Raw genomic sequence first — 56,276 nt, forward strand, 5'->3', positions numbered from 1 at the left:
AAAATGCCGGCAAAGGAAAAAACCAATGGAAACCCCAAGAAGCTCTTCCCGCCCAAGCCAACCAGTAGGTAATAGCCCAAGACGGTTGGGGGTAGAACGAGTGGTAAAGCTAAGGCCGCCTCAACCCAGGGCTTGCTTCTATTGAGGCTCAGCAGGCTATGGGCCACCCAAACCCCAAAAGGGATGATCAGGGCTAAGGTCCATAGAGCTAGTTTTAGCGAAAGAAGGATTGCGTCTGTGTCCATCGGTTTGATTGTATTGCTTAGCAATATAGGGTAACTCACTATACCGATTTAGCCGCTTAAGGAGTCCAATCTATGCGCATACATGCATATATAACAAGGTGATGATTTAAGTGAAATCTAGGGTTCAAAAAGCAACAAAAAACTTATCTCCAAAACAGATGGAAAAAGTGTTTTCTCAGGTTGCCGCCTATTTCAATGTACTGTCTGAGCCAGCACGCCTGCGCATTATGTATTCAATCTGCAGTGGAGAAAAGTCCGTTTCTGAAGTGGTTGAAATGTGTGGCTCGAGTCAGGCGAATGTCTCAAGACATCTTTTAGCTTTGCATAAAGCTGGAATATTACTCAGACGCAAAGAGGGTGTAACGGTTTATTACTCAATTGCAGACAATGCAACTGTAGAAATGTGTCAGTCAGTCTGCGCAAAGATTGCTGAAGGTATTCATTAAGTTTTGCAGTAAATCACTTTTCAAGTAGAGGTCAAATGACTAAGAAGCAAATTGAATTAAGTGTCGAGGATATCTCGGCAGTTGAAAAGCCGGCAAATAGAGCCCGCTTGGTTAAAGCGCCAGAGCACTTTATCTCTCAAGAGTTAATTGCTGACATTAACGCCAATGGTCTTGATGAAACTCGCCGTGGCTTCTTGCGCAAAGGCTTCATGTCTGCAGTTGGCGGAGCGGCAGCAAGCTTGGCTGCACCACTGGCCTTTGCTGCGGGCGAGGGCGACCCAGCAATTTTAGAAAAACAAGAATGGCAAACAACGCTTGGTAAAAACGTTGCCACCATGCCTTATGGTGTGCCATCTATCTATGAGGCTAATTTAATTCGTCGTGAGTCACCAGGCTTAACACGTGTATCAGCAGCATCGGTTGCCTTTACACCTTTGCAAGGCTTATTTGGAACAATTACGCCAAACGGTTTGCACTTTGAGCGCCATCACCAAGGTTGGTACAACCTCAACCCAGAAACCCATCGTCTAATGGTCAATGGCATGGTGAAAAATGCTCGCGTCTTCACGATGAACGACTTGATGCGTTTGCCTTCAGTTTCTCGTACACATTTCATTGAGTGCGGTGCAAATACCGGCTTAGAGTGGGGCAACGTTGCTGTCCCTACAGTGCAATATACACACGGCATGTTGTCCTGCTGCGAATTCACAGGCGTACCATTGAAAGTATTGCTTGAAGAGTGCGGGGCAGATCTGAAAAAAGGCAAGTTCTTACTTGCTGAAGGTGGTGATGGCTCTGGCATGACTCGCACCATTAATTTGGAAAGCTGCCTAGAAGACACTATTGTCGCCTGGAGTATGAATGGCGAGATGCTTCGTCCAGAAAACGGCTTCCCATTGCGCTTGGTAGTGCCTGGGGTGCAAGGTGTTAGTTGGGTTAAATGGTTGCGCCGTCTTGAGGTAGGTGACATGCCTTGGAACTCTAAAGACGAAGCGGTTCACTACATTGAATTGATGCCAGATGGTATTCACCGTCAGTATGCATCTATTCAAGAATGCAAATCAGTTATCACTACACCATCTGGCGGCCAGCAATTGCTAGACAAAGGTTTCTACAATGTGAGCGGTATGGCATGGTCTGGTCGCGGCAAGATTAGGCGTGTTGATGTTTCTTTTGATGGTGGCAATAACTGGCGTCAAGCGCGTCTCGAGACTCCGGTGCTCACTAAGTCAATTACCCGCTTCAATATTGATTGGGTCTGGGATGGATCGCCTGCAATATTGCAATCTAGAGCGGTTGATGACACAGGTTACATCCAGCCTTCAATTAAAACGTTGCGCAATGTTCGTGGTACACGTTCGATTTATCACAACAACGCAATTCAGTCTTGGAAATTAGATTCAAACGGCGAGGTGAGCAATGTACAAGTTGGGTAAATCGATTGCTCGTTTAGGGCTGTTGTCCGCAGCATTACTGGCTGCTAATTTTGTTTATGCACAAAGTACTCAGGGCGCTGTCAAATTTCCTGGAGTGGGCCGAAATGCCACCCCCGCTGAAGTAGCGGCATGGGATATCGACGTGCGTCCTGATTTCAAAGGATTACCAAAGGGATCTGGTTCAGTTGAGCAAGGTCAGACCATTTGGGAGGCCAAGTGCGCTAGTTGCCACGGTATTTTCGGTGAATCTAATGAGATCTTTACGCCAATTACTGGCGGCACTACAAAGGATGATGTTAAGACTGGAAGAGTGGCTTCTCTCGCGGATATGAAGCAGCCACAGCGAACCACCTTAATGAAGGTTCCCACTGTTTCTACTTTATGGGATTACATCTATCGTGCAATGCCATGGAATGCTCCAAGGTCCTTAACTCCGGACGATACGTATGCATTAGTAGCCTTCATCCTGAGCATTGGCGAGGTGGTACCTGATGATTTCGTTCTCAGCAATACTAATATTGCTGAAGTACAAGCGAAAATGCCTAACCGTAATGGCATGACTAGAAAGCATGGATTCTGGAATGTGAAAGACAAACCGGATGTCAATGGTTCTGCTTGCATGAATAATTGCGTGGCATTTGTTCAAATCGGTTCTACTTTGCCCGATTTTGCTCGTGATGCTCATGGCAACATCGCTGATCAAAATCGTATGTATGGCCCTTATCGTGGTGCTGATACGACCAAGCCACCAATTGCAAAACTACCTGGTGCACTGGGAGAGGGTTTAGCGCATGCTAAGGATACTCACTCCAGCGCACCAAAGGGAGCGGCAGCCTTATTTAAAAATGAGAATTGCTCTGCCTGTCATGCCCCAAACGCAAAGCTAGTTGGCCCATCAATCGCGGATATTTCCGCTAAATATAAAGACCAAAGTGGCGCTGTAGATAAGCTGATGACCAAGGTCAAGAACGGTGGAGCTGGGGTTTGGGGTTCGATTCCAATGCCGCCGCAAGCGCAATTATCTGATGCAGATCGTAAAACGTTGGTGGAATGGATGCTATCGGGCGGTAAATAAGGGGTGCTTAGGTAATTACCAGTATGGTTTATTACAAAGCAGATAATATATTCATAGTAAGAGATTAATAAAGGAGTTTTTATGAATCAGCAGCGACGCAGTTTATTGAAATATTCAGCCGTTTTTGGCTTGATGGCTTCTGCGGGTCTTATTAGCGTAGCCCAAGCTCAAGAGTGGAATAAAGCCGCATTTGAAGGCAAGAGCCTTGATGATGTATTTAAGATCTTGGGTGCAGGCAGCCCAGAGAAGTCTGGTGCAGTTACTTTGAATGCTCCTGACATCGCAGAAAATGGTGCAGTTGTGCCAGTCGGCATTACAACTACCCTTAAAGCAGAGCAAATGGCAATCTTGGTTGAGAAAAACCCAAGCGCCTTAGCTGCGCAATTCTTTATCCCTGCAGGCACTGAGTCATTTGTTACTACTCGTATCAAGATGGGTCAGACCTCCAATGTATATGCCTTGGTAAAAGCCGATGGCAAATGGAGTATGTCTGTTAAGGAAGTGAAAGTAACTTTAGGTGGTTGCGGCGGTTAATCCCCCAATCTATCTGAATACCATTAATTAATTACTAGATTACAAGAGGAAAACATGGCTGATCCAATGCGCGTTAGAGCTGCTGAGAACGGTGGAATTGTGGATGTAAAGATTTTGATGAAACACGATATGGAATCTGGTCAGCGTAAAGACGCTTCTGGCAAGACAATTCCAGCTTGGTTCATCAGCACAATTAATGTCAAAGCAAATGGCAAAGATGTATTGAATGGTCAATTTGGTCCAGCAGTTTCTAAGGATCCATTCTTGAACTTCAAATACAAGGGTGCTAAGGGCGACAAGATTGTTGTGAGCTGGGTAGATAGCAAGGGTGACAAGCGCACCGATGAAGCAACTGCTTCTTAATTGCTCGTTTCAATAGATCTTTACTACCACCTGAGTTTTGAAAGGGTTGCAAATGCAGCGTAAATTTACTTTAGGGTTGGCCTCTGGACTGTTGGCCACCTTACTAGCAGTGTCATCGTCAGTTTCAGCACAAAAGAGTGCAACAGACGATATCGCTAAATATCGCGAGATGATCGCTGATGGCAACCCCTCAGAGCTGTATGAAGCCGCTGGTGAAGATCTATGGAAAAAACCAGCGGGTCCTAAAAACGCCACTCTTGAGAAGTGTGATTTAGGTTTAGGGCCTGGAGTAGTTAAGGGCGCAGCAGCTCAGTTGCCGCGCTACTTTAAAGATAGCAACAAGGTACAAGATCTCGAATCACGTTTAATGACTTGTATGCAAGTCCTGCAAGGTCGCGATCCTCAGGAAATGATTGATGCCCCTTTTCAAAAGGGTCCTAAAAAGGATATGGAGGCAATTGTTGCTTACGTCGTCACTGCATCTAAGGGCGACAAAATTAAGGTGAGCACCAATCACCCTAAAGAAAAAGAAATGTATGACCTCGGTAAGCGCGCATTCTTCTTCCAAGGTGGTCCAATGGATTTCTCATGCGCATCTTGCCATGCTGAAAACGGTAAACGTATCCGCCTGCAAGACTTGCCTAACTTAACGGAGCAAAAAGGCGCCGCTATGGGTTGGGGTTACTGGCCAGCGTATCGCGTTTCCAGCGGTCAGTTCTGGACAATGCAACAGCGCTTGAACGATTGTTATCGTCAGCAGCGTTTCCCATTCCCAATTTATGGTTCAGATGTGACGATTGCTTTGTCTATGTATATGGCAAAGACTGCTAACGGCGGAACAGTTGAAACCCCTGGATTAAAGCGTTAAGAGATAAGAAACAACGATCATGAAAAATACAAATATCAAAAAGCTCTTAACTATTACTGGATTTATTGTTGCTTCAAGCTTGCTACAAAACGTAGCCGTAGCTCAGCAAAAGAATGATCCAAAGTTCAACAAAATGATGACCGACAGCTTTAGAGCTCAAGGTATAGCTGGTCTAGATCGCATTGATCAAGATGCTACGCAAAAATTTTGCTCTGATCCTGTGTTTGCCAATAGCAAGCAGGGCGAGAAGATGCGTGAAAAGATTCAGAAAATTAATATGGATACCATTAAGCAACCTTCTGATGGCAAATATATTGGCGACTGGAAGAATGGCGAGAAGATTGCACAAAGTGGTCGTGGTGCAACCTGGACTGATAAGGCTGATACCGTAGTTGGCGGTGGTTGCTATAACTGTCACCAGATTGATCCAAAAGAAATCTCCTATGGAAATATCGGGCCATCATTGACTGGTTACGGAAAATTGCGCGGTTATTCACAAGAGGTGGTTACATATACTTGGAATCGCATCAATAATTCCAAGGCGTATAACGCGTGTAGCAATATGCCGCGATTTGCGCACTTCAAGCTCTTAAATGAGCAGCAGATTCAGGATGTCATGGCTCTACTGCTTGACCCTGCCTCTCCAGTTAATCAATAACGAATCAAAGAACAGGCCGACAGGCCTGTTTTCTTAAGGGAATACTTATATGTCATTAAATCGTCGCGACTTTCTGCAGGCTTTGGCTATTGCATCAGCAGGCGGGTTGAGTTTGCAGTCCAATTTCGTGAATGCTCAAACCACCGCACAAAAATTCTATGACTTGCCCAAATTCGGTAACGTGCACTTTTTGCATTTCACGGACTGTCATGCGCAACTATTGCCGATTTACTTCCGCGAGCCTAATGTAAACCTTGGTATTGGCGCACAAGAGGGCAAGACTCCGCACTTAGTTGGCGAATACTTCCTAAAGGCCAATGGCATTCCAGCGGGTACACGCGATGCCCATGCATTCACTTACTTGGATTACGTTGCTGCAGCACAGAACTACGGCAAGATGGGTGGTTTCGCCCATATGGCTACTTTGGTTAAGCAAATGAAAGCAAATCGTCCAGGCGCTTTATTGCTTGATGGTGGCGATACCTGGCAGGGCTCGGGTACAGCCCTTTGGACCAATGGTCAGGATATGGTTGATGCCGCGCTCGCGTTGGGTGTTGATGTCATGACGCCGCACTGGGAAATGACTCTAGGTGAGAAGCGCGTGATGGAAATCGTGAATGGTGATTTCAAGGGCAAGGTTTCTTTTGTTGCTCAAAATATTAAGACATCTGACTTTGGCGATATGGTCTTCAATCCCTATGTCATGAAAGTACAGAATGGCATTCAGGTGGCCATCATTGGTCAGGCCTTCCCATACACTCCGATTGCAAACCCTCGTTACTTCACGCCAGATTGGACCTTTGGCATTCAAGAAGAGAATATGCAAAAGACGATTGATGAAGTGAGATCTAAAGGCGCAAAGGTGGTGGTACTACTGTCCCACAATGGCATGGATGTTGATTTGAAGATGGCATCTCGAGTGCGTGGTTTAGATGCGATCCTAGGCGGCCATACTCATGATGGCGTTCCTATCCCGGTCAAGGTGAAGAATGCTGGCGGCGTTACCCTCGTTACCAATGCGGGTTCCAATAGCAAGTTCTTGGGTGTGCTCGACTTTGATGTGAAGGGTGGCAAGCCAGTCGATTTCCGCTACAAATTATTCCCAATCTTCTCCAATATGATTCCGGCTGATCCAACGATGAATAAGTTGATCGCTAAGGTCAGGGCACCATATGAAGCTAAGCTGAATGAAAAATTAGCCACAACCGAAGGCCTCTTGTATCGTCGTGGTAACTTCAACGGTAGCTTTGATCAACTTATCTTAGATGGCCTCATGGCGCAGAAGAATGCAGAGATTGCTTTTTCACCAGGCTTTCGCTGGGGAACGAGTTTATTGCCAGGTCAAGCAATCACCCGCGAGAACCTCTTGGATCAAACGGCGATTACCTATCCATACACCACCGTTACCAACATGAGTGGCGACACAATCAAAACCATTCTTGAAGATGTGGCGGACAACTTGTTTAACCCTGATCCGTACTATCAGCAGGGTGGTGACATGGTTCGCGTTGGCGGTATGCAGTACACCATTGACCCAGCACAAACGGCAGGTAAGCGGATTACTGATATGCGCTTAAATGGCAAGCCTATTGAAGCAAGTAAGACTTATAAAGTTGCTGGCTGGGCGCCAGTTAGCGAAGAGGCAAAGAATGCTGGCGGCGAGGCAATTTGGGACGTGATGGAACGTCACTTGCGCGATGTCAAGGTGGTTAAGGCGGTCAAGCTTAATGAGCCAATCATTAAGGGCGTTTCGAACAATCCTGGTATGGCCCCAATCTAATTGTTCAAGGTCAATTAAATCTTGCATGATTATTTATAAGGTTTTCTGGGGGATCCTTATCGGATCCCTTATCTTTATGGGTTCGGCTTTTGGTCAAGGAAAGCCTGGCGATACGATTCAGCTAAAGCCAATACAGGTAGCGCCCCATACCTATTTTGTACAAGGCTTTCCAGAAATGGGGAGTAGCGCTAACCAAAACTTTATTTCCAATGCAGGATTTGTTGTGACTCCTGGCGGAGTAGTTGTAGTCGATGCCCTGGGCTCACCGATACTTGCGCAAAAGTTAATCACCGAAATTAAGAAAATTACGCCACAAAAGATAGTGGCTCTCATCGTGAGTCATTACCATGCTGACCATGTTTATGGTTTGCAAGAATTCAAGAAAATAGGCGCCAAGATTTATGCCCAAGGTGAAGGTAGAAATTACCTGTCTTCAGAAACTGCTAAGCAACGCTTGATTGCCTCAAGAATTGATTTTGCCCCTTGGGTGAACGAGAAAACAAAACTGACCTCAGCAGATATTTGGGTCGATCAAAAGACGAAATTTGCAGTTGGCGGGATAGATTTCTTTGTCAGTAGAGTTGGGCCTGCACATGCTCCCGAAGATCTGATGGTGTATGTGCCATCTGAAAAGGTGCTGTTTGCTGGAGACCTGGTATTCAGGGGTCGTATTCCATTTGTTGGAAACGCCGATAGCAAGGGTTGGCTGGTTGCACTAGATGAGATTGAAAGGCTCAATCCCAATATCGTGATTCCAGGACACGGCAATTACTCGGTGAAGCCTGCAGAAGATATAGCCTTTACTAGGAATTACCTCAAATATTTACGTGAATCCATGTCTCAAGCTGCCATTAACCTAGATCCTTTTGAGGATGCTTATAAACAGGCTGATTGGTCTGAATACGAGGGAATGCCGCTGTTTAGGGCTGCCAACCGCATGAATGCCTATAACGTCTATTTGTCTATTCAGGCCGAGTAAGACAATCAAGTAAGGCAAATTCAGCCATTGGGCCTTAAAATAGGGGATTAATGCTAAATCCTTGATTTGTAATGAAAATGACTTTTTTCCGATCTATCTCAGCGATTGCCCTCAGTGTGCTTATTAGCACTCCAGCGCTTGCCGCCCCAGATTTGGCAAATGGTAAGGCTATCGACCAGCAAAAGTGCTATGCATGTCATGCCAAGAAAACCGGTTTTGGTAATGGTGACATGATTTACACCCGCTCTGACAGCAAGGTGAAATCGTTGGCTGACTTGAAAAAGATGGTTGGTCTATGTAATACCGAACTGCGGCTGGATCTGTTCCCAGAGGATGAAGCGGATGTCACCGCTTTTCTCAATAAACAGTTTTACAAATTTAAACCTTAATTTTTCAAGATTTGATCGCTATGGATGTTGTAGATATTAGTTCTTTAAGTAAGTCTGTTCTCTGGGCTACTTTTGCCATTACCTTTTTTCTGGGTGCCGTGATGCAGAAAACAGGGTTTTGCAGCATGGGTGCAGTTTCCGACATATTCATTATGTCAAGCTGGGATCGTTTGAAGCAATGGTTTTTGGCAATCGGTGTTGCCATTATTGGTTTCACCTTGATGTCTTATGTTGGCTTTATTGATCCACTCAAAAGTTTTTATACGGGTAATAAATTTTTGTGGCTTTCCACAATCGTTGGAAGCGTTTTTTTTGGTTTAGGTATGGTGCTGGCCTCAGGATGCGGCAGTAAAACCTTGATCCGTATTGGTGGCGGTAACTTAAAGTCCATCGTGGTATTTATGGTGTTGGGATTAACGGCCTATATGACGATGCGCGGCTTTTTGGGCGTGGTTCGCATCAATACGCTTGATACATTCTTCATTGCCTTTAATACCCCGCAAGATTTGCCTAGTCTTTTGAGCGCACCTCTTGGTATTGCTCGTCCACAACTCCAATTGGCTTTGGGATTAATCATTGGCGCTGCCTTTATTGCTTATGCCTTAGCTAGCAAAGCATTCTGGACTGCTGAAAATCTATTTGCAGGTATCGCAGTGGGATTGGCAATCTGTGCGGTATGGTGGGTATCAGGTAATCTGGGATACGTCGCCGAGGATCCAAATACTTTAGAAGAAGTATTTTTGGTAACGAATTCAGGTCGCATGGAAAGTCTATCGTTCGTTGCGCCTTATGCTTATTCCTTGGATTGGCTGATGATGTATAGCGATACATCTAAAGTAGTCACGGTGGGCATTGCTGCTGTTGTAGGAATGATTTTGGGTTCTACTGCGGTATCAATCGCAACTAAATCATTCCGCTGGGAGTCCTTCCGTAATAGCGAAGACACTGCTAATCATTTGGTTGGGGCTGCATTGATGGGCTTTGGCGGTGTGACTGCTTTGGGTTGTACGGTAGGGCAGGGCTTGAGCGGCATATCCACACTAGCTCTTGGATCATTGCTGGCTTTACCTGGATTTATCTTTGGGGCTTATTTAGGTTTACGTTATTTACAAATACGCCTTGCCCCCAATCCTTGTAGTTAATTTCAAAGACGATCGAACGAATAATGCAAATTGATTGGATATCTTTTACCCCGATACCTTCCTTATTAGGTGGGATGATTCTGGGGATTGCCGCAGCTTTGTATGTTTTGCTTCATGGTCGTATTTTGGGTATCAGCGGAATTATTTCCGGCTTACTTCATCCTAAATTGACTGATTCAGCATGGCGTGTTGCATTAGTTTTTGGTCTGATATCCGCACCTTTTCTAGCAGCGTTATTTTTTGGCATATTCCCGGTAGTGGAAATTGAAGCAGATTGGATTGCGATTGTGATTGCCGGCCTTTTAGTTGGCTTTGGTGCTCAATATGGATCTGGCTGCACCAGTGGCCATGGTATTTGTGGTCTTTCACGCTTATCACCACGTTCATTGGTTGCCACTCTCTCTTTTATGGGCGCAGGCTTTATCACGGTGTACGTTTTGCGTCACTTGATTGGGGTTTGATATGAGTAGACATTTCAGCCTCTTGGGTCAGTATGCGATTGGCGTGCTTTTTGGCTGGGGTTTAATTATCTCGGGCATGAGCAATCCACAGAAGATATTAGGATTTTTAGATCTAGCTGGTAACTGGGATCCATCATTAATGTTCGTGATGATGGGTGCTGTCATCGTAGGTTTAGGTGGATTCTATGTTGTTAGCAAAAGAACTGAAGCTTTTTTTGGTGGCGCACTGCATATTCCTACGCGTAGAGATATTACTAAGCCATTGATTATTGGTAGCTTGATTTTTGGCGCAGGCTGGGGAATTGCTGGCTTCTGTCCTGGTCCAGCCTTGGTTGCTCTGGGCGCAGGCCACCTGAAGGCCTTGGTATTTGTGATCGCCATGCTTGCTGGTATGGAGATCTGTGAGCGTTTCTTCACTGCGCATAGAAACAGGCCAAACCCCAACCTTTGAGTCAAGCCTGATTTAAAATTAACCCTATTACGTCATTATTCAATGTAGAGGGTTTCATGAGTCTTCCTATTTCTTGCCATAACACCCAGTTTGGCACTCTCGGTCAGATTGACCCAAGCCATTTGGCTGAAATTGCCCAACAAGGCTACAAGAGCGTAATTAATAATCGTCCTGATGGTGAGGGTGGCCCAAGCCAGCCTTTGAATGCTGCCATACAGGCTGAAGCTGAAAAGCTTGGCTTAAATTATGTTTACTTGCCAGTGGTTCCAGGAGCATTTACTCAGGCACAAGTTCAAGAAATGGCTCGTCTCTTAAAAACTTTGCCAGGACCTGTACTCGCGTTTTGTCGTTCGGGCGCTCGCTCTACAAACTTATACCAACTCGCTTTACAGCTTGGTTGATATAAAGATTTTTTCTTAAACATGCGCATCACTATTCCTGGAGAGCGAAAGCTAGTTCATGAAATGATCATGCCTATTCGTTGGGGTGATATGGATGCGTATGGGCATGTCAACAATACTATTTACTTTCGCTACATGGAGCAGGCCCGTTGTGAATGGATTACTGCTATGGGTTACGAGGTTGCCCCTGGTCGTGAATCCATGTTGATGCTGAACGGCTTTTGTAATTTTTATCAACAACTCTCGTTCCCGGGTGAGTTGATATTAAAAACCTCCATTGGTGCTATTGGAAGAACCAGTTTGGATGTATACACCAGCATGGCCTTGACTACCTCGCCTGAAGTCGAGGCCGCTATTGGTGGTGCGACTATGGTGTGGGTAGATCTTACTACCAATAAATCAGCGCCATGGCCTGAGCATGTATTAGAGAAGTTGCGCTAGCCGATCGTGCAACCAAGCAATCCCCATATCCTCAAATCAGAACAATTTCTATCAGAACTAGATGGTTTTGATGTCATCATTGACGTTCGATCGCCCGCAGAGTTCGCTCTAGATCACATTCCAGGTGCAGTCAATTACCCGGTGTTGAGCAATGAAGAGCGCGTCACTATTGGCACACTCTATAAACAAGAGTCGCCATTTGCAGCTAAAAAGCTGGGCGCAGCCTTAGTCTCCAAAAACATTGCCACTCATCTTGAAAATCACTTTCTAGAATTGCCTCGTGAATGGCGCCCATTAATTTATTGTTGGCGTGGTGGAGAGCGTAGTGGGGCGTTTACGCATATCCTCAATCGGATTGGTTGGAAAGCGAGACAACTTGAGGGTGGCTATCAAGGATTTCGTCGTACGGTGATTGATGGTTTAGATCAGGCAGCTGGTCAATTTTCATTTCAGGTTATTTGTGGAATGACAGGAAGTGGCAAGACGCGAGTACTCCAAGAGATTGGCGCTCTAGGGGCTCAGATCCTTGATTTAGAGGGTCTAGCAGTTCATCGTGGCTCGGTGCTTGGTAATGAGCCGAATGAAGATCAGCCTTCGCAAAAGGGTTTTGAGACTGCCCTATGGAATGCCTTGCGCTTGCTAGATCCCACCAAGCAGGTTTATGTAGAGTCCGAGAGCAAGAAGGTAGGGGGCTTGCATGTGCCCGATGCTTTGATGGAAAAAATTCGTAATGGCGCTTGTATCGAATTACGTTCTAGTACGCAGACCCGCGTCTCTTGGTTGATTCGTGAGTACCATCACTTTTTAACTGATACCAATACTTTTAAGGTCAAGCTAGCTTTACTGACGGCTCACTACGGTAAAGTGCAGATTGCCAAATGGAATGATGCAATTGATGCGGGTAATTTTCCAGAGCTTGTTGAAGAGTTATTGGTAAAACATTACGACCCCTCATACCAATCATCGATCGTACGAAATTTTCCTCAATACAAGGTGGAAAATTTCGTGCAACTGGAAAGCGATAGTGATGACGCTTTTAAGGCATCAGCTAAAGAGATTCTCATCAAATCCAACAGACACTAATTAGCTAACTCCTTCACAAACTGTTCGAGCTGAGCTGGCGGCATAGCTCCGCTGATACGCTTCAACTCAATTCCATTTTTGAAGCCTGCCAATGTTGGTATTGATCTGATTGAAAACTCCTGCCCAATACCTGGGTTTGTTTCTGTATCCAATTTAATATGCAGAACCTGCTCACCGTGTTTTGCGGAACTAGCCTGGAAGGTTGGAGCAAACATTTTGCAGGGACCGCACCATGGCGCCCAAAAATCCACTATTACAGGTAGCTTGCTATGACTAAGAATCTCTTTAAAGCTTGCTTGATCGGCATCGATAGGCCCCAACAATAAGCTTGCCTTGCACACTCCACATATTGGTTTTTGGTTAACTCGATCAAGAGGTAGGCGGTTGAACTTGTTGCAGCTTTGGCATTTAATCAGCATATGTATTGAATTCCTTATGGTGTTGATTCAAGACGCAAAATTTGACTTCTATTTCTAAAACATTATATAATAAAATATAATGAATGAACATTATTTAAAAGGAAAGCTAATGAAAACAGCACATGACTTGGTTGCACAGGCTAAATTGTCAGTAAATGAGGTCTCTCTTAACGATGTACCTCATGCAATTCAAGATGCAGACTTGTTATTAGATGTTCGCGAGGCGGATGAATATGCAAATGGACACATTCCAGGGGCAATTCATATGTCACGAGGTCTTCTGGAGTTTAAGTTAAGTAATGATCCTAATTTGAGTGCACGGGATCTCAAAATAGTGCTGTATTGTAAAAACAGCGGTAGAGCAGCATTAGCCTCAAAGTCGTTGCATGAAATGGGGTATATGAATGTTCAATCTATTGCAGGCGGATTCGATGGATGGGCGCAGGCAGGCAATCCTATTGCTAAGCCAGAGCCAATTGTGTTTGAATAAGTTCATTACTAAATAGACAATAGGGGTTCAGTATGAGTGGAAATCCAACCGTAAGACTGAAGCAGCAAGCCGATTATCAGTTTGCGATTTATTACAACGAAGAAAAACCTCCGATCATGGGGGATGAGCCACCGCCACTGGGTAAGTCTGAAGGTGCAACTCCATCGCAGTTATTAATTGCGGCTGTAGCTAATTGCTTATCAGATTCATTACTTTTTGCTTTAAGAAAATTTAAGCAAAACCCTGACCCAATAGAGACCATAGCTACATGTGAGATAGGTCGTAACGAGCAGAATCGGCTCCGCATCTTGTCTATACGCGTTGAGATACATGTTGGCGTACCTGGGGAATCTTTGGAAAACTTAGATAGAGTCTTGGCGCAATTTCAAGAATTTTGTACGGTTTCTTCAAGTGTGAGCGCAGGAATTCCTGTAAATGTGTTTGTGATTGACAGTACCCAAAAACAACTCTATCCAGCAATCTAATTGGTGTTTTTTTGATGTTAATCAACTAATCATTTTTTAAAGACCCTATAGTGAACTCACTGGAGGAAAGAAAAATGAAAATGTTAGTTGAGTTGTTTGGATCGTTTGCGGGCCAATTAAGTTTGGCGGTGATTCTATTTATGATCGGTATGGTCATTTTCTTTGCCCGCTTATTTATTAAAAAGAGTGCTGAGGGCGGTGATCAATGATTGCCAATAAAAAAGCCCTTGAATAAATACTCAAGGGCATTTTTATTACCTGGCTATTTTTTATTTAGCTAAATGCCTGAATACCCGTTTGAGCACGACCCAAAATGAGGGCGTGAATATCGTGAGTACCTTCGTAGGTATTAACGACTTCTAAGTTCAGCATGTGACGAACAACACCATACTCATCAGAGATACCGTTACCACCATGCATATCACGTGCCATCCGGGCAATGTCTAAAGACTTGCCGCAAGAGTTACGTTTCATGATGGAAGTGATTTCTGGAGCAGCGATACCTTCATCTTTCATACGACCCAAACGAAGGCAGCCTTGAAGTCCAAGGGTGACTTCAGTTTGCATATCGGCTAATTTTTTCTGGATCAACTGGTTTGCAGCCAAGGGCTTACCAAACTGTTTACGATCCATGGTGTATTGACGAGCGGCATACCAACACCATTCAGCGGCACCTAACACTCCCCAGGCAATACCGTAGCGGGCAGAGTTTAAGCAGGTAAATGGACCTTTGAGGCCTTCAATATCTGGGAATTCATTTTCAGCTGGCACGAAGACTTCATCCATGACGATTTCGCCAGTAATGGAGGCACGTAGACCCATCTTGCCGCTGATTTTCGGAGCGCTTAAGCCCTTCATACCTTTTTCAAGGATGTAGCCGCGAATGATGCCTTCATCATTTTTGGCCCACACTACAAATACATCGGCAATTGGAGAGTTTGAGATCCACATCTTTGAGCCTGTCAAAGAAAATCCACCTGGAACTTTTTTAGCGCGGGTAATCATGCCGCCAGCATCGGATCCATAGTTTGGCTCGGTTAAACCAAAACAACCAATCCATTCACCACTCGCTAATTTAGGTAGGTACTTTTGCTTTTGAGCTTCGCTACCAAATTCATTAATAGGAACCATGACTAAGGATGACTGCACGCTCATCATCGAGCGATAACCAGAGTCGACGCGCTCAATTTCACGAGCGATTAAACCGTAAGACACATAGTTCAAATTAGCGCCGCCATACTGCTCAGGAATCGTGATGCCTAAAAGGCCAAGCTCACCCATTTCGCGGAAGATGGCTGGGTCAGTCGTTTCATTGCGGTATGCATCATGAATGCGGGGCATAAGGCGCCCTTGAGCGTATTCAGCAGCTGCATCACGTACCATGCGCTCCTCTTCAGAAAGTTGAGTGTCTAGAAGAAGGGGGTCTGCCCAGTTAAAGCTCGCTTTACTCATCGCCTTACCATCCTATTTTTAGTTTTGTCTTCATTTTTGCCTGCTTCCTGCGAATTTTCAGGAATGCAGATATTCTTGTTTCTATTATCCATTTTTCTTGACTTATGGACTTGCCGAGACGTCATCACCGTTATTACGACCTCATTCTGACTGCCTTCGTAGTCGTATTGCTGTGCTCGAATTTTATTGGTGCTGGTAAGGCGGCAGAAATAGATTTACCTTATTTCGGCAGCATGCCGTTTGGCGCTGGGATCTTATTTTTCCCCATCGCTTATTTCTTTGGCGACATTTTGACTGAGGTTTATGGCTACGCCTATGATCGCAGGGCGGTCTGGGCGGGATTTGCCGCCTTGGCATTTGCTGCGATCATGGCGCAAATTGTGATAGCTCTACCGGTGGCCCCTGGCGACTATATGGCCAACTATCAAAAAGGCCTAGAAACGGTTTTTGGAAACTCTTGGCGCATCGCCTTAGCTTCAATGTTCTCATTTTGGTGCGGCAGTCTAGTCAATAGCTACGTTTTGGCCAAAATGAAGGTGTGGACTCAGGGTCGTTTTCTGTGGATGAGGACAATTGGCTCAACTGCAGTAGGGGAGATGGTGGATTCCTCATTCTTCTATGTGCTGGCTTTCTATGGCATTTGGCCTACCCATGAAATTCTTCAGGTAGCGTTAGCTCAATATGTACTCAAGACTTCCTGGGAGGTTCTGGCTACCCCGATGACCTATTGGGTCGTGAACTTCCTTAAGCGCAAAGAAAATGAAGATTTTTACGATATTCATACGAATTTCACCCCATTTAGAGTCAAAGTCTAATTTAGGGTTAAGGCTTCCTGCCATCCAGCGCCTCTAAGCCGTTAAAATAACGGTCTTTACCCCAAAGTTGGGGGTAACTATTGAATTGAATTTCAGAAAGCTAGAAAACATCCGTGCTGTCAGCATCTAATATCACTATGCAGTTTGGGGCAAAGCCTCTGTTTGAAAACATTTCCGTGAAGTTTGGCGGCGGTAATCGTTATGGCTTGATTGGTGCCAACGGTTGCGGTAAATCGACCTTCATGAAGATTTTGGGTGGCGAGCTTGAGCCAACCAGCGGTAACGTGAGCTTGGATCCCGGTATTCGTTTGGGTAAGTTGCGTCAAGATCAATTTGCTTACGAAGATGTGCGCGTACTCGATGTAGTCATGATGGGGCACGAAGAGATGTGGAAGGCGGCCGCTGAACGTGATGCCATCTACGCTAACCCAGATGCTACCGATGAAGATTACATGAAGGCGGCTGAGCTCGAAGGCAAGTACGCCGAATACGGTGGCTATACCGCAGAAGCCAAGGCAGGCGAATTGCTATTAGGTATTGGTATTCCTATCGAGCAACACAATGGACCGATGAGCAATGTTGCACCGGGTTGGAAGTTGCGTGTATTACTTGCGCAAGCATTGTTCTCTGATCCAGATGTATTGCTGCTAGATGAGCCAACCAATAACTTGGATATTCACTCCATTCATTGGCTTGAAGACATCCTCAATCAAATTAAGAGCACCATCGTCATCATTTCCCATGACCGTCACTTCCTCAATGAAGTCTGTACGCATATGGCGGATATGGATTATGGAACGTTGAAGGTCTATCCGGGTAATTACGACTCCTACATGCTTGCTTCTGTGCAGGCAAGAACACAGCAGCTCAGCAATAACGTCAAAGCTAAAGAAAAAATTGCTGAATTAGCGGCTTTCGTAGCGCGCTTCTCTGCAAATGCTTCTAAAGCGCGTCAAGCTACTTCACGTCAGAGACAGTTGGAGAAGATTGAGATCGTTGAAGTAAAACCTTCTTCACGTCAAAACCCGTTTATTCGATTTGATACTGAGAAAAAATTACACAATATGGCAGTAGAGTGCAATGCACTGACTAAGGCCTACGACCGCGTCATCTTCAAGAATTTCAAACTCGGTGTTCGTGCTGGCGAGAAGATTGCCATCATCGGACAAAACGGCGCAGGTAAGACAACGCTACTCAAGACCATTCTAAGTAAACGCTTTGAAGGTATTGCTGCTGATAGCGGTGATGTGAAGTGGGCCGAAAATGCTAATGTTGGTGTGATGCCTCAAGACAATACCGAGATGTTCGCAAAAGACGAATTGCTGATGGATTGGATGAATTGGTGGCGCAATACTGGTGACGACGATCAAGTCATCCGTGGCACATTAGGCCGCCTCTTGTTCTCAGGTGATGACATTGGTAAGTCAGTCAAAGTTCTTTCTGGTGGCGAGAAGGGCCGTATGATTTGGGGAAAACTGATGCTCCAAAAATACAACGTACTAGCAATGGATGAGCCAACCAACCATATGGATATGGAATCGATTGAGAGCTTGCAAATTGCGCTCGAGAAATTCGATGGCACATTAATATTTGTTTCGCATGACCGTGAGTTTGTATCTGCCTTAGCTAACCGCATCTTAGAAGTGAAGATGGATGGTACGGTAGTGGACTACTCGGGTACCTATGAAGAGTATTTGCGTAGCCAAGCATTAGCTGGCTAATTCAATTTCAGCAATAAACCTGCTAGTAAAAAAATAAGCCCGTTAATTGGGCTTATTTTCTTTGGCTTGTCGTTGAAAGCGCATCGCAGTACCATCTGCACGAATACGCTGCCAGACCGAATCTTTTTCCTCCTGAGAAAAGAATACCCAGTTACTCACTTCACCTAAAGTACGACCACAGCCTTGGCAGATTTCATCGTAAAGAGTAGTGCACACGCCAATGCAAGGGGAATCAGAGTCGGCATCTCCGGTAGAAAGGGAGTGAGAGCCATCCTGCATATTTGGTTTGGTGTCTTCAGAATTCATGGCTGTACTTTAGACGATTTCAAAGGACTGTGCTCGGCAAGCTCATCTACATAAGCTCCAATGCCTTGGTGCTCGCGATTCAGGAAGAGCTGAACTGCCTTTGCAAATTGAGGGTCGGCGATGAAATGCGCAGATTGAATGGTTGTAGGCAAAAATCCCCGAGCCATCTTGTGCTCACCTTGGGCGCCACCTTCAAAGGTTTGAATCTGATTGGCAATGCAGTATTCAATCGCTTGATAGTAAGCTGTCTCAAAGTGTAAACAGGGAATATGTTCTACAGCCCCCCAATATCTACCGTACGCCTTAGAGCTTGTGGGGTCTACAACTAGCATGGATGCAGCAATTGGATTTCCAGAGCGCTCAGCAATAATCAAATGCAAATTCTCGGGCATACGCTGCGCCCATAATTTAAAGAATGTTTCACTAAGGTATGGACTGGACTGATGTTCTAAGTAGGTATTTGCGTAACAGCGATAAAAGAACTCCCAATCGGCATCAGTCGACGCTCTCCCAGGAACATGTCTGAAACCGATTAGCCCTCTTGCAACTTGCTCACGCTCACGTCGAATATTTTTACGGCGCTTCATCGTTAATGCTGCTAAATATTGCTCGAAGCTTCGGAAGTCCTGGTTATGCCAATGAAACTGCACAGAGTCACGCAGCATAAAACCTTGCTCTTTGAACTCTTTTGCCTCAATGGCATAAGGGAATAAGACATGGGCTGACGACAGATTATTTTGCAGAACAATTGCTTTTAAGCCTTGAATCAAGCGTTGCTGAACTAAGCTAGGATCACTACAGCCAGCACTCAGAATTCTTGATCCTTGAACTGGTGTAAATGGAATGGCGCAGAGTGCTTTGGGAAAGTATTGCATCCCTTGTTGCTCATAAGCTTGTGCCCATGACCAATCAAATACAAATTCACCGTAGGAGTGTTGCTTAAGATAGAGAGGCATCGCCCCTAGTAACTTCTGACCATCTTTTAGAACAAGGTGGGCAACTTGCCACCCCGTATTGCCGCCAACACAACCGGTCTCCTCTAATGCACTGAGAAACTCATGACGAAGAAAAGGACCTACATCTTGAGGAAGTAGGGCGTTCCAATCGCTAGATGGAATATCGCTTAAACGATCTACTATTTCTAACTGAATTGAATCGGGCTGGGCCACGATTAACGCTGAATAAGCTCTATCTTGTAACCATCGGGATCAGTAACGAAGGCGATGATGGTGTCACCACCAGCCACTGGTCCAGCTTCGCGGGTGACATTGCCACCAGCTGCTTTAATGGCAGTACAAGCTAAATAGGCATCAGGTACTTCAATCGCAATATGTCCGTAAGCGGTACCCATTTCGTATGAGCTCACACCATGGTTATAGGTGAGCTCGATTTCTGCTTGACCGTCAGCATTACCTTTACCAAAGCCCACAAAAGCGAGTGAATATTTCTGTTCAGGACGTTCAGTTCTACGTAGTAAGTTCATGCCCAATACTTTGGTGTAGAAATCGATGGAGCGATTTAGGTCGCCGACGCGAAGCATAGTGTGTAGGATCATCATAGTTTAAATATAACGCTATTTATTTATTCGTGTTGAGATGAAAAACCCCGGCATGTGACCGGGGTTGATGTTTACATGGATGCGTAGTTTGGACCGCCACCACCTTCTGGTGTAATCCAGACGATGTTTTGAGTGGGATCTTTAATATCGCATGTTTTACAGTGGACACAGTTCTGTGAATTGATTTGCAGACGAGGCTTGCCATCAGTCTCTACATACTCATAAACGCCAGCAGGGCAAAAGCGTTGCTCGGGACCTGCATAAGTCTTCAAATTGATATCTACTGGTACAGAATCATTCTTCAGGGTTAAGTGAATGGGTTGATTCTCGGCATGGTTTGTATTGGAGATAAATACTGAAGACAGACGATCAAACGAAATCTTGCCATCTGGCTTTGGGTAGTCAATTGGCTTGTGCAACGCTGCTGGCTCTAAACACTCATGGTCAGCATGCTTCAGGTGCACAGTCCACGGCATATTGCCGCCCAAGAGCTTTTGCTCTAAGCCCACCATCAAAGTACCAAGGTAGAGACCTTTTGACATCCACGGCTTGAAGTTGCGTGCTTGATTGAGCTCGGTATGTAACCAACTATTTTGGAATGCCGTTGGATATGCAGAGAGAACATCCTCGGAGCGATTTTCATTAATGGCGGCAACTGCTGCTTCAGCAGCAAGCATGCCGGTCTTAATCGCTGCATGACTACCTTTAATTCGCGAAGCATTGAGGAAGCCGGCATCACAGCCGATCAGTGCGCCACCAGGAAATACAGTTTTAGGAAGACTATTTAAGCCGCCCGCAGTCAATGCGCGTGCGCCATAAGCAATACGTTTGCCCCCTTCAAATGTTTCACGAATTTTTGGATGCAATTTATAGCGTTGGAATTCTTCAAAGGGAGAGAGGTAGGGATTCTTATATGAAAGTCCTACTACTAGACCAACCGCAACCTTGTTATCACCCAAGTGATATAGGAAGGAGCCACCATAGGTATCGCTCTCTAAGGGCCAGCCAGCCGTATGCACTACTAGTCCAGGCTTGCTCTTGGAGGGTTCTACTTCCCACAATTCTTTAATGCCAATGCCATAGCTTTGCGGATCAACATCCTTGTCTAAGGCAAACTGAGTAATTAGCTGTTTACCAAGGTGGCCACGTGAACCTTCGGCAAATAGGGTGTACTTACCACGCAACTCCATGCCCAGTTGAAACTGATCAGTTGGATTACCTTCTTTATCTAAACCCATTGAGCCGGTGATAACACCGCAGACTGCACCTTGCTCGTTATAAAGAATGTCAGCGGCAGGAAAGCCTGGGAAGATTTCAACACCAAGATTCTCTGCTTGCTGTCCAAGCCAACGAGTCACATTAGCTAGGCTCACAATATAGTTGCCCTCATTCTTAAAGCAGTGCGGCAACATCCAATTGGGAACTTGGTAGGAGTTATCGCTAGTTAAGAATAAAAACTGATCTTGAGTGACTTCTGTATCTAATGGAGCACCAAGCTCTTTCCAGTCTGGAAATAGCTCGGTGAGTGCTTTCGGATCCATGACTGCGCCAGACAAAATATGAGCGCCGATTTCAGAGCCTTTTTCTAATACGCAAACGCTGATTTCTTTGCCAGATGCATTGGCTAATTGCTTAGCTTTAATGGCGGCTGATAAACCTGCAGGCCCGCCACCGACGATGACTAGGTCATAGTCCATAGAGTCTCTAGGTCCAAATTGCGCAACCAGCTCTGCAGCATTCATTCAATTTCTCCGAAATTTCTCAAAAATAGGGCATTTATGAGCTAATAGTTTAGTTCCAACTGCCAAAAACGGAATTAGTGCCAAGACCACCTAGATCAACAGCCCCAAAGCGTTATGATTACTTTTTTACCCTTTTTGGCAATATTAGGACAAAAGTTATGAATAAAACTTACCCATCGGCAGTTGATGCCTTGCGGGACATCTTAAAAGACGGACAAAAATTGGCGGTTGGCGGTTTTGGTCTCTGCGGCATTCCTGAGGCTTTAATTCAGGCAGTGAAGGACTTAGGTGCTCAGAACTTAACTGCTATTGCTAATAATGCTGGCGTTGATGGTTTTGGTTTGGGCTTACTGCTCAATTCACGTCAAGTGAAAAAAATGGTTGCCTCGTATGTTGGCGAGAATAAAGAGTTTGAGCGTCAGTACTTGGCTGGTGAGTTAGAGCTTGAGTTCACGCCGCAAGGAACTCTGGCTGAAAAATTGCGTGCCGGTGGTTGCGGTATTCCTGCCTTCTATACCAAAACGGGTGTAGGTACTTTAGTTGCAGAAGGTAAAGAGGAAAAAGAATTTGATGGTGAAAAATACATTATGGAACGTGCAATCGTTTCCGATATCTCTTTAGTGAAAGCTTGGAAAGCAGATAAGTCTGGGAACTTGGTCTATCGCTATACAGCGCGCAACTTTAATCCGGTTGTGGCAATGGCTGGCAAGATCACGGTAGCTGAAGTAGAGGAGATCGTGGAGAACGGTCAGCTACATCCTGATCAGATTCATACGCCTGGCATCTATGTGCACCGCTTGGTCTTGCACAAGACACCAGAAAAGCGTATTGAGCAGCGCACCATGACTGCAACAGCGTAATTCCCCAAACAGTAAAGCCATAGAACAGAATATTTAGGAAGATCGATATGCCTTGGACAAGAGATGAGATGGCAGCACGTGCTGCTAAAGAATTAAAAGACGGTTACTACGTGAACTTAGGTATTGGTATGCCAACCTTAGTAGCAAATCATGTGCCCAAAGATATGGAAGTCTGGCTTCAGTCTGAAAATGGTTTATTGGGTATTGGACCTTTTCCAACAGAAGAAACAATTGATGCAGACTTAATCAATGCTGGTAAGCAGACAATTACTACTTTACCCGGCTCATCCATTTTTTCATCGGCAGATTCTTTTGGCATGATTCGTGGCGGCAAAATCAATATTGCGATTTTGGGTGCCATGCAAGTAAGTGAATATGGTGATTTGGCTAACTGGATGATTCCAGGAAAGATGGTCAAAGGCATGGGCGGTGCGATGGACTTGGTAGCCGGCGTAAAGCATGTTGTTGTGTTGATGGAGCACGTTGCTAAGAAAAAAGATGGCACTGAAGAGCTGAAGATTTTGCCTAAGTGCACATTACCCTTGACTGGTGTAGGCGTCATTAGCCAGATCATCACCGATCTTTGCGTCTTGGACATTACCCGCTCGGGCTTGAACTTGGTTGAACTAGCTCCAGGCGTTACTAAAGAAGAGGTAATTGCTAAGACGGGAGCCCCTGTTGATACAACGGGTTTTTGAGCAATTTATCAAGATGAATGAAATAATGGGATCACTATGTCAGGATCCCATTCTTCTGATTCAAAATCCACCTTGCCAATGATGAACTCTGGAACCGATTCCTCTCTCCATGCTCATAAAAAAGGTGATGCACAGCATACCCATAGCAAGCAAGTCTCCAATCAGAATTTACTTTTAATTGCCCTTGTTCTAACTTTAGGCTTTTCAGGGGTAGAGGGTGCAGCGGCTTACTTTGCGAATTCCTTAGCATTGATCTCCGATGCCGGTCATATGGTGACTGATGCGGCAGCTCTGGGTCTTGCCTTATTGGCACAAATTATTTCTCGTCGTCCGCCATCCCCGAGGCATTCTTTTGGTTTTGGTCGTGCTGAAGCACTTGCTGCCTTTGTAAATAGTATTGTGATGCTCGCTTTAGTGGTGTGGATTGTGTATGAAGCAATCACGCGCTTCTATGATCCACATAAGGTAGATGGCTTGACGGTAACGGTTGTTGCCGCTATTGGCCTGGTGATGAATCTCGTGGTTGCATGGGTGTTATCCCGCGATAAAAAAAGTGTTAATACTCGTGCTGCCTTGGTTCATGTCATGGGCGATTTACTGGGCTCTATTGCAGCCCTGATTGCCGGTGTAGTTATTCAGCTGACAGGCTGGATGCCAATTGATGCCATTCTCTCGATTTTGGTCTCCCTTCTTATTCTGAAATCGACTATCTCCATTCTGAAAGAGTCCTATCACTTCCTCATGGAGGGTGTACCGCTTCATATCGATTACTTGCAAGTGGGTACTGATTTAAGAAATGTTCCCGGTGTGCTCGCGGTACATGATTTGCATGTCTGGGAGATGACCCCTAGCTTTCCAGCGCTGATTGGCCATATTGAAATAGCCAATATGCAAGAGTGGCCACAGATCATGGCCAGAATTAATGCGATGCTTCTAGATAAGCACGGTATCGATCACGTGACTTTACAGCCAGAAGAGGTAGGTGATGATCACGATCATGAGCATGATCACGTGAGCCATGAAGTTCACAATGAAGCACAAGCTGCAAATGTATTTCATGATGGCGAAACTTTTTATGTTGATTGCACTAGTGGCGATGAAAAACACCGCATGGCCTATCACGCTTGGGGTAATCCAAGTAATTCAGTATTGATGTGTGTTCATGGCCTCACAAGACGGGGTAGTGACTTTAAGACTCTTGCTCAAGCAATGTGCAAAGACTATTACGTAGTGTGTCCGGATATCGTTGGTCGAGGTGACTCTGATCGCCTTGCCAATCCAATGATGTATGCCGTACCTCAGTATGTATCTGATATCGCAACGTTAGTGAAGAAGTTAGGCGTCTCCCAAATTGATTGGTTAGGCACTTCGATGGGTGGTTTGATTGGTATGGTGTATGCCGCAATGCCAAACTCACCAATACGTCGTATGTTGATTAATGATGTGGGTCCCAAGATTGAGCCCGAGGCAATTAAACGCCTTGGTTCTTATGTAGGCCAGCCATTTGCTTTTGCTGATCGCGCTGCTGCAATGACTCGTTTAAATGAAATCTGCGCCACCTTTGGTGAGCATACTCCAGAGGAGTGGGAGATCTATAACGGCCCTATGCTCGTTCAGAAGGACGGTAAATGGATCATGCATTACGACCCAGATATCTCTGTACCATTTGCTTCTGTAAATCCCATCATGGCAAAAGCGGGTGAGATGGCAATGTGGCACGCATTCAAGCAGATTCATATTCCGATGTTGATTGTGCGTGGTGGTGATTCGGATCTGCTTTCTGCTGCCACCGTTGCGCAGATGTGCAAAGTCAACCCTTATGCACGGAGTATCGAGATTCCCAATGTAGGTCATGCGCCAGCATTTGTGAAGCAAGAGCAAATTGCTTTAGCAAAAGAGTTCTTTAGTTAATTACTTTTAGTTGCCGATGGCAAACCCTCCTAGCAATTCAGAAAAAGATCCAATATTCATTGATGCTTGGTATGGGGAGCCAGCAGAATCGCACGCTCTTGGGGTTTCGCAGATCCTGCAAACTCTCAACTTAGACGAGGCAACCCTCATTGCAGCAGGCAATATTGCTCGTACGCATGGCAAAGAAGCGCTTATCAAGCTTATTGGTGAAGAGTCTGCCAAGTTACTGATTGGTTACCGCGGTTTACGTCAGGCACAAGCAAAGTTGCTGCGTGACGATGGTGGCTTAAGTGTTACTGGCCAAGAAGAGATGCTCCGAAAAATGCTTTTAGCGTTCGGTGATGACTTAAGGGTAGTTCTGATTTACCTTGCCTCCCGCCTGCAGACCTTACGTTGGATTACACAAGAGAAGATTGACATGCCTGCAGCTTGGGCTCAAGAAATTCTCAACATCGATGCCTCATTGGCCAATCGTCTAGGTATTTGGCAGATGAAGTGGGAGATGGAGGACTTGGCATTTCGGGCTCTCTCACCGCAAACTTATCGAGAGATCGCTAAGATGCTCGATGCAAAACGGATTGAGCGCCAATTATTCATCGATCAAATCGTCTTGCAATTACAAGCAGAATTAAAAGCTGCTCACATTGAAGGTGAAGTACTTGGTAGACCAAAACATATCTATAGCATCTGGAAAAAGATGGAAGGCAAATCCTTAGATTTTGCTAATCTGTATGACGTCAGAGCATTTCGCGTTTTGGTTGATGATGTGAAGTCTTGTTATGCCGTGCTAGGTATCGTGCACAACGTCTGGCAACCAGTTCCTCGCGAGTTTGATGATTACATCGCAAGACCTAAGCCAAACGGTTATCAATCCCTGCATACAGTGGTGATGAATGAGGATGGCACTGCCTTTGAGGTTCAGGTGCGTACACAAGAAATGCATCAGCAGGCTGAATTTGGTTTGGCTGCGCATTGGCGTTACAAAGAGGGCGCTTATATTGGTATGGCAACGCCGCCCAATCCTGTAAAAACCAATAAGCCCAGTATTGCCCATCAACAAGGCACGCATAGTGCTGAGGTGGCCTATGAGAGGCAGATTGCCTGGGCTCGTCAGCTGATCTCTTGGAAAGAAGATGCATGGGAGCAACTCAAACATCATGAGATTGATGATCACATTTACGTACTTACTCCTTTAGGAAAAGTGATCTCCCTGGAGAAGGGTTCAACACCGATTGATTTTGCTTATGCAGTCCATACAAATCTAGGTCATCGCTGCAGAGGCGCACGAGTAGATGGCGCGATGGTGCCGCTAGAGACAGCGTTAATGAATGGTCAAACCATAGAGATCATCGCTGTTAAACATGGTGGTCCATCACGGGATTGGATTAGTCCCGATAAAAATTATGTGCGCTCACAAAGAGCGCGTCAACGAGTGCGTGCTTGGTTTAATGCGCTTGATGATGAAGAGGCTGGTCAGTCGCACAAGGCTGTAGAAAATAAACCAGACGCAAACTCAGATATCAAAGTCGTGGCCACTGCGCCTGAAATTGTTCTGCGTAGTAGCAGTCATAAAGCGGGACGAGGTGGAGATGTTTTGGTGGTTGGCGTGGATTCTTTACTCACGCAGTTGGCTCGTTGCTGCCGGCCTGTTCCTCCGGATGCCATCGCAGGCTTTGTGACGCAAGGTAGAGGAGTCTCCATACATCGGCGCTCCTGCAAAACATTTAGAGGTTTATTAGAAAGAGCACCAGAGCGCGTGATTCAAACTGCGTGGACTGCTTCTGCGGCTGATCCCGTGGCAAATCAAGAGCAAAAAAAGGTGTTTCCTGCGGATTTAGTAGTGACGGGCTTAGATCGACCTGAGTTAATGCGGGAGCTGTTTGAGATTCTCACTAGGCAAGGCGTTCATGTCATTGATCTGCGTAAATCCGCTAAAAAAGGCCTTACCCAGATCCTTTTAACGATTGAGGTGAAGGATTCCGAGGTCCTACGACTGGTGCAAAACAGCTTAGAAGAGGTCAAAGGGGTCACCCAAGTGCGCCGCCGGTGATAAACTCTATGGCTATATAGGCTCGTAGCTCAGCTGGTTAGAGCACCACCTTGACATGGTGGGGGTCGTTGGTTCGAGTCCAATCGAGCCTACCAACGAATAAGACCCAAAAAGGATCTCCATTAGGAATCCAAAGAGGCGCGGATGCCCAAAAGCTACCGCGCTTTCTTTTTGGGAAAGATGTCAGAAATGAAGTTCAGTAAAGAAGATGGGGTCATCATGCTTGTAGTTACTCTGCCCGATGGATCAAAACGTGAGTTTGAGGCACCAGTTCGCGTTGCGGATGTGGCTCAAAGCATCGGTAGTGGTCTTGCAAAAGCTGCCTTGGGCGGCATAGTTGATGGCAAGATGGTGGATACCAGTTTTGTCATTGATAAAGATAGCCAACTTGCCATCATTACTGATAAGAGTCCAGAAGCCTTAGAGATTGTTCGCCACTCGACTGCACATTTATTAGCGTATGCCGTTAAAGAATTATTCCCTGAAGCACAGGTCACAATTGGCCCAGTGATCGAGAATGGTTTTTACTATGACTTTTCTTATCATCGTCCATTTACTCCGGATGACTTAGTTGCTTTAGAAAAGAAAATGACTGAGCTCTCTAAAAAAGATGAGCCGGTGACTCGTACTGTGATGCCGCGCGATGACGCAGTTGAGTTTTTTAAAAAGCAGGGCGAAAACTACAAAGCAGAATTGATTGCCAGCATTCCTCAAGGCGAAGATGTTTCTTTATATGCCGAAGGTAAGTTCACTGATTTATGTCGTGGGCCTCACGTACCATCCACTGGTAAGCTCAAGGTATTTAAGCTCATGAAGCTGGCTGGCGCTTACTGGCGTGGCGATAGCAAGAATGAGATGTTGCAGCGTATTTACGGTACAGCCTGGTTACGTAAAGAAGATCAAGATGCTTACTTGCATATGCTTGAAGAGTCTGAGAAGCGAGATCATCGCCGCCTCGGCAAACAACTCGATTTATTCCATTTCCAAGAAGAAGCTCCAGGTTTAATTTTCTGGCATCCAAAAGGCTGGTCTATTTGGCAAGAAGTTGAGCAATACATGCGTCGTGTATATCAACAAGAAGGCTATCAAGAAGTTAAAGCACCACAGATTTTGGATCGCGGTCTTTGGGAAAAATCAGGCCACTGGGAAAACTACAAAGAAAATATGTTTACGACGGAGTCGGAGAATCGTGCGTATGCATTAAAGCCGATGAACTGTCCAGGTCACGTACAAATTTATAACTCGGGTTTGCATAGCTATCGTGAATTGCCATTGCGCTTTGGTGAGTTTGGTCAATGTCACCGCAATGAACCGTCGGGCGCCTTACATGGTTTGATGCGTGTACGTGGTTTCACACAAGACGATGGCCATATTTTCTGTACTGAAGATCAAATTCAATCTGAGGTTGCAGCTTTTGATAAAGCAGTGCGCGCCGTCTATCAAGATTTTGGCTTTACCGAAGTGGCTGTAAAGCTCGCTTTACGTCCTGCTAAGCGTGTCGGTGACGATGCAATATGGGATAAAGCTGAAGAGGCACTTCGTGGCGCCCTCAAGGCTTCTGGCCAAGAATGGGAAGAATTGCCAGGCGAGGGTGCTTTTTACGGTCCGAAGATCGAATATCACCTCAAGGACTCTATTGGGCGTACATGGCAGTGCGGCACGATCCAGGTGGACTTCTCCATGCCGGCCCGTTTAGGTGCTGAATATGTGGCTGAAGACAATAGTCGTAAGACTCCAGTCATGCTCCATAGGGCAATTGTGGGCTCTTTAGAGCGTTTTATCGGTATTTTGATTGAAAATCACGCTGGAAACATGCCAGTTTGGCTGGCTCCGACCCAAGCTGTAGTCCTCAATATCTCGGGAAATTCTGCTGCATACGCACAAAAAGTGCAGCAATTACTGAAAAAACAAGGGTTTAGAGTCGAATCGGATTTGCGGAACGAGAAAATTACGTATAAAATACGCGAGCACGCATTACAGAAGATCCCATTTTTATTGGTTGTAGGGGATAAAGAATCTGAAAGTAATACGGTGGCCGTTCGTGCCCGTGGCGGAGTGGATTTAGGTGTAATGCCTATTGATGCTTTCGTTGCCCGACTCCAGCAGGATGTATCCCAAAAAGTCGGACCCGAGCCTAGCTAGGGTTAGAACGGTTTTTATTGTTTTTTTAAAGGAATTAAGAAGATCGCTACTGAAAAATTGCAGCGCATAAACCGGGAAATTACTGCTCCTGAAGTGCGTTTGATTGGAATAGATGGAGAGCCCATCGGTGTAGTTAAGTTGAGTGAAGCCTTGGCTTTAGCAGAAGAGAAAGAAACCGACTTGGTTGAAATTGCTCCGACTGCTGTGCCACCTGTAGTCCGCATCATGGACTTTGGCAAATTCAAATACCAAGAAGCTAAGCGGATGCATGAAGCAAAGCTGAAGCAAAAAGTTATTCAGGTGAAGGAAGTGAAATTCCGCCCTGGTACTGATGATGGTGACTACGGTGTGAAGCTACGCAATCTAATCCGCTTTTTGGAAGATGGCGATAAGACAAAGATTACGCTGCGGTTTCGGGGTCGTGAAATGGCCCACCAAGAAATCGGAGTCAGAATGTTGGAGCGTTTGAAGTTGGATCTCGTTGAATACGGCCAAGTCGAACAGTTTCCAAAGATGGAAGGCCGCCAGATGGTGATGGTATTGGCCCCCATTCGTAAGGCTAAGTAACCAGGTTCTACCTGGTTCTTATGTAGGGAGGCACTGAAAGGTGCTGGTAGTTTGAAGTGCTCCTAGGTACAGGAAGCGTAACCGTCGGTTACCACCTATGTTGCACAAGTAATTGAAGGGGTGCTTTATGCCCAAGATGAAGAGCAAGAGTAGCGCTAAAAAGCGCTTCACGGTTCGCGCAGGCGGAACGATTAAACGAGGTCAGGCTTTCAAACGCCACATCCTCACCAAGAAGACCACAAAGAATAAGCGTCACCTCCGTGGTTCCACAGAAGTTGCGAAAGCTGACGTTAAGTCAATTCGCTCCATGCTTCCATACGCTTAACCTCAGACTAGATTAGGAGAATTAAATGCCAAGAGTCAAACGTGGGGTTACAGCAAGAGCCCGTCATAAGAAAATCACCGATGCTGCTACAGGTTACCGTGGCCGTCGCAAGAACGTATTCCGTATTGCTAAGCAAGCGGTTATGCGTGCTGGTCAATATGCATATCGTGACCGTCGCAATAAGAAACGTGTATTCCGCGCTTTGTGGATTGCTCGTATCAACGCGGCAGTTCGTCAGCATGACATGACCTATAGCGTATTCATGAATGGTATGAAGAAAGCCGCAATCGAACTCGATCGCAAAGTGCTTTCTGATATGGCCATTGCTGACAAAGCGGCTTTCGCTGCTTTGGTTACTCGGATCAAATCCGTAGTAAACGCTGCAGCTTAATCTTAGTTTTTTAAACTAAGCTGCAATGGTTTCTCTCGACCACATTGTCGAGGATGCTAAACGTGATTTCCTCGGAGCTGCCGATGCGGCAGCTCTAGAGGACGCGAAAGCCAAGTATCTCGGTAAGTCAGGTGTTCTCACTGAGCGTTTAAAAGCGCTTGGTGGAATGTCGCCTGAGGAGCGCAAGAGTGCTGGCGCCCAAATTAATCAAATCAAAACTCAAGTAGAAACTGCATTACAAGAGCGTCGCCAAGCATTGGCTGATGCTGTGTTAATGCAACGTCTCGCGGCAGAGTCCATTGACGTATCCTTGCCTGGCCGTGGCCAAGCAGTAGGTAGCTTACATCCTGTAATGCGAACCTGGGAACGTGTTGAGGAGATCTTCCGTTCGATTGGTTTTGATGTAGCAGACGGCCCAGAAATTGAAACCGATTGGTTTAATTTCACCGCCTTAAATAGTCCTGAGAATCATCCTGCGCGATCAATGCAGGATACCTTTTACATTGATGGCAAAGACTCGAACGAGAAGCCTTTGTTATTACGCACGCATACCAGCCCCATTCAGGTTCGTTATGCAAGTGAGCATGTCAAGAAATACGCCAACACTGATGTGATGCCACCAATTAAAGTGATTGCACCAGGAAGAACCTATCGTGTAGATAGTGATGCAACGCATTCTCCGATGTTCCATCAAGTTGAAGGCCTCTGGATTGCAGAAACAGTTTCTTTTGCAGATCTAAAGGGTGTATACACCGATTTCTTGAGAACCTTCTTTGAAACAAATGAATTACAGGTTCGTTTCCGCCCTTCGTATTTCCCATTCACAGAACCTTCTGCTGAAATCGATATGGCTTTTGGTAGCGGTAAGCTTGCCGGCCGCTGGTTAGAGATCTCTGGGGCAGGGCAGGTGCATCCAAACGTACTGCGTAATATGGGTATCGACCCAGAACGCTATACCGGCTTTGCCTTTGGTTCTGGTTTAGAGCGTTTAACGATGTTACGTTATGGCGTTGACGATTTACGTCTTTTCTTTGAAAACGATCTTCGTTTCTTAGCGCAGTTCCCTGCATAACAAATCAATATTACAAATTTATATAGAGCGCTATGCAATTTTCTGAATCTTGGCTTCGTCAGTATGTAAACCCATCACTCGACAGTGATGCACTGGGTCATGCAATGACAATGGCTGGTTTAGAGGTTGAAGAGCAGCATTCAGTTGCACCTGCATTTACCAAGATCGTCGTTGCACAGATTCTGTCTGCAGAGCAACACCCAGATGCAGATCGTTTACGAGTTTGCAAAGTAGATGCGGGTACCGGTCAAGAACTGCAAATCGTATGTGGAGCTCCTAACGCACGTGCTAGTATCAAAATCCCATGCGCGATAGTTGGTGCTGAGCTGCCTCCAGCTGAAGCAGGTGGCAAGCCATTCATGATTAAGGTTGGCAAGCTGCGTGGTGTTGAGAGTCAAGGCATGCTCTGCTCAGGTCGTGAACTTGGTTTAGGTGATGATCACGAAGGCATTCTCGAGTTACCTGAAGATGCCCCAGTTGGAAAAGATATTCGTGAGTACCTCAATCTCGATGATCAAATCTTTGTCATTAAATTAACGCCAAACAAAGCCGATTGCCTCTCATTAATGGGGATGGCAAGAGAAGTCTCAGCAATCACTGGCGCTACACTCTGTGCGCCAAAGTGGACTCCGCCTGCAGTAACAATCGAAGATAAGCGTAAAGTCACAGTAGAAAATAAAGAGCTTTGCGGACGCTTTGCTGGTCGAGTAATTCGTGGTGTGAATCCGCAAGCTAAAACTCCTGATTGGATGATTCAGCGTCTTTGTAATGCTGGTCAAAGAAGTATTTCTGCTTTGGTGGATCTATCTAACTATGTGATGTTAGAAATGGGCCAACCAACCCATGTATTTGATATTGATAAATTGAATGGCGATATCAATGTTCGCTGGGCAAAAGCAGGTGAAACACTGGAGCTTCTCAACGGTCAAACAGTGACCTTGCAAGGCCCAGACTCTGCAGGCAAGATGCAAGAAGCAGGGGTTGTTGCTGATCAGAATGGTCCAGTAGCACTTGCAGGCATCATGGGCGGAAATCACTGCGCAGTAACTGATGACACTGAGAATATCTATGTTGAAGCGGCTTATTGGTTGCCTTCAGCAATCCAAGGACGTGCACGTCGTTTTAATTTCAGCACAGATGCTGCTCATCGTTTTGAACGCGGCGTAGATCCGCAAAACACAGTTAATTGCTTGGAATATCTCAGTGCTTTAATCATTGAGGTTTGCGGTGGTCAAGCAGGCCCTGTCGATGATCAAGTTCTCAATCTTCCTGAGCGTAAGCCGGTCAAAATGCGTTTGGCTAGGGCCGAAAAAGTTATCGGCATTCCACTAACAAGTGAAGTAGTAGCGGATGTATTTAAGCGTCTCGGTTTTGAATTCAAGCAAGAGGGTGATGCTTTTGTTGTTACACCTCCAAGCTATCGCTTTGATATTGAAATCGAAGAAGACTTAATTGAAGAAGTCGCACGCATGTACGGCTTTGAAAATATCCCTGATCAACCACCAGTAGCCTCATTGAAGATGAGTGCTAAAGCGGAAGCGAAGCGTGGTATTCATTTATTGCGTCAACGTTTAGCTTTGCAAGGTTACCAAGAGGCGGTCAACTTTGGTTTCACGGATCTTGAAAGTGAGCAGCGTTTAGCGGGAGCTAAAGAGCAGGACCTCATTAAGGTGCTCAATCCAATCGCCAATCAATATGGCGTGATGCGCAGCAATCTATGGGGTGGCTTGCTTGGCAACCTTAAAGCTAATTTGAACCGCGGAGCAGGTCGTGTTCGCTTGTTTGAGACTGGTCGCGTATTTAAGCGTGACTCTAATGTGCAAGAAGAAGCTGGCAAAGTAACCGGTTTTCATCAACCGCAAAAAATCGGTGGCCTTGCTTATGGTTCATTCGTACCTGAGCAGTGGGCTAATGCAACGCGTGCAGTAGATTTCTTTGATGTAAAGGGTGACCTTGAGCGTGTTTTAGATCCGCTTCATTTTGTAACAGAAGGCGCACAACATCCAGCACTGCATCCCGGTCGCTCTGCCCGGGTAACTTTGAAGTCCGGAAAAAACAATATTGCCATTGGTTGGATAGGTGAATTGCATCCTGGTTTGCAACAAGCCTACGAATTACCGCAAGCACCAGTTCTATTTGAGTTGGATTTAGATCCTATTCGCGAACTGGGTTTACCGATTCCAGAAGAGTTAAGTAAATTTCCTGCAGTGCAACGAGATTTAGCTTTGGTAGTCAAGCAAAGTGTTTCCGCGCAATCTTTATTGGATGCCATGTTTGCAAGTAAGCAGAATTTTGTGCGCAATATTGAGCTCTTTGATGAGTTCAAACCTAAGGCAGGATCGAGCAGCATGGCCGATGACGAGAAAAGCTTAGCTTTCCGAGTCAACCTCCTAAACCCTAGTGAAACTTTGCAGGACCCCCAAATTGATGCAGTAATGGCTGCTTTATTGAGCGCCGTTGAGAAAAAATGCGCAGCGCGTCTTCGCTAGGTTTAATATTAGGCATAAATCAAATAATTAATTAGTTACCAAAGAGACAAGCAATGACTGAATTGATTTCTAACGACACCGTTACCAAGAATGAGCTATCTGAAGCTCTCTTTGATCAAGTGGGACTAAATAAGCGTGAAGCGAAAGACATGATTGATGCTTTCTTTGATCGCATTGGCCAGTCACTTGAGACGGGTGTTGAAGTCAAGATTTCAGGCTTTGGTAATTTCCAGTTGCGCAATAAATCGGCTCGTCCTGGCCGAAATCCAAAAACAGGTCAAATGATTCCGATTGCTGCCAGACGCGTAGTTACTTTTCACGCCAGTCAAAAGCTTAAAGATGTAGTGGAGTCACATGCTCGAGAAAACCGAGTTTGATGCCAGCTCAGCGCTGCTGAGCTCTCAACTTCCTCCGATACCCGCTAAGCGTTACTTCACTATTGGTGAGGTAGCCGATCTTTGCGGTGTTCGCTCACACGTTCTGCGCTATTGGGAGCAGGAGTTTACCCAGCTTAGCCCTCAGAAGCGTCGTGGTAACCGCCGCTATTACCAGCATCATGAGGTGGTCTTAATTAGAAAAATTCGTTCACTTCTGTACGAAGAAGGATTTACGATTAGTGGTGCACGCAATCGCCTTGAGGAAGCTCGCGGCGACTTACGTCTTCGCGAAGAATTACAAGCCGTTCTGCAGATTCTCTCTAAATAGTTACTGCTACAATTTTGTCTTTCGTCGGGGCGTAGCGCAGCCTGGTAGCGTACATGCATGGGGTGCATGTGGTCGGAGGTTCAAATCCTCTCGCCCCGACCATTCAAATCCTCAATCTCTAAAGTGCCCACTCCATGACAAGTACAAATAAATCCATTGAATACTTCGGCCTAAAAATTCCTTTTTTGGCGCATTTAGGTGTGGTTCCGGAATATGCAAAAGACGGGAAGTCTCGTATCAGTCTAGAAATAAGGCCTGAGTATGAGAATAGTTTTGGTATCGCGCATGGCGGCGTCATCATGACCCTGTTAGATTTTGCGATGGGGGCAGCAGCCAGAAGTACTACAGATGTCCCTTTGGGTGCGATGACTATAGATATGACCGTGAGCTTCCTACGGCCTAGTGTTGGCAAAATTGCGGTTGAAGGCAGTATCCTGAAGTCCGGTAAAACGATTAATTATTGTGAAGCCATTGTTTTGAATGAGGCGGGGGAGATAACCGCTAAATCTAGTGGCACATTTATGCTTAGAAAATCAGGTGCACCTTGATTAATCATAGTATTTATAATGATTATATATTTTATTTAATTTAATTAATATAGCACTATTAAATATAAGTTAATCATCCGATAATATATTGCCTGATAGATTAATTTATATATAATGATCTTCTATTACAGATTAATATAGTCTGTATATAACAATTTATTACTCGGAGATTGAAAACAATATGCCTTCTTACAAAGAGCTTTTAGCCCAACGTGAGCAGTTGGATAAACAGATTAAAGAAGCAATTGCCTTGGAAAAGGCTGATGGTATCGCTAAGGCTAAGTTAATTATTGAGCAGTACAACCTTACCGCTACTGATTTATTTAGCCGTAAAGCCGGCGTTAAAAGTACTGGTGGCAAGGTAGCCCCTAAGTATCGCAATTCCTCTACAGGTGAGACTTGGACTGGTCGCGGTAAAGCGCCTAAGTGGATTGAGGGTAGGGATCGTAGCAGCTACTTGATCTAAGCTATTGTTTTAATTGAGTTTAAATGTAAAGGCCGCTCTTTAGCGGCCTTTTCTTTCCTTTGCTTGCCCTAAACACACTTTCTAGCAAGAGCCTCCACAAATAAGGGTTCAAGCAAGTCATGTCTGGATCCCTGTGCCCATGCATCTTCTGCCTCTGGATTGGTGGCAGGATAGCCAATAATGAGCGGATTAAGGTCAATTAAGCCGTTTTCAAGCTCCTTTTTAATATTTTCACTCAAAGGGTGCTTGGCGCCGGAATTTTCATCAACCAGTGTTACTACCCCAGGGTGAAGCTTAATAAAACCTTCATCTACTAAAATAGGTATGCGCTGTGTGTCCTTGTTTTTACTCAGATAATGTATCAGATGAACCTGCTCAACAGGGGGTATAAGGGCATCCAAAAAGATGAGATCAGGGGCAATTGAGACTGCTTTCATGAGCCCCTCTAGGCTATCAACCGCCATTTCCATATCAACTTTGAGTTGCCAGTCGGCAATAGATTCCATTAGCTCCTGACCATTCTCAGATCGTCTAAATATCCCCATGGCTACGCAGTTTTGGGTAGTTTTTTGCCGCATGGCTCTTTTTCTGCGTTGTAACTGCTGCTCTAAAGAGCTGGCCAATATTCGCCTGTGTCCGCCACGGGTTTTCCAGGCAATCAGCTCACCGAGTTCTACCATTTTCTGAACTGTACCCAAGGAAACCTGCAAAATCTTGGCGCTTTGACGAGTACTGAGATATTCCGTTTCTGGGGTAATTGATTTCATATTTCCCTTGATTTCATTTAATTGTTTGAAGATTTAGAGAATAAAAATCAAATCCATTTGAATCTGTCGGCAAACCTTTAAAGCGGGGTAGGAAAGTTCTTATTCATTCCTCTTGGATAGGGAGATACCCCTGAATCCCTGAAAATCAGGGAAAGCCCTTTATGTATCAATGGTCATTCGTGTTAAATTACTGTCGTAGTACCGGTATTTGCACAGATCAATTCGTGAAGCGGTATAGCCGTAGAGCGGATGGTTTTAACCACAGTTTTTAATCGGGAAACCCGATGAAAGGTGAGCATCATGATGCAGGATCAAAGAGATAACTCCTATCTCTTCGGCGGAAACGCCCCCTACGTAGAGGAACTCTACGAATCCTACTTGCACGATCCAGCTTCCGTAGCTGATCACTGGCGAGATTATTTCGATAACGTAAAACAGGTTCCAGCAGTTGACGGTTCATCTAGAACTGACATTGCCCATGGACCGATTGTTGCTTCATTTGCTGAGCGCGCTAAGCAAGGTCCTATCAGAACGATTTCTGATTCGGCTGACTCAGAGATGGGCCGCAAACGCGTTGCTGTTCAGCAGTTAATTGCCGCGTATCGTAACGTTGGCAATCGCTGGGCAAACTTAGATCCATTAAAGCGGACAGAGCGCCAGGATATTCCTGAGTTAGATCCCGCTTTCTATGGCTTCACTGATGGCGATATGGATATCGTCTTCAATACCAGTAATACATTCTTCGGCAAAAACGAAATGTCCTTGCGCGATTTGCTTCAAGCATTGCGCGAAACCTATTGCGGCACGATTGGTGTCGAGTTCATGTTTATTGCCGACCAGAAAATTAAGAAGTGGTGGCAAGAAAAATTAGAGTCTATTCGCTCAACTCCACAATTTAATGTGGAAGAGAAGCGTCAGATCTTGGATCGCGTGACTGCTGCTGAAGGCTTAGAGCGTTACCTCCAGGCCAAATACGTTGGTCAAAAGCGCTTCTCCCTCGAGGGTGGTGAAAGTTTCATCGCCTGTATGGATGAGCTAATCCGTGATGCTGGTAATAAAGGCGTTCAAGAGATTGTGATTGGTATGGCCCACCGCGGTCGTCTCAACGTACTGGTAAATACTCTAGGCAAGATGCCAAAAGACTTGTTTGCTGAGTTTGAGCACAAGGGCCCAGAAACATTGCCTGCCGGTGACGTTAAATACCACCAAGGTTTCTCCAGCGATATTTCCACTCCTGGCGGACCGGTTCACTTGTCATTGGCATTTAACCCATCCCATTTAGAGATCGTTAACCCAGTCGTTGAAGGCTCTGCTCGCGCTCGTATGGAGCGTCGTGGTGACATGTTGGGTGAGCAAGTAATGCCAGTGTTAGTTCACGGTGATGCAGCGATTGCAGGTCAGGGTGTAATGCAAGAGACTTTGGCGATGTCTGAAGTACGTGGGTATTCCACTGGCGGCACCGTCCATATCGTTATTAATAATCAGATTGGTTTCACTACATCAGATCCGCGCGACTTGCGTTCGAGTTTGTATTGCACCGACATCATGAAGATTGTGGATGCGCCTGTATTGCATGTAAATGGTGATGATCCTGAAGCGGTAGTTTTAGCTACAAAGTTAGCTCTTGAATTCCGCATGAAGTTTCACAAGGATGTTGCAATTGACATTATCTGCTTCCGTAAATTGGGTCACAACGAGCAAGATACGCCTGCAATGACCCAGCCTTTGATGTACAAAATTATTGCTGCGCATCCTGGCACACGTAAGGTTTATGCCGACAGATTAGAAGCTCAAGGTGTATTACCTGTTGGTACCGGCGACCTGATGGTCAAAGAGTACCGTGCCGCGATGGACGAGGGTAAGCAAACTTCTGATCCAGTCTTGAGTAACTTCAAAGGTAAGTTTGCGGTTGATTGGGCGCCTTTCTTGAATAAGAAGTGGACTGATGAAGCCGATACAGCGATTCCATTAACTGAGTGGAAACGTTTGGCCGAGAAGATTTCAACCATTCCAGCCGACTTCAAGGCTCATCCATTAGTTGCGAAGGTCTATAACGATCGCGCAGCAATGGGTCGTGGCGAGGCAAATGTTGACTGGGGCATGGGTGAGCACATGGCTTTCGCTTCCTTGGTTGCAAGCGGTTATCCAGTACGTTTATCTGGCGAAGATAGCGGACGCGGTACCTTTACCCACCGTCATGCGGTATTGCATGAGCAAAACCGTGAGAAGTGGGATACCGGCACTTACATTGCGCTCCAGCATGTGACTAAAGATCAAGCACCGTTTGTGGTGATTGACTCGATTCTTTCTGAAGAGGCGGTACTTGGTTTTGAATACGGTTACGCCGCTGCAGAACCGAACACCTTAACTATTTGGGAAGCGCAGTTCGGTGACTTTGCTAACGGCGCTCAAGTGGTTATTGACCAGTTCATCGCATCAGGTGAGGTGAAGTGGGGTCGCGCCAACGGTTTGGTCATGATGTTGCCGCACGGTTATGAGGGCCAGGGTCCAGAGCATTCCTCTGCACGTCTGGAGCGTTTCATGCAGTTGTGTGCTGATACCAATATGCAAGTGATTCAGCCGACTACTGCTGCGCAAATCTTCCACGTATTGCGTCGTCAGATGATTCGTCAGTTCCGCAAGCCGCTGATCTTGATGACACCAAAATCATTGCTGCGTAATAAAGAAGCTGCGTCACCTTTATCTGAGTTCACAAAAGGCGGTTTCCAAACTGTGATTGGTGAGCGTGATGACACCATTGATCCAAAGCAAGTTACCCGTTTGGTAATGTGCTCAGGCAAGGTCTATTACGACTTGGTGAAGCAGCGTGCTGAGAAGAAGATTGGCGATGTTGCCATTATTCGCTTAGAGCAGTTGTATCCATTCCCGCACAAAGCAGTGACTGCTGAAATGAAAAAGTATCCAAAGCTAGAGGATGTGGTGTGGTGTCAAGATGAGCCACAAAACCAAGGTGCCTGGTTCTTTGTACAGCACAATATCTTGGAAAATATGTCTGATGGCATGAAGTTGGGCTATGCGGGCCGTCCTGCATCAGCATCACCAGCTTGTGGTTACGCCCATCTCCACCAAGAACAGCAGAAGTCATTACTGAATGCGGCATTTGCCAAACTCAAAGGTTACGTGATCACGAAATAATCGTCTTCATAACTCAACATACACACAAATATATAAACAGGATTAATCATGGCTATTTTCGAAGTTAAAGTTCCCCAACTCTCAGAGTCAGTTGCTGAAGCAACTTTGTTGCAATGGAAAAAGAAGGTTGGTGACGCTGTCGGTCAAGACGAGATCTTGATCGAAATCGAAACAGATAAAGTGGTTCTCGAAGTTCCGGCACCTTCCGCTGGTGTTTTGACAGAAATCGTAGTTGCTGACGGTGGCACTGTAGTTGCTGAGCAGTTGATTGCAAAGATCGATAGCACCGCTGTTGCAGCCGCCGCTCCTGCTGCCGCTGCACCTGCAGCTGCACCAGCTGCTGCTCCTGCAGCAGCCCCAGCAAAAGCAGCGGCTCCTGCCGCTAAAGCGGGCGCAGCTGCTGCTCCTTCTGCTGCAAAAATTCTGGCGGAGAAGGGTGTCGACGCTGGACAAGTTGCTGGTTCTGGACGCGATGGCCGCATCACTAAAGGCGATGCATTGAACGCTTCTGCAGGTGGAGCTAAGTCTGCTGCATTGCCAAGCGCACCAATCCCGATGGGCGATCGCCCTGAAGAGCGCGTTCCAATGAGCCGCTTGCGTGCTCGTATTGCTGAGCGTTTGCTTGAGTCACAAGCCAACAACGCTATCTTGACTACTTTCAATGAAGTCAATATGGGTCCAGTAATTGCTTTGCGTAATAAATACAAAGATCAATTTGAGAAGACTCATGGCGTGAAGTTAGGCTTCATGTCTTTCTTCGTAAAAGCAGCGACACACGCTTTGAAGAAATTCCCATTACTCAATGCCTCTGTTGATGGTAACGACATCGTTTACCACGGCTACTTTGATATTGGTATCGCAGTGAGCTCACCGCGTGGCTTGGTAGTGCCAATTCTGCGTGACGTTGACCAAATGAACTTGGCCGACATCGAGAAGAAGATTGCTGAGTTTGGTACTAAGGCTCGCGAAGGGAAGTTGTCTATTGAAGAGTTGACTGGCGGTACATTCTCCATCTCTAACGGTGGCGTATTTGGTTCCATGCTCTCTACACCGATCATCAACCCACCGCAATCTGCAATTTTGGGTATCCACGCAACTAAGGACCGTGCTGTAGTTGAAAATGGTCAAGTCGTTGTGCGCCCAATTAACTACCTGGCTTTGTCGTACGATCACCGCATCATTGACGGCCGCGAGGCTGTGCTTGGTTTGGTTGCTATGAAGGATGCGTTGGAAGATCCTTCACGTCTTCTCCTTGATTTGTAAGAAGGGAAGATCATGAGCCAAGCATTTGACGTAGTAGTTATTGGCGGTGGCCCTGGTGGCTACATCGCCGCAATTCGTGCAGCGCAACTCGGTTTCAAGGTTGCCTGTGCTGAATCTAGTTCATATGATGATCCTAAGGGTGAGCCACGTTTAGGCGGTACATGCTTGAATGTGGGCTGCATTCCTTCTAAGGCCTTATTAGCTTCTTCTGAGGAATTTGAGAAGATTAATCATCACGCTGCTGATCATGGAATTAAAGTAGGTGCTGTAAGCATCGACTCTAAGAAGATGATTGCCCGTAAAGATGACATTGTTACCAAGATGACTGGTGGTATTCAGTACTTGTTCCGCAAGAACAAAATCACTTTGTTAAAAGGCCATGCTTCATTTGAAGGTAAGGGCGCTGATGGCTATCAAATCAAAATTGATGGCAAAGATAAAACTACAGTTACAGGCAAGAATGTCATCATTGCAACTGGCTCTAAGGCGCGTCATCTTCCTGGCATCACTGTAGACAATGTGTTGATCTGCGATAACGAAGGTGCTTTGAAGTTTGACTCCGCTCCTAAGAAAATGGGTGTCATCGGCGCTGGCGTAATCGGTTTGGAGTTAGGTTCTGTATGGCGCCGTCTTGGTGCTGAAGTGACTGTGCTTGAAGCAATGCCTTCATTCTTGGGTGCTTGTGATATCGGTATTGCTAAGGAAGCCCAAAAGCTTTTTGCTAAACAAGGTTTAGACATTCATACTGGCGTAAAAATTGGCGATGTGAAGGCCGATAAGAAGGGTGTAGTGGTTAACTACACCGATAGCGCTGGTAAGGCTGCGAAGTTGGAATGCGATCGCTTAATCGTTTCTGTTGGTCGCGTACCAAACACCGACAAATTAGGTTTAGACAAGATTGGTCTCAAAGTAGATGAACGCGGCTTCATTCCTATTGATGACCATACTTGCGCAACTGCAGCACCTGGTGTGTACGCTGTTGGTGACGTCGTGCGTGGACCAATGTTGGCACATAAAGCAGAAGACGAAGGTGTCTTAGTTGCTGAAGTGATTGCTGGTCAAAAACCACATATCGATTACAACTGCATTCCTTGGGTTATCTACACTGATCCTGAGATTGCATGGGTTGGTAAAACAGAACAAGCACTCAAAGAAGCTGGTGTTGCTTATAAAGCAGGTCAGTTCCCATTTGCTGCTAACGGCCGTGCATTAGGCATGGGTCGTGCCGATGGTTTCATCAAAGTGTTAGCTGATGCTAAGACCGATGAGATTCTTGGCGTTCACATCATTGGTGCCAATGCTTCTGACCTTATTGCTGAAGCAGCGGTTGCTATGGAATTCAAAGCAGCAGCAGAAGATATTGCTCGTATCTGTCATGCACATCCAAGTTTGTCTGAAGTGATGCGCGAAGCAGCATTAGCGACGGACTCACGTGCATTAAATATGTAATTGAAAACCATTGAGTATTACCAACAAGAGTTAAAAGCGCGCGGGTATCAGAGTGATCCCGCGCAGCTTCGTGCTGTAGAGCGTCTGCAGGAATGTGAAGACGAGTGGATTGCTTACAAAGAAATCCGCAGCAACACCCTAAAGAAAAAGATTTTTAAACCTACGCTTCCCCGTGGTCTGTACCTATGGGGTGGGGTGGGTCGCGGTAAGTCTTTCTTGATGGATTGCTTTTATGCAGCCTCACCGCTTGAGAAAAAGATTCGCATTCACTTTCATGAATTCATGCGGGAAGTGCATCGCGAACTGCATGAGCTCTCAGGTCTATCGGACCCACTGGATGAGTTAGCAAAACGTATTTCAAATCGCTATCGTCTTATCTGCTTTGATGAGTTTCATATTAACGACATCGCTGATGCGATGATTTTGTATCGCTTGCTTGACGCGCTCTTTGTGGATCGTGTGCAATTTGTGATGACATCAAACTACCGCCCTGATCAGCTTTATCCAAATGGATTGCATCGCGATAGACTTATACCGGCGATTAAGTTATTAGAAGAAAAGCTTGATGTTCTAAATGTGGATGCAGGTAATGATTACCGTAGAGTGCAGATGGCCCAGGTAGAGGCCTATCTCACCCCGGTCAATGCAGAGACTCAAGCAACACTAGGGCAAATGTTCCAAACATTGATTGGAAATCAAAAAGAGACCAGTAATCCAATCTTAAATATTGAGTCGCGTGAACTGCGTCCACTGCATATGGCTGATGGTGTAGTTTGGTTTGACTTTAAAACGCTGTGCTGTGGTCCGCGCTCTCAAAATGACTACCTAGAGATAGCCAATCAGTTTCATACGGTGATTCTGTCTGGGGTTCCTTATATGCCGCCAAGGATGACGAATGAAGCCCGTCGCTTTATTTGGCTAATCGACGTTCTATACGACCATAAGATCAAACTAATCATCTCAGCAGAGGTTCCAGCCCCAGATTTGTATACCGAGGGTCAAATTACCGCTGAATTCTCCCGAACCGTGTCCCGTTTGATCGAGATGCAGTCCCGTGACTACCTAGATGCGCCGCGCCGGGTAATTGATACCAGCTTGACCTAAAATAGGGTCATGAGCAGCTTTTCACCCCTAAATGCCGACTTGCATTGCCATTCAGTGATTTCTGACGGTACTTTGACGCCTGAGGAATTGGCGGAACGCGCAAAAGCGAATGGGGTACATTTGTGGGCGCTGACCGACCATGATGAGTTAGGTGGTCAACAGCGCGCTCGAGATGCGGCTAGCGCACTCAAGATTGATTACCTCTCTGGTGTAGAGATCTCTGTGACCTGGATGGGTGAGACTATTCACATCGTTGGCTTGGGAATTGATGCAGAGCATATTGGAATTATCGAGGGCTTGCGTATGACGCGTGACGGTCGTGCGAATCGCGCGCAGCTAATGGCAGAGCAACTACTTAAGGTAGGAATTCCAGGTGCATATGAAGGTGCCCTGCATTTTGCTGGCAATCATGAGTTGATCTCAAGAACTCACTTCGCCCGTTTTCTGGTCGAGCAGGGTGTCTGTCGTAATACAGAGCATGTATTTAAAAATTATTTGATTGAAGGCAAGCCAGGATATGTGCCTCATCAATGGGCTAGCCTGGACAATGCAGTTCAGTGGATTAAGGCTGCTGGTGGTGTGGCGGTGATTGCGCACCCTGGTCGTTACAGTAGACTCAATGCCATGCAAATGGATGAGCTCTATAAACACTTTAAGGATATTGGCGGCTTGGCGATTGAGGTGATTACTGGCAGTCATAGCCCAGATCAGTACAAAACTTTTGCAAAGATCGCACAACAATACGGATTTTTGGCTTCTCGAGGTTCGGATTTTCATGATCCAAACGAGAGTCATATTGATTTAGGCAATTTGCCACATTTACCAGACCATCTAACTCCAGTATGGTCTGCCTTTCATTAAATGCTTAACCGCTGAACTCATTAACTACTAAGAAAAAGAATACAGATGTTTGCTGAACGCGTTCTCTCTGGCATGCGACCAACTGGTAACCTGCACTTGGGTCACTACCATGGTGTCTTAAAGAACTGGGTACGCTTGCAGTCCGAATACCCTTGCTTCTTTTTCGTGGCTGACTGGCACGCATTAACTACCCATTACGAAACTCCCGATGTGATTGAGCAATCCGTATGGGATATGGTGATTGATTGGTTGGCGACAGGTGTAGACCCAAATCAAGCCACGTTATTTATTCAAAGCAAAGTGCCTGAGCACGCCGAACTCTTTTTATTGCTCTCTATGGGAACCCCATTAGGCTGGCTTGAGCGGGTGCCTACCTATAAAGATCAGATTGAGAAGCTTAAGGAAAAGGATTTGCAGACCTATGGTTTCTTAGGTTATCCACTGCTGCAAGCGGCCGATATTTTGATTTATCGAGCGCAGTTTGTGCCCGTGGGAGAAGACCAAGTGCCTCACGTAGAAATGACTCGTGAAGTAGCACGTCGCTTTAACTATTTATATGGACGTGAACCAGGATTTGAAGAAAAGGCCTTAGAAGCCGTCAAGAAGCTTGGTAGTAAGCGTGCCAAGATGTATGCAGAATTACGCGTAGCATTCCAAGAGCGTGGTGATGAGGAGGCATTAGAGCAAGCTAAAGCATTGCTGCATGAAGCCCAAAGCCTGTCTATGGCTGATCGCGAAAGACTCTTTGGTTTTTTAGAGGGTGCGCGAAAAATTATTCTTCCTGAACCGCAAGCATTACTAACTACGGCATCACGTATGCCTGGTATTGATGGTCAGAAGATGTCCAAATCCTATGGCAACACCATTAGCATTCGTGAAAATCCAGAAGATGTAATTAAAAAGATTCGCACGATGCCAACCGATCCTGCACGGGTTCGTAGAACAGATGTGGGTGATCCAGCACGTTGCCCGGTATGGCAGCTGCATACCGTTTACTCCAGTGAGGAGACAAAGCAATGGGTAGAAAAGGGTTGTAAATCAGCTGGTATTGGATGTCTTGAGTGTAAGCAGCCCGTCATTGATGCTATTTTGGCTGAACAGCAACCCATGTTTGAACGCGCCCAGAAATACTTGGATGACCCAAGTCTGTTGCGCTCGATTATTGCTGATGGCTGTGATAAGGCTCGTAAAGTCGCGCAAGAAACCATGCGTGAGGTTCGTGAGTCAATGGGCCTTGCTTACGATTGAGGTTTGATCTTGCCTAATGCGCATGATGTTATTCCGAATGCCTCTCCTTGGGTGAGACGATTTGCGCCACTCATTGCAAAGGGCGGGGTGGTGCTGGATTTAGCATGTGGATCTGGGCGTCATTCTGAATTCATTGCAGGCCTGGGTTATGAAGTCTTGGCGGTTGATCAAGATGTCACAACTGTAGAGTCTCTCGGTAATCCATTAATTACTCCCAAGCACCTCAATCTTGAAGAGGCGGATTGGCCTCTTACTGGCCCTGAGTTCAGTGCGATTGTGGTGACCAACTATCTTTATCGCCCACATTGGGATGAACTGCCCAAAATGCTCCAAAAAGACGGCGTACTCATCTACGAAACGTTTGCCTTAGGGAATGGTGATTTTGGCAAACCTTCCAACCCTAATTTCCTCTTAAACCCCGGGGAATTGCTCACTTTTGCCTCCCGTAATGGGCTCAAGGTAGTGGCATATGAGGATATTTATGTGGATCAGCCCAAACCAGCTATGGTTCAGCGCCTATGCGCCGTAAAAGGTGAGCTAAAACAGCGCATTCCGTTACAATTTCAGGGTTAAGACAGCTAAAAAATCGGTACATATTCGGTGACAAATACAGCGCATTCCAAAGATAGCAAAAAGCCCATCGCTGGCAGCATGCCGGCTATCGTTACTCCCATGTTTGAAGATGGCAGTTTGGATTTTGCTAGTTTGCGCTCCTTATTGGATTGGCATGTATCTGAAGGCACCGATGGCATTGTGATTGTTGGTACCAGTGGCGAGTCTCCTACTGTTTCTGTTGAGGAACACTGTGAATTAATACGCGTAACAGTAGAGCAAATTGCTGGACGTATTCCGGTGATTGCAGGTACCGGTGGAAACTCGACGATCGAGGCAATTGAATTAACTCAATTTGCTAAGCAGGTTGGTGCCGACGCTAGCTTGCAAGTGGTACCGTATTACAACAAACCTACACAAGAGGGTATGTTTGCCCACTTTAAAAAGATTGCTGAGTCTGTAGATTTGCCGGTGATTTTGTATAACGTTCCTGGTAGAACGGTAGCTGACTTGGCTGGCGATACCGTTGTCCGTTTAGCTAGTGTGCCTGGCATTATTGGCATCAAAGAAGCGACTGGCAGTTTGGAGCGTGGAACTTTATTGATCAATGATCTCAAGCGCGCGGGCCATGAAGATTTCTCAGTATTCTCTGGCGATGACCTTACTGCTGCCATGTTGATGTTGATGGGCGGTAAAGGCAACATATCTGTTACCGCTAATATCGCACCGCGTTTAATGCATGAACTCTGCGTTGCAGCGATGTCAGATGATGTGAAAAGAACCCGTGAAATTCAATATCAATTGATCGCAGTTCACAAGGCGATGTTTACAGAAGCAAACCCAATTCCTGTTAAATGGGCCCTGCACGAAATGGGCAAGATTACAGCAGGCATTCGCTTGCCACTAACTCCTTTAAGCAATTCTTTGCGCGAGCCCTTAAAGGCAGCGTTAAAACAGGCCAACTTATTATGATGAATTTGCTCCAGTTATGCCGTCGATATCTATCGATTTTGGCTGTAATCTTTATTGCTTCAAGTGTGCTAACTGCATGCAAATCAGTAACGAGCAGCGATACAGTTGACTACAAGAGCGCAGGCGCAGTTCGTGGGCCTAATTTGTCTTACCCCCCTGACTTAATTACGGCTCAAGCCGATCGCCGCTATATCGTTCAGGACGGCACGGCAACGATGTCTGAATACAATGCTGCAGCTAAAAAATCTGCTCAGATGCGCAGCAACGTGATGACGGGTATTCCGGGCATGCGTATTGCACGCGATGGAGAGCGTCGTTGGTTGGTGGTAGATAAACCTGCTACTGAGTTGTATCCCCAGGTGAAAGATTTCTGGCAAGAAAATGGTTTCTTATTGGTAATTGACTCACCATCAACTGGCATTATGGAAACCGACTGGGCAGAGAATCGCGCGAAGATTCAGCAAGATTGGATTCGATCAACGCTGAATAAGGTCTTGGACTCCATTGCTGATACTGGTGAACGCGATAAATATAAAACGCGTTTGGAAGTTGCTAAGCCAAACGAAACCGAAATTTATATTACTCAAAAGGGCGCTCTAGAAAAGTGCGTCTCCGATGCTACCGGTAATTGTTTGTACACTATTTGGACGGCACGCCCCAATGATCCAGAGTTAGAAGCTGTGTTTTTGGCTCGCTTAATGGAGCGCTTGGGCATGACTCAAGAGCAGGCCAAGGCAATGGTTGCGGCACCGCTTGGTCCTAAGACTCCTAAAGCAAAATTCGTTCAAGAGGGTACTAATCAAGCCCATATTGATTTAAGTACTGGATTTGATCGCTCATGGCGTGATGTTGGATTGGCCTTAGATCGCTCAAACTTCACAGTTGAAGATCGTAATCGCTCTACCGGTGTTTACTATGTGCGCTACGTTAACCCAAAAGACTTGGGTGATACCAAAGGGTTTTTCTCAAACTTGTTTAGCAGCAAGGACGACTCTAGCTTAAAGGCTAAAAAGTATCAGGTGCTTGTGAAGAGTACTGGTGAAAACTCTGTCAGTGTTTATGTCCAGAATGCAGACGGTAAACCAGAAAATACGCCTGCTGGATTCCAGTTGTTAACCTTGCTAACGGATCAGCTTACAAAGTAATCCGTTTTTTAGAGCAAATAAAAAAGCCGCTTTTCAGCGGCTTTTTTTCTTCATGAAGAAGATTACTTCTTAGCGTCAGCAGCAGGAGCAGCTGGAGCTGGAGCAGCAGCAGGAGCTTCAGCAGCAGGAGCAGCAGGAGCAGCAGCTGGAGCTTCAACTGGTTTTGGCTCTTCTTTTTTACCGCAAGCGGCCAAGGCGATTGCTAACATAGCAGCGAGTACGAGTGACTTCTTCATTTGTAAATTCCTTTAAAAAATTAACAACAATTACCGGTAATTGTTTTTTGGATTTACCAAGGGATTATCCCTAAGTAGTTTCCAGTATTTATTATATCCATCTCCCAATTTAGGGCTCAAATATTAACCATCCAGCTAAGTAGGCCTCATACAGGCTGGACTGATCAAGCTGCTTTAGTTTCTTAGTGTTCAGTTCCTTATTGGCTGACAGGGTCTGCCAGGCCAGAAGTATGTCGGGGGCTTGTCCCTTAGTCACGGGCTCCCCATTGCAGTAAACCTGCTTTCCAAGGCTCAAAATACGGGTTTGTGGGTGAGGAATGAGCCTGCTGATACCCAAGTTCTTCTGAAATGCCTTGGGATTCTGGGGGTTTTCTGGAGCCTCAAAAAGGGCCTGTTGCTTCGGCTCTGAGAGGTAGGCCGTGATGCCCGGTAAAAAGCCAGCGATTTGGTCTAATTTCAGTTCCTTAAGCTTCAAACTTAACTGTTTCATGAGCTCTTCAGGCAATTGCTCGGCAGCATGAGTTGCTCTTTGCTTGGGATCTGCAAATTTTTGCTCTAAGGCAGGGATATCCTCCAAAGATTCAGCAAGTCGCCACAGACCTTCTTGAAGTAACTCTTTAAAACTCGGGGAGCGAAAGCCAACAGACCATGTCTGGCAGCCAGCATCAAGAGCAATACCGTCGTGAGCAATGTGGGGCGGTAAGTAAAGCATGTCACCTGGCTCCAGAATCCATTCTTGTTCAACATTAAAGTTTTGCAGAATTTTGAGTGGGAGATTGGGATTGAGGCTGAGGTCTTCTTGTTCCGAAATCTGCCAACGCCTTCTGCCCGACATTTGTATCAGGAAGACATCGTAAGAATCAAAATGAGGTCCAACGCCACCTCCAATCCCGGCAATACTGATCATCAAATCATCAAGCCGAGCATCAGGAATAAAGCGAAACCAGGAAAGTATTTTTGCGGCAGCTGGGTGATGGGCTTCCATCCCCTGAAACAACAGGGTCCAATTGGGTCTTTCAACCGAGGGAATGCTCTTTTTGGGGAACGGCCCATTTTCAAAACTCCAAGGTTTTGATTGGACTAGTCGCGACTCTACTGCCTCTTGTAGGGCAAATTTGAGCAATTCTGCAGCGGGAATAGGGCTATCAAGTAACTCACCATGCTGCTCGGAAAGGCCAAAAGCCGGAATCGCCCCACGGACAAGAAGGGGCTTTTTCTGCCAATAGCGCGCCATGAACTGTTCTGGGCTAATACCCCCAAACAAGGCCCAGGACTCATCTAAAGGGAGCTTTGCAGGGGCTTGAGGCGGTTCGTAGGGCTTGCTCAAGTAAAATGAGGTCATAAAGTAAAAGGTCTAAGCTTTTTAGAAACTGATTAAAAACGAATGTTCGACAAATTCCGCATGAAGATTGAAAAAAATACCATCGTATCCCTTCGCTATAAGTTAACCGATGCGCAAAATAATGTCATCGAAGAACCTGATTCTCCGATGGTATACCTGCACGGTGGTTATGAAGGTACTTTTCCTAAAATTGAGACTCTGCTAGATGGTCAAGATATTGGCTATGAGGCTGAGATTCAGCTTGAGCCAAATGAAGCGTTTGGCGAGTACGATCCTGAACTTTTAAAGATTGAGCCTCGCACTCGTTTTCCTGAGCCATTGGAAGTGGGTATGCAATTTGAGGGCGTACCAGACGCGGAAGAAGATGCGAGCGCCGATGATGTAGATGATGAGCCTTTGATCTATACCGTAACTGATGTTGCAGACAATCAAGTAGTGCTCGATGGTAATCATCCACTAGCCGGTATGGCGTTGCGTTTTTGGGTGCAAGTCGAAGATGTACGCGCTGCCACTGATGATGAAATTGAAAATCGCCATCCTGAAGGGGGCGATAGTTTTTCATTTGGCATGCCTAGTGAAGGTGGCGACGATGGTGACGATGACGAAGATTTTCCGGGTGGCTTAGCAGGGAAAGATAGCGCGGGTCCGCGTACGCTGCATTAATCAATCGGCCAATAAAAACCTAAAAAGGAATAGCACGCTATTCCTTTTTTATTGCATCATGACCATGACACTATCTATTAAGCGCTATTTAGGCAATCTTATTCCCTCAACCATTCTTTGATAGCATCTAGATCCCGCTTAGTGTCACTTGCGCCAACAGCATCGGCTTCTGCAGGAGTATTGCTTAATTTTGCAAGTGCTCTCTCTAGGGCTGCAATTTTGGCTTCTTGCTCGATCGTGGCATCAATTAAACCTTTGAGTGCCATTGACACAGGATCATCCACATTCGGTGTAACACCATATGCAGAAAAGTATTCTTTTGTTTTGCTATCGGGACTTTGTGGCAAATCGGGATGCAATATTCGCGCAGGAATACCAACAGCAGTAGCGCCTGCAGGAATCTCTTTCAACACCACTGCATTAGAACCAACGCGTGCACCATCGCCCACAGTAAATCCACCCAGTACTTTTGCGCCAGCGCTGACAACAACACCTTTGCCTAAAGTAGGGTGACGCTTAACGCCTTTGTATAGCGAAGTACCACCTAAGGTAACGCCTTGATAAATGGTGCAGTCATCACCAATTTCAGTAGTCTCACCAATCACAATACCAAGACCATGATCCAGAAAAACTCGACGACCAATTTTGGCGCCCGGATGAATTTCTATCCCCGTCAAAAAGCGCGCAAACATTGAGAGTACCCGCGCTATCCATTTCAGACCTAGGTTCCACAAAAAATGGGAAACCCGATGCAACCAAACTGCATGCAGACCTTGGTAGCAAGTGATGACCTCGAGACGATTCCGTGCTGCTGGGTCTCTGGCAATAATGGAGTCGACTTGGTCGAAGAGGAATTTAGACATAGCTTGATTTTAACGGGATGTGCTTATTTTCTCAGGAGCATCTGTTTGGCGATGCCTCGCAAGAGATCAATTTCTTCCTTATGGAGACGGCTACGTGCAAACAGCGCCTGAATGCGAGCCATGAGCTTCTTTGGATTGGCTGGGTCTAAATAGCCAATAGCCTCAAGGCCTTCACGCCAATGCTCGAGCATCGCTGCAACAGCAGCCGGATCAGCAAAATCCGCCATTTCTGCGCGTTTGGCTAAGGCGTTTTGACCGCCGAGATTTCGGGCTAAGGTTTCCCTAAGGGTATAGGCGCAGACCATAATGGCCTGGGCGAGGTTGAGCGAGGGGTAGGCGGGATTGGCATCTAACCACACTCGATGAGTGCATAAGGCTAAGTGCTCATTGTCCAAACCTGTTCTCTCTGGGCCAAAGAGGAGGGCGACCTTTCCGCCAGCAAGAGTGGTTGCGGCAATCAGAGATCGAGTCGACTCCCAATCTATGGCAGGAGGGCCAAATTCCCGATCGCGGCTGGTGAGACCTAAAACTAGCGTATAGCCCTCAATAGTGGATGCTAGAGAATCTCCCTCGGAGGAACTCTCAAGAATATCTGCAGCACCGCTAGCTAAGGCGATTGCTTCAGGGTTATTTGCTACGCCCTTAATCTTCGGATTGATGAGGTGTAAATCGCTAAAGCCCATCGTTTTTAGAGCGCGAGCGGCTGAACCCACGTTTCCGGGGTGACTGGTTTCGACTAAAACCCAGCGTAGTAATTCGGAGGTATCAAGGTTCATTAATGCGCTATGGAGTGGTTAAATGAGGGCAATATAGTTGGTAATAGTTGCTAATCGTTTAGAATCAATCTGTTAGCTTCGTATTGTCATGCAATTTACCCAAGTTGTCGGCACTACAAGGAGCTTGTTCTTATTTAATTTGTCCATCAATACTATGCATCCCATGTTAAATGTGGCCGTAAAGGCCGCCCGTCGCGCTGGAACTGTGATCAACCGTGCTTCATTGAATTTGGAGCGCTTACAAGTTGACCGTAAGCAACACAATGACTTTGTTACCGAGGTGGACAAAGCCGCAGAAGCGGCCATTATTGAGACGCTCAGCGAGGCCTATCCAACCCATGGATTTTTGGCTGAAGAAACTGGCGAACGTAATGCAGATGCAGAAAATGTTTGGATCATTGATCCATTAGATGGCACAACCAACTTCATTCATGGCTTTCCACAATATGCAGTCTCGATTGCTTTGTCAGTGAGTGGAGTCATTCAGCAAGCCGTGGTGTATGACCCAACCCGTGATGAATTATTTACTGCTACTCGCGGTGCTGGTGCGTATTTAGATCGCCGGCGTTTACGAGTCGCCTCACAAGATCGTTTAGCGAATTCCTTGTTGGGCACTGGTTTTCCATATCGTGAAGACCAAGACCTTGAAAAGTATTTAAAGATCTTTGCTGAGATGTCGCGTCAATGTGCAGGCCTTCGTCGTCCTGGGGCTGCTTCATTGGATTTGGCTTACGTAGCCGCTGGTCGTTACGATGGTTTCTTTGAGAGCGATCTCAAGCCATGGGACATGGCAGCTGGTGCTTTGTTAATTACTGAGGCTGGTGGTTTGATTGGTAACTATCGCGGCGAAGAAGGTTTCCTCAAAAGCGGTGAAGTGATGGCAGCAAATCCCCGCATCTTTGCGCAGATGGTGCAATCACTTTCTAAATATTCAGTTGCTTAATTAAGCAAATATTCGATCAGAATATTATTTAATGAGATCAAGATAGCGCGTTCCAGCGCTATCTATCAGTAAAGCGCTTGCCCTTGGTGGCAGGCTCTCAGGGTGATCTAGATCCCAATCAGACAAAACCCAGCGCTGCCAATTTTGTGACCCTAAAGATTCTTCATGATGGGCTGGTAAGTGAGTATGCCCATGGATCAGCCTATCTCCAGATTGATCTCTTAATACTGCGGCACAAGCTTCTTTAGTCACATCCATCTTGAGTTGACGTGCTTCAGAGTGTTGCGTGTGTTGATATTGTTGATGGCTATTGCTACGTAGTTGTTGTGCCACACCTTTGCGCCAATTGAGCGGCAGGTTCAAGAAGATTTTTTGAACCCAAGGCTTTCTTACCCAGCTACGAAAAGTTTGATAGCCAATGTCCGCAGTGCATAAGGCATCACCATGGGCAAGAACCCATTTTTGATTGGCAATATCTACTGAGCTGGGATCGGATAAAAAAGTCATACCCGTTTTTTTAATAAAGCTTTTCCCGATTAAGAAATCTCGATTGCCATGCAGGTAATACGTTTTGACTTTGGTGGAGAGGTTGGCGATCGCACGCTGAACTTCTTGCTGGAAAGGGGAGGATGCAGCTGCATCATCTCCTACCCAGTATTCAAATAAGTCACCCAGAATAAATACAGCCTCTACTTTTGGAGCTTCTTTTTCGCAGAAGTCAAAAAAGCGTTGCGCCGTCAAGGGCATTGACGGCGTAAGGTGTAAATCTGATATGAGCAGTGCGCTCGCGTATTGCGGAATCATTCCTCGAGAACGGTAGCTTTCTCAATGACAACATCTTCAGCAGGAACGTCTTGATGAAAACCGGAGCTACCAGTTTTTACCTTGCGGATGGTATCCACTACATTCATACCATCAGTGACTTTGCCAAAAACTGCATAGCCCCAGCCTTGAGCGTTCGGAGCTGTATGGTTTAAGAAATCATTGTCATTCACATTGATAAAGAATTGAGCGGTGGCAGAATGCGGGTCGCTAGTGCGAGCCATTGCAACGGTGTAACGATCATTCTTGAGGCCGTTGTTTGCTTCGTTTTCAATTTCTGCGCCAGTAGGCTTTTGTTTCATGCCAGCAGTCATACCGCCGCCTTGAACCATAAAGTTATCAATTACACGATGAAAGATGGTGCCATCGTAATGACCGCTCTTTACGTATTGCAAAAAGTTTGCAACGCTTTTAGGTGCCTTAGCTGCATCAAGAGTGAGGGTGATATCACCCTTATTGGTTTTTAGGAGTACTTTCGCCATTATTGGGTCTACTTTCTGGAAGGTTGGTGGATGGGTTGTTGCTTGGCACAGAATTTAAACTATTTGAGTTTGCATTGGCTGCGCGATTAACAGGGCGCTTTGCTGGCGGCTTCAATATATCCAAGAGTGCCTTAGCTCGGTTGGAGTACTGACGCTGATTTAGCAAAGCATTTTTTGCAGCATCTTCATATGCCTGTGCACCAAGACGAACATAGATCTCGCCTAAGTTGGCAGAGGCGATGGCATAGCTAGGGCGTAGTTTTAATGCAAGCTCTAAATAATCTCGGGCTTCAATCCACTGCCCTTGATTGGCGGCAATTGCTGCAAGATTGTTATATGGCTCAGGTAGCTCTGGAAACTGTTGAGTAATTTCAATCAAAGTTTTTTTGGCTTGATCAAACTGACGCATCTCAATTTGTAAGCGCGCTTTGACAAAACGCAGCTGTACATTACGCGGTGTCTTTTTAAGATCGACATTAATTTGCGTTACTGCATCTTGGTACTTGCGGGCCTTAATGAGTTTTTCAACATCGGACGGCACTGCATTCTTGTTGATTGGATCAGGCTCAATAATTAAGAAGGAGAGGAACGGTACGCCGACGGTCTCCGATAGTTCAGGGCTTAATGGGTCGTAGCCTATATCTGCTGAAAGCCTGGGGGGATCAGTCGGGCTGTAACCACCTAAATAAGCTTGTTGGGCTAATTGACCAGATTTCTGTTCCTGGGCATTTAATGCAGCAATTTCAGCATCTGCACGCTGTTGCGCGGGGGTGCTACAGCCAGTAATCAGGGCCAAGGCAGCCAAAATCGCAAAGGCTGGAGCTAGGGCGGTAAAGTTGGCAGGACGCGGCGCTGGAACAGTATGGGGCATAGGGGAAGGGGTGTGAAACGGGCTCATTCGATATACTCAGCGCTCAGTCTAACAAATTGGCGCTACTTGCCTCACCTTTATAGCTCTATGCTGCAAATCTATAACACCCTTAGCCGTTCAAAACAGGTCTTTAAGCCCATAGTGCCGGGCAAGGTGAAGATGTACGTCTGCGGTATGACGGTCTATGACTTTTGCCATATTGGCCATGCCCGGGTCATGATAGTCTTTGATATGGTGGTTCGGTGGCTTAGGGCTAGTGGCTATGAAGTGCTTTATGTACGCAATATCACTGATATCGATGACAAAATCATCAAACGGGCGATCGAAAATGGCGAACCGATTTCAGTATTAACCAATCGCTTTATTGCTGCCATGCATGCCGACTCTGATGAGTTGGATTTAATGCACCCGGATCAAGAGCCCCGTGCTACAGATTACATTGCGCAAATGCAGGGCATGATCGGCAAACTGATTGAAAATGATTTGGCGTACCAGGCTAATGATGGCGATGTGAATTTCGCTGTGCGTCTTCTGCCGCGTTACGGCCAACTCTCTGGCAAGACTTTAGATGAACTCAATGCTGGTGAACGTGTAGCGGTAGGTGACGGTAAACGTGATCCCTTAGATTTTGTTTTATGGAAAAGTGCAAAGGCTGAAGAGCCCGTTGATACCCGCTGGGAGTCACCATGGGGTGAGGGCCGTCCTGGTTGGCATATCGAATGTTCTGCCATGTCATGTGACTTGCTCGGCGAGCACTTTGATATTCATGGCGGTGGTGCTGACTTGCAGTTCCCGCA

Annotated in this window: 62 protein-coding genes and 2 tRNA genes (2 of these 64 only partly in view); 49 read left to right on the forward strand and 15 right to left on the reverse strand. The window is 46.0% G+C overall.

Annotation, left to right across the window (positions count from 1 at the left end; all coding sequences use genetic code 11):
• Window positions 1–245 carry the beginning of a molybdate ABC transporter permease subunit gene (modB, locus tag AOC20_RS03870; RefSeq protein ID WP_215361657.1) on the reverse strand. The gene continues 409 nt to the left of window position 1, outside the view, so only the first 245 of its 654 coding nucleotides appear in the window; the start codon lies at window positions 243–245; its stop codon lies off the left edge, out of view.
• 110 nt (window positions 246–355) lie between these two features.
• Between modB and AOC20_RS03875 the strand changes: the two genes are divergently transcribed.
• The 16 genes from AOC20_RS03875 to mnmH all read left to right on the forward strand — a co-directional run bounded on the left by AOC20_RS03875 (window position 356) and on the right by mnmH (window position 12,752).
• Window positions 356–691, forward strand: a complete 336-nt coding sequence (locus AOC20_RS03875; protein ID WP_215361659.1) for an ArsR/SmtB family transcription factor — start codon at window positions 356–358, stop codon at window positions 689–691.
• 35 nt (window positions 692–726) lie between these two features.
• The gene (gene soxC / locus AOC20_RS03880; protein ID WP_215361662.1) at window positions 727–2,127 is read left to right on the forward strand and encodes a sulfite dehydrogenase; all 1,401 of its coding nucleotides are present in this window, start codon (window positions 727–729) and stop codon (window positions 2,125–2,127) included.
• Window positions 2,111–3,202: a c-type cytochrome gene (locus AOC20_RS03885; protein WP_215361664.1), complete on the forward strand. Its 1,092-nt coding sequence runs from the start codon at window positions 2,111–2,113 to the stop codon at window positions 3,200–3,202. Before soxC ends, AOC20_RS03885 begins: the two co-directional genes overlap by 17 nt.
• A gap of 81 nt (window positions 3,203–3,283) precedes the next feature.
• The gene (soxY, locus tag AOC20_RS03890; protein ID WP_215361666.1) at window positions 3,284–3,736 is read left to right on the forward strand and encodes a thiosulfate oxidation carrier protein SoxY; all 453 of its coding nucleotides are present in this window, start codon (window positions 3,284–3,286) and stop codon (window positions 3,734–3,736) included.
• Between the two features lie 54 nt (window positions 3,737–3,790).
• On the forward strand, window positions 3,791–4,099 hold the full coding sequence (gene soxZ / locus AOC20_RS03895; RefSeq protein ID WP_068321433.1) for a thiosulfate oxidation carrier complex protein SoxZ: 309 nt from the start codon (window positions 3,791–3,793) through the stop codon (window positions 4,097–4,099).
• A 52-nt stretch (window positions 4,100–4,151) separates the two neighbouring features.
• Window positions 4,152–4,967 (forward strand): sulfur oxidation c-type cytochrome SoxA, encoded by an 816-nt coding sequence (gene soxA / locus AOC20_RS03900; RefSeq protein ID WP_215361668.1) that lies wholly within the window; start codon window positions 4,152–4,154, stop codon window positions 4,965–4,967.
• Window positions 4,968–4,986: 19 nt separating this feature from the next.
• Window positions 4,987–5,625: a sulfur oxidation c-type cytochrome SoxX gene (soxX, locus tag AOC20_RS03905; RefSeq protein WP_215361670.1), complete on the forward strand. Its 639-nt coding sequence runs from the start codon at window positions 4,987–4,989 to the stop codon at window positions 5,623–5,625.
• A 49-nt stretch (window positions 5,626–5,674) separates the two neighbouring features.
• Entirely contained in the window at window positions 5,675–7,405 is a 1,731-nt protein-coding gene (gene soxB, locus AOC20_RS03910) for a thiosulfohydrolase SoxB (RefSeq protein ID WP_215361672.1), read from the forward strand.
• Window positions 7,406–7,430: 25 nt separating this feature from the next.
• Window positions 7,431–8,384 carry an MBL fold metallo-hydrolase gene (locus AOC20_RS03915; RefSeq protein WP_215361675.1) on the forward strand — a complete coding sequence of 318 codons (954 nt, stop codon included), beginning with the start codon at window positions 7,431–7,433 and terminating at the stop codon, window positions 8,382–8,384.
• A 77-nt stretch (window positions 8,385–8,461) separates the two neighbouring features.
• The gene (locus tag AOC20_RS03920; protein WP_215361678.1) at window positions 8,462–8,773 is read left to right on the forward strand and encodes a hypothetical protein; all 312 of its coding nucleotides are present in this window, start codon (window positions 8,462–8,464) and stop codon (window positions 8,771–8,773) included.
• A gap of 20 nt (window positions 8,774–8,793) precedes the next feature.
• Window positions 8,794–9,915 (forward strand): YeeE/YedE family protein, encoded by a 1,122-nt coding sequence (locus AOC20_RS03925; RefSeq protein WP_215361680.1) that lies wholly within the window; start codon window positions 8,794–8,796, stop codon window positions 9,913–9,915.
• A gap of 23 nt (window positions 9,916–9,938) precedes the next feature.
• A complete protein-coding gene (locus AOC20_RS03930) occupies window positions 9,939–10,376 on the forward strand; it encodes a YeeE/YedE family protein (protein ID WP_215361682.1) in 438 nt (145 codons plus the stop codon).
• Window position 10,377: 1 nt separating this feature from the next.
• The gene (locus tag AOC20_RS03935) at window positions 10,378–10,827 is read left to right on the forward strand and encodes a YeeE/YedE family protein (protein WP_215361685.1); all 450 of its coding nucleotides are present in this window, start codon (window positions 10,378–10,380) and stop codon (window positions 10,825–10,827) included.
• A gap of 56 nt (window positions 10,828–10,883) precedes the next feature.
• The gene (locus AOC20_RS03940; RefSeq protein ID WP_215361687.1) at window positions 10,884–11,228 is read left to right on the forward strand and encodes a protein tyrosine phosphatase family protein; all 345 of its coding nucleotides are present in this window, start codon (window positions 10,884–10,886) and stop codon (window positions 11,226–11,228) included.
• 21 nt (window positions 11,229–11,249) lie between these two features.
• Entirely contained in the window at window positions 11,250–11,669 is a 420-nt protein-coding gene (locus tag AOC20_RS03945; RefSeq protein WP_215361690.1) for an acyl-CoA thioesterase, read from the forward strand.
• A gap of 6 nt (window positions 11,670–11,675) precedes the next feature.
• Entirely contained in the window at window positions 11,676–12,752 is a 1,077-nt protein-coding gene (mnmH, locus tag AOC20_RS03950) for a tRNA 2-selenouridine(34) synthase MnmH (RefSeq protein WP_215361692.1), read from the forward strand.
• On the opposite strand, the gene trxC is transcribed toward mnmH, so the two are convergent.
• Window positions 12,749–13,171 (reverse strand): thioredoxin TrxC, encoded by a 423-nt coding sequence (gene trxC / locus AOC20_RS03955; RefSeq protein ID WP_215361694.1) that lies wholly within the window; start codon window positions 13,169–13,171, stop codon window positions 12,749–12,751. The two genes, mnmH and trxC, sit on opposite strands and share 4 nt — an antisense overlap.
• Window positions 13,172–13,280: 109 nt before the next feature.
• Between trxC and AOC20_RS03960 the strand changes: the two genes are divergently transcribed.
• From AOC20_RS03960 to AOC20_RS03970, 3 genes are all read left to right on the forward strand, one after another.
• Window positions 13,281–13,661 carry a rhodanese-like domain-containing protein gene (locus tag AOC20_RS03960; RefSeq protein WP_215361696.1) on the forward strand — a complete coding sequence of 127 codons (381 nt, stop codon included), beginning with the start codon at window positions 13,281–13,283 and terminating at the stop codon, window positions 13,659–13,661.
• A 32-nt stretch (window positions 13,662–13,693) separates the two neighbouring features.
• On the forward strand, window positions 13,694–14,146 hold the full coding sequence (locus AOC20_RS03965; protein WP_215361698.1) for an OsmC family protein: 453 nt from the start codon (window positions 13,694–13,696) through the stop codon (window positions 14,144–14,146).
• Between the two features lie 74 nt (window positions 14,147–14,220).
• Window positions 14,221–14,355 (forward strand): DUF3149 domain-containing protein, encoded by a 135-nt coding sequence (locus AOC20_RS03970; RefSeq protein ID WP_215360034.1) that lies wholly within the window; start codon window positions 14,221–14,223, stop codon window positions 14,353–14,355.
• A 64-nt stretch (window positions 14,356–14,419) separates the two neighbouring features.
• On the opposite strand, the gene AOC20_RS03975 is transcribed toward AOC20_RS03970, so the two are convergent.
• Window positions 14,420–15,598: an acyl-CoA dehydrogenase gene (locus AOC20_RS03975; RefSeq protein WP_215361701.1), complete on the reverse strand. Its 1,179-nt coding sequence runs from the start codon at window positions 15,596–15,598 to the stop codon at window positions 14,420–14,422.
• 104 nt (window positions 15,599–15,702) lie between these two features.
• Here AOC20_RS03975 and AOC20_RS03980 point away from each other — a divergent pair, with 104 nt between their 5' ends.
• Together AOC20_RS03980 and AOC20_RS03985 are read left to right on the forward strand one after the other, a co-directional pair.
• On the forward strand, window positions 15,703–16,413 hold the full coding sequence (locus AOC20_RS03980) for a queuosine precursor transporter (protein ID WP_215361702.1): 711 nt from the start codon (window positions 15,703–15,705) through the stop codon (window positions 16,411–16,413).
• A 113-nt stretch (window positions 16,414–16,526) separates the two neighbouring features.
• Window positions 16,527–18,134 carry an ABC-F family ATPase gene (locus tag AOC20_RS03985; protein WP_215349448.1) on the forward strand — a complete coding sequence of 536 codons (1,608 nt, stop codon included), beginning with the start codon at window positions 16,527–16,529 and terminating at the stop codon, window positions 18,132–18,134.
• Between the two features lie 42 nt (window positions 18,135–18,176).
• Here the strand turns inward: AOC20_RS03985 and AOC20_RS03990 are convergent, their stop codons facing one another.
• The 4 genes from AOC20_RS03990 to AOC20_RS04005 form a co-directional block, all read right to left on the reverse strand.
• On the reverse strand, window positions 18,177–18,413 hold the full coding sequence (locus tag AOC20_RS03990) for a DUF1289 domain-containing protein (RefSeq protein ID WP_251373178.1): 237 nt from the start codon (window positions 18,411–18,413) through the stop codon (window positions 18,177–18,179).
• Window positions 18,414–18,436: 23 nt separating this feature from the next.
• Window positions 18,437–19,609: a GNAT family N-acetyltransferase gene (locus tag AOC20_RS03995; RefSeq protein ID WP_215361707.1), complete on the reverse strand. Its 1,173-nt coding sequence runs from the start codon at window positions 19,607–19,609 to the stop codon at window positions 18,437–18,439.
• A gap of 2 nt (window positions 19,610–19,611) precedes the next feature.
• A complete protein-coding gene (gloA, locus tag AOC20_RS04000) occupies window positions 19,612–19,998 on the reverse strand; it encodes a lactoylglutathione lyase (protein WP_215361709.1) in 387 nt (128 codons plus the stop codon).
• Between the two features lie 71 nt (window positions 19,999–20,069).
• Window positions 20,070–21,740 carry an electron transfer flavoprotein-ubiquinone oxidoreductase gene (locus tag AOC20_RS04005; RefSeq protein WP_215361711.1) on the reverse strand — a complete coding sequence of 557 codons (1,671 nt, stop codon included), beginning with the start codon at window positions 21,738–21,740 and terminating at the stop codon, window positions 20,070–20,072.
• Window positions 21,741–21,898: 158 nt separating this feature from the next.
• On the opposite strand from AOC20_RS04005, the gene AOC20_RS04010 reads away from it, so the two are divergent.
• From AOC20_RS04010 to AOC20_RS04085, 16 genes are all read left to right on the forward strand, one after another.
• Window positions 21,899–22,600: a CoA transferase subunit A gene (locus AOC20_RS04010; RefSeq protein ID WP_215361713.1), complete on the forward strand. Its 702-nt coding sequence runs from the start codon at window positions 21,899–21,901 to the stop codon at window positions 22,598–22,600.
• Between the two features lie 47 nt (window positions 22,601–22,647).
• Entirely contained in the window at window positions 22,648–23,298 is a 651-nt protein-coding gene (locus AOC20_RS04015; protein WP_215361715.1) for a CoA transferase subunit B, read from the forward strand.
• 36 nt (window positions 23,299–23,334) lie between these two features.
• Entirely contained in the window at window positions 23,335–25,209 is a 1,875-nt protein-coding gene (locus tag AOC20_RS09790) for an alpha/beta fold hydrolase (RefSeq protein ID WP_349814560.1), read from the forward strand.
• A gap of 16 nt (window positions 25,210–25,225) precedes the next feature.
• Window positions 25,226–27,259 carry a RelA/SpoT family protein gene (locus AOC20_RS04025; RefSeq protein WP_215361718.1) on the forward strand — a complete coding sequence of 678 codons (2,034 nt, stop codon included), beginning with the start codon at window positions 25,226–25,228 and terminating at the stop codon, window positions 27,257–27,259.
• Window positions 27,260–27,277: 18 nt separating this feature from the next.
• Window positions 27,278–27,354, forward strand: a tRNA-Val gene (locus AOC20_RS04030).
• A gap of 124 nt (window positions 27,355–27,478) precedes the next feature.
• On the forward strand, window positions 27,479–29,401 hold the full coding sequence (gene thrS / locus AOC20_RS04035; protein ID WP_215362155.1) for a threonine--tRNA ligase: 1,923 nt from the start codon (window positions 27,479–27,481) through the stop codon (window positions 29,399–29,401).
• A gap of 33 nt (window positions 29,402–29,434) precedes the next feature.
• Window positions 29,435–29,968 (forward strand): translation initiation factor IF-3, encoded by a 534-nt coding sequence (gene infC / locus AOC20_RS04040; protein ID WP_374222774.1) that lies wholly within the window; start codon window positions 29,435–29,437, stop codon window positions 29,966–29,968.
• 127 nt (window positions 29,969–30,095) lie between these two features.
• The gene (rpmI, locus tag AOC20_RS04045; RefSeq protein ID WP_011902674.1) at window positions 30,096–30,293 is read left to right on the forward strand and encodes a 50S ribosomal protein L35; all 198 of its coding nucleotides are present in this window, start codon (window positions 30,096–30,098) and stop codon (window positions 30,291–30,293) included.
• A 25-nt stretch (window positions 30,294–30,318) separates the two neighbouring features.
• Complete coding sequence (gene rplT, locus AOC20_RS04050) at window positions 30,319–30,684, forward strand: 50S ribosomal protein L20 (RefSeq protein WP_011902675.1); 366 nt, start codon at window positions 30,319–30,321, stop codon at window positions 30,682–30,684.
• Between the two features lie 25 nt (window positions 30,685–30,709).
• Entirely contained in the window at window positions 30,710–31,756 is a 1,047-nt protein-coding gene (pheS, locus tag AOC20_RS04055; protein WP_215361721.1) for a phenylalanine--tRNA ligase subunit alpha, read from the forward strand.
• Window positions 31,757–31,788: 32 nt separating this feature from the next.
• Complete coding sequence (gene pheT / locus AOC20_RS04060) at window positions 31,789–34,245, forward strand: phenylalanine--tRNA ligase subunit beta (RefSeq protein WP_215361723.1); 2,457 nt, start codon at window positions 31,789–31,791, stop codon at window positions 34,243–34,245.
• 53 nt (window positions 34,246–34,298) lie between these two features.
• Window positions 34,299–34,622, forward strand: a complete 324-nt coding sequence (locus AOC20_RS04065; protein ID WP_068321512.1) for an integration host factor subunit alpha — start codon at window positions 34,299–34,301, stop codon at window positions 34,620–34,622.
• A complete protein-coding gene (locus tag AOC20_RS04070) occupies window positions 34,600–34,950 on the forward strand; it encodes a MerR family transcriptional regulator (protein WP_215361724.1) in 351 nt (116 codons plus the stop codon). The genes AOC20_RS04065 and AOC20_RS04070 overlap by 23 nt, the downstream gene beginning before the upstream one ends.
• Window positions 34,951–34,975: 25 nt before the next feature.
• Window positions 34,976–35,052, forward strand: a tRNA-Pro gene (locus AOC20_RS04075).
• Window positions 35,053–35,084: 32 nt separating this feature from the next.
• Window positions 35,085–35,498 (forward strand): PaaI family thioesterase, encoded by a 414-nt coding sequence (locus AOC20_RS04080; protein ID WP_215361726.1) that lies wholly within the window; start codon window positions 35,085–35,087, stop codon window positions 35,496–35,498.
• Window positions 35,499–35,679: 181 nt separating this feature from the next.
• A complete protein-coding gene (locus tag AOC20_RS04085) occupies window positions 35,680–35,964 on the forward strand; it encodes an H-NS histone family protein (protein WP_215361728.1) in 285 nt (94 codons plus the stop codon).
• Window positions 35,965–36,032: 68 nt separating this feature from the next.
• Here the strand turns inward: AOC20_RS04085 and AOC20_RS04090 are convergent, their stop codons facing one another.
• The gene (locus tag AOC20_RS04090; RefSeq protein ID WP_215361730.1) at window positions 36,033–36,731 is read right to left on the reverse strand and encodes a helix-turn-helix domain-containing protein; all 699 of its coding nucleotides are present in this window, start codon (window positions 36,729–36,731) and stop codon (window positions 36,033–36,035) included.
• A gap of 300 nt (window positions 36,732–37,031) precedes the next feature.
• Here AOC20_RS04090 and AOC20_RS04095 point away from each other — a divergent pair, with 300 nt between their 5' ends.
• The 9 genes from AOC20_RS04095 to bamC all read left to right on the forward strand — a co-directional run bounded on the left by AOC20_RS04095 (window position 37,032) and on the right by bamC (window position 48,481).
• Window positions 37,032–39,887 carry a 2-oxoglutarate dehydrogenase E1 component gene (locus AOC20_RS04095; protein WP_215361732.1) on the forward strand — a complete coding sequence of 952 codons (2,856 nt, stop codon included), beginning with the start codon at window positions 37,032–37,034 and terminating at the stop codon, window positions 39,885–39,887.
• A gap of 48 nt (window positions 39,888–39,935) precedes the next feature.
• Window positions 39,936–41,150 carry a 2-oxoglutarate dehydrogenase complex dihydrolipoyllysine-residue succinyltransferase gene (gene odhB / locus AOC20_RS04100; protein WP_215361734.1) on the forward strand — a complete coding sequence of 405 codons (1,215 nt, stop codon included), beginning with the start codon at window positions 39,936–39,938 and terminating at the stop codon, window positions 41,148–41,150.
• 12 nt (window positions 41,151–41,162) lie between these two features.
• The gene (gene lpdA, locus AOC20_RS04105) at window positions 41,163–42,599 is read left to right on the forward strand and encodes a dihydrolipoyl dehydrogenase (RefSeq protein WP_215361736.1); all 1,437 of its coding nucleotides are present in this window, start codon (window positions 41,163–41,165) and stop codon (window positions 42,597–42,599) included.
• Window positions 42,600–43,703 (forward strand): cell division protein ZapE, encoded by a 1,104-nt coding sequence (gene zapE, locus AOC20_RS04110; protein WP_215361738.1) that lies wholly within the window; start codon window positions 42,600–42,602, stop codon window positions 43,701–43,703. It begins immediately after the preceding gene.
• A 9-nt stretch (window positions 43,704–43,712) separates the two neighbouring features.
• Window positions 43,713–44,564 carry a 3',5'-nucleoside bisphosphate phosphatase gene (locus AOC20_RS04115; RefSeq protein ID WP_215361740.1) on the forward strand — a complete coding sequence of 284 codons (852 nt, stop codon included), beginning with the start codon at window positions 43,713–43,715 and terminating at the stop codon, window positions 44,562–44,564.
• A gap of 45 nt (window positions 44,565–44,609) precedes the next feature.
• Complete coding sequence (locus AOC20_RS04120) at window positions 44,610–45,812, forward strand: tryptophan--tRNA ligase (protein ID WP_215361742.1); 1,203 nt, start codon at window positions 44,610–44,612, stop codon at window positions 45,810–45,812.
• Window positions 45,813–45,821: 9 nt separating this feature from the next.
• Window positions 45,822–46,385: a class I SAM-dependent methyltransferase gene (locus AOC20_RS04125; RefSeq protein WP_251373154.1), complete on the forward strand. Its 564-nt coding sequence runs from the start codon at window positions 45,822–45,824 to the stop codon at window positions 46,383–46,385.
• 78 nt (window positions 46,386–46,463) lie between these two features.
• Window positions 46,464–47,336, forward strand: a complete 873-nt coding sequence (gene dapA / locus AOC20_RS04130) for a 4-hydroxy-tetrahydrodipicolinate synthase (RefSeq protein ID WP_215362159.1) — start codon at window positions 46,464–46,466, stop codon at window positions 47,334–47,336.
• Window positions 47,333–48,481: an NlpB/DapX family lipoprotein gene (gene bamC, locus AOC20_RS04135; RefSeq protein WP_215361745.1), complete on the forward strand. Its 1,149-nt coding sequence runs from the start codon at window positions 47,333–47,335 to the stop codon at window positions 48,479–48,481. The genes dapA and bamC overlap by 4 nt, the downstream gene beginning before the upstream one ends.
• 62 nt (window positions 48,482–48,543) lie before the next feature.
• Here bamC and AOC20_RS04140 read toward each other — a convergent pair whose 3' ends face one another.
• Together AOC20_RS04140 and AOC20_RS04145 are read right to left on the reverse strand one after the other, a co-directional pair.
• Complete coding sequence (locus AOC20_RS04140) at window positions 48,544–48,717, reverse strand: hypothetical protein (protein WP_215361747.1); 174 nt, start codon at window positions 48,715–48,717, stop codon at window positions 48,544–48,546.
• A gap of 109 nt (window positions 48,718–48,826) precedes the next feature.
• Complete coding sequence (locus AOC20_RS04145; protein WP_215361749.1) at window positions 48,827–50,059, reverse strand: cupin domain-containing protein; 1,233 nt, start codon at window positions 50,057–50,059, stop codon at window positions 48,827–48,829.
• A gap of 60 nt (window positions 50,060–50,119) precedes the next feature.
• Here AOC20_RS04145 and AOC20_RS04150 point away from each other — a divergent pair, with 60 nt between their 5' ends.
• Entirely contained in the window at window positions 50,120–50,722 is a 603-nt protein-coding gene (locus tag AOC20_RS04150) for an FKBP-type peptidyl-prolyl cis-trans isomerase (RefSeq protein WP_215362161.1), read from the forward strand.
• A gap of 98 nt (window positions 50,723–50,820) precedes the next feature.
• Here the strand turns inward: AOC20_RS04150 and cysE are convergent, their stop codons facing one another.
• A complete protein-coding gene (gene cysE / locus AOC20_RS04155; RefSeq protein ID WP_215361751.1) occupies window positions 50,821–51,585 on the reverse strand; it encodes a serine O-acetyltransferase in 765 nt (254 codons plus the stop codon).
• 23 nt (window positions 51,586–51,608) lie between these two features.
• Window positions 51,609–52,361, reverse strand: a complete 753-nt coding sequence (locus AOC20_RS04160) for an RNA methyltransferase (RefSeq protein WP_215361753.1) — start codon at window positions 52,359–52,361, stop codon at window positions 51,609–51,611.
• Window positions 52,362–52,515: 154 nt separating this feature from the next.
• On the opposite strand from AOC20_RS04160, the gene AOC20_RS04165 reads away from it, so the two are divergent.
• Entirely contained in the window at window positions 52,516–53,304 is a 789-nt protein-coding gene (locus AOC20_RS04165; protein WP_215362163.1) for an inositol monophosphatase family protein, read from the forward strand.
• A gap of 24 nt (window positions 53,305–53,328) precedes the next feature.
• Here the strand turns inward: AOC20_RS04165 and AOC20_RS04170 are convergent, their stop codons facing one another.
• Genes AOC20_RS04170 through AOC20_RS04180 form a run of 3 tightly spaced genes read right to left on the reverse strand, consistent with a single transcriptional unit; the run spans window position 53,329 to window position 55,506 of the window.
• Complete coding sequence (locus AOC20_RS04170) at window positions 53,329–54,108, reverse strand: UDP-2,3-diacylglucosamine diphosphatase (RefSeq protein ID WP_215361755.1); 780 nt, start codon at window positions 54,106–54,108, stop codon at window positions 53,329–53,331.
• Entirely contained in the window at window positions 54,105–54,608 is a 504-nt protein-coding gene (locus AOC20_RS04175) for a peptidylprolyl isomerase (RefSeq protein ID WP_215361757.1), read from the reverse strand. Before AOC20_RS04175 ends, AOC20_RS04170 begins: the two co-directional genes overlap by 4 nt.
• Window positions 54,580–55,506: a tetratricopeptide repeat protein gene (locus tag AOC20_RS04180; protein WP_215361759.1), complete on the reverse strand. Its 927-nt coding sequence runs from the start codon at window positions 55,504–55,506 to the stop codon at window positions 54,580–54,582. Before AOC20_RS04180 ends, AOC20_RS04175 begins: the two co-directional genes overlap by 29 nt.
• A 60-nt stretch (window positions 55,507–55,566) precedes the next feature.
• On the opposite strand from AOC20_RS04180, the gene cysS reads away from it, so the two are divergent.
• A protein-coding gene (gene cysS / locus AOC20_RS04185; RefSeq protein ID WP_215361761.1) for a cysteine--tRNA ligase crosses the window boundary here: on the forward strand, window positions 55,567–56,276 show its beginning. 712 nt of this gene lie beyond the right edge of the window; 710 of the gene's 1,422 nt are visible here — the first part of the coding sequence; its start codon is at window positions 55,567–55,569; its stop codon lies off the right edge, out of view.

This window comes from Polynucleobacter ibericus (genome assembly GCF_018687955.1).
Classification (GTDB): Bacteria; Pseudomonadota; Gammaproteobacteria; order Burkholderiales; family Burkholderiaceae; genus Polynucleobacter; species Polynucleobacter ibericus.

Bases quoted from the DNA above. Each gene is read 5' to 3' on its own strand.
- AOC20_RS03945 (WP_215361690.1), top strand. From the start codon at position 11,250: ATGCGCATCACTATTCCTGGAGAGCGAAAGCTAGTTCATGAAATGATC.
- gloA (WP_215361709.1), bottom strand. From the start codon at position 19,998: ATGATGATCCTACACACTATGCTTCGCGTCGGCGACCTAAATCGCTCC.
- rplT (WP_011902675.1), top strand. From the start codon at position 30,319: ATGCCAAGAGTCAAACGTGGGGTTACAGCAAGAGCCCGTCATAAGAAA.
- AOC20_RS04180 (WP_215361759.1), bottom strand. From the start codon at position 55,506: ATGAGCCCGTTTCACACCCCTTCCCCTATGCCCCATACTGTTCCAGCG.
- thrS (WP_215362155.1), top strand. From the start codon at position 27,479: ATGCTTGTAGTTACTCTGCCCGATGGATCAAAACGTGAGTTTGAGGCA.
- AOC20_RS03920 (WP_215361678.1), top strand. From the start codon at position 8,462: ATGACTTTTTTCCGATCTATCTCAGCGATTGCCCTCAGTGTGCTTATT.
- AOC20_RS03915 (WP_215361675.1), top strand. From the start codon at position 7,431: ATGATTATTTATAAGGTTTTCTGGGGGATCCTTATCGGATCCCTTATC.
- odhB (WP_215361734.1), top strand. From the start codon at position 39,936: ATGGCTATTTTCGAAGTTAAAGTTCCCCAACTCTCAGAGTCAGTTGCT.
- soxC (WP_215361662.1), top strand. From the start codon at position 727: ATGACTAAGAAGCAAATTGAATTAAGTGTCGAGGATATCTCGGCAGTT.
- AOC20_RS03960 (WP_215361696.1), top strand. From the start codon at position 13,281: ATGAAAACAGCACATGACTTGGTTGCACAGGCTAAATTGTCAGTAAAT.
- pheS (WP_215361721.1), top strand. From the start codon at position 30,710: ATGGTTTCTCTCGACCACATTGTCGAGGATGCTAAACGTGATTTCCTC.
- bamC (WP_215361745.1), top strand. From the start codon at position 47,333: ATGATGAATTTGCTCCAGTTATGCCGTCGATATCTATCGATTTTGGCT.
- trxC (WP_215361694.1), bottom strand. From the start codon at position 13,171: ATGCTGATTAAATGCCAAAGCTGCAACAAGTTCAACCGCCTACCTCTT.
- AOC20_RS03970 (WP_215360034.1), top strand. From the start codon at position 14,221: ATGAAAATGTTAGTTGAGTTGTTTGGATCGTTTGCGGGCCAATTAAGT.
- soxA (WP_215361668.1), top strand. From the start codon at position 4,152: ATGCAGCGTAAATTTACTTTAGGGTTGGCCTCTGGACTGTTGGCCACC.
- soxY (WP_215361666.1), top strand. From the start codon at position 3,284: ATGAATCAGCAGCGACGCAGTTTATTGAAATATTCAGCCGTTTTTGGC.
- AOC20_RS03935 (WP_215361685.1), top strand. From the start codon at position 10,378: ATGAGTAGACATTTCAGCCTCTTGGGTCAGTATGCGATTGGCGTGCTT.
- cysE (WP_215361751.1), bottom strand. From the start codon at position 51,585: ATGTCTAAATTCCTCTTCGACCAAGTCGACTCCATTATTGCCAGAGAC.
- AOC20_RS04115 (WP_215361740.1), top strand. From the start codon at position 43,713: ATGAGCAGCTTTTCACCCCTAAATGCCGACTTGCATTGCCATTCAGTG.
- AOC20_RS04095 (WP_215361732.1), top strand. From the start codon at position 37,032: ATGATGCAGGATCAAAGAGATAACTCCTATCTCTTCGGCGGAAACGCC.
- AOC20_RS03975 (WP_215361701.1), bottom strand. From the start codon at position 15,598: ATGAGTAAAGCGAGCTTTAACTGGGCAGACCCCCTTCTTCTAGACACT.
- AOC20_RS03940 (WP_215361687.1), top strand. From the start codon at position 10,884: ATGAGTCTTCCTATTTCTTGCCATAACACCCAGTTTGGCACTCTCGGT.
- AOC20_RS04005 (WP_215361711.1), bottom strand. From the start codon at position 21,740: ATGAATGCTGCAGAGCTGGTTGCGCAATTTGGACCTAGAGACTCTATG.
- lpdA (WP_215361736.1), top strand. From the start codon at position 41,163: ATGAGCCAAGCATTTGACGTAGTAGTTATTGGCGGTGGCCCTGGTGGC.
- AOC20_RS03980 (WP_215361702.1), top strand. From the start codon at position 15,703: ATGGACTTGCCGAGACGTCATCACCGTTATTACGACCTCATTCTGACT.
- AOC20_RS04170 (WP_215361755.1), bottom strand. From the start codon at position 54,108: ATGATTCCGCAATACGCGAGCGCACTGCTCATATCAGATTTACACCTT.
- AOC20_RS03965 (WP_215361698.1), top strand. From the start codon at position 13,694: ATGAGTGGAAATCCAACCGTAAGACTGAAGCAGCAAGCCGATTATCAG.
- AOC20_RS04080 (WP_215361726.1), top strand. From the start codon at position 35,085: ATGACAAGTACAAATAAATCCATTGAATACTTCGGCCTAAAAATTCCT.
- AOC20_RS04015 (WP_215361715.1), top strand. From the start codon at position 22,648: ATGCCTTGGACAAGAGATGAGATGGCAGCACGTGCTGCTAAAGAATTA.
- AOC20_RS03990 (WP_251373178.1), bottom strand. From the start codon at position 18,413: ATGCAGGATGGCTCTCACTCCCTTTCTACCGGAGATGCCGACTCTGAT.
- AOC20_RS03930 (WP_215361682.1), top strand. From the start codon at position 9,939: ATGCAAATTGATTGGATATCTTTTACCCCGATACCTTCCTTATTAGGT.
- dapA (WP_215362159.1), top strand. From the start codon at position 46,464: ATGCCGGCTATCGTTACTCCCATGTTTGAAGATGGCAGTTTGGATTTT.
- AOC20_RS04140 (WP_215361747.1), bottom strand. From the start codon at position 48,717: ATGAAGAAGTCACTCGTACTCGCTGCTATGTTAGCAATCGCCTTGGCC.
- AOC20_RS04120 (WP_215361742.1), top strand. From the start codon at position 44,610: ATGTTTGCTGAACGCGTTCTCTCTGGCATGCGACCAACTGGTAACCTG.
- AOC20_RS04160 (WP_215361753.1), bottom strand. From the start codon at position 52,361: ATGAACCTTGATACCTCCGAATTACTACGCTGGGTTTTAGTCGAAACC.
- soxB (WP_215361672.1), top strand. From the start codon at position 5,675: ATGTCATTAAATCGTCGCGACTTTCTGCAGGCTTTGGCTATTGCATCA.
- soxZ (WP_068321433.1), top strand. From the start codon at position 3,791: ATGGCTGATCCAATGCGCGTTAGAGCTGCTGAGAACGGTGGAATTGTG.
- AOC20_RS04165 (WP_215362163.1), top strand. From the start codon at position 52,516: ATGCATCCCATGTTAAATGTGGCCGTAAAGGCCGCCCGTCGCGCTGGA.
- AOC20_RS04025 (WP_215361718.1), top strand. From the start codon at position 25,226: ATGGCAAACCCTCCTAGCAATTCAGAAAAAGATCCAATATTCATTGAT.
- AOC20_RS04065 (WP_068321512.1), top strand. From the start codon at position 34,299: ATGACTGAATTGATTTCTAACGACACCGTTACCAAGAATGAGCTATCT.
- AOC20_RS04090 (WP_215361730.1), bottom strand. From the start codon at position 36,731: ATGAAATCAATTACCCCAGAAACGGAATATCTCAGTACTCGTCAAAGC.
- AOC20_RS03925 (WP_215361680.1), top strand. From the start codon at position 8,794: ATGGATGTTGTAGATATTAGTTCTTTAAGTAAGTCTGTTCTCTGGGCT.
- AOC20_RS04145 (WP_215361749.1), bottom strand. From the start codon at position 50,059: ATGACCTCATTTTACTTGAGCAAGCCCTACGAACCGCCTCAAGCCCCT.
- AOC20_RS04150 (WP_215362161.1), top strand. From the start codon at position 50,120: ATGAAGATTGAAAAAAATACCATCGTATCCCTTCGCTATAAGTTAACC.
- AOC20_RS03885 (WP_215361664.1), top strand. From the start codon at position 2,111: ATGTACAAGTTGGGTAAATCGATTGCTCGTTTAGGGCTGTTGTCCGCA.
- AOC20_RS04085 (WP_215361728.1), top strand. From the start codon at position 35,680: ATGCCTTCTTACAAAGAGCTTTTAGCCCAACGTGAGCAGTTGGATAAA.
- AOC20_RS09790 (WP_349814560.1), top strand. From the start codon at position 23,335: ATGTCAGGATCCCATTCTTCTGATTCAAAATCCACCTTGCCAATGATG.
- soxX (WP_215361670.1), top strand. From the start codon at position 4,987: ATGAAAAATACAAATATCAAAAAGCTCTTAACTATTACTGGATTTATT.
- pheT (WP_215361723.1), top strand. From the start codon at position 31,789: ATGCAATTTTCTGAATCTTGGCTTCGTCAGTATGTAAACCCATCACTC.
- rpmI (WP_011902674.1), top strand. From the start codon at position 30,096: ATGCCCAAGATGAAGAGCAAGAGTAGCGCTAAAAAGCGCTTCACGGTT.
- AOC20_RS04010 (WP_215361713.1), top strand. From the start codon at position 21,899: ATGAATAAAACTTACCCATCGGCAGTTGATGCCTTGCGGGACATCTTA.
- AOC20_RS04070 (WP_215361724.1), top strand. From the start codon at position 34,600: ATGCTCGAGAAAACCGAGTTTGATGCCAGCTCAGCGCTGCTGAGCTCT.
- AOC20_RS04175 (WP_215361757.1), bottom strand. From the start codon at position 54,608: ATGGCGAAAGTACTCCTAAAAACCAATAAGGGTGATATCACCCTCACT.